The sequence below is a fragment of the Streptomyces sp. NPDC048584 genome (genome assembly GCF_043199595.1).
Lineage (GTDB): Bacteria > Actinomycetota > Actinomycetes > Streptomycetales > Streptomycetaceae > Streptomyces > Streptomyces edwardsiae.
The window spans coordinates 1-57091 of sequence record NZ_JBICWF010000007.1; the positions used below are offsets into that span (position 1 = coordinate 1).

General features: G+C 71.5%; 50 protein-coding genes and 1 pseudogene (1 of these 51 cut by a window edge). 29 read left to right on the forward strand and 22 right to left on the reverse strand.

The genetic code is table 11. From position 1 onward, the window contains the following. The 3 genes from ACGFR9_RS16930 to egtC form a co-directional block, all read left to right on the forward strand. Window positions 1-818, forward strand: an 818-nt coding sequence (locus ACGFR9_RS16930) for a glutamate-cysteine ligase family protein (RefSeq protein ID WP_393208594.1), incomplete at its 5' end; no start/stop codon positions are given. Further along, complete coding sequence (gene egtB / locus ACGFR9_RS16935; protein ID WP_393208597.1) at window positions 815-2167, forward strand: ergothioneine biosynthesis protein EgtB; 1353 nt, start codon at window positions 815-817, stop codon at window positions 2165-2167. The genes ACGFR9_RS16930 and egtB, both read left to right, overlap by 4 nt. Beyond that, window positions 2167-2925 carry an ergothioneine biosynthesis protein EgtC gene (gene egtC, locus ACGFR9_RS16940; protein ID WP_393208600.1) on the forward strand — a complete coding sequence of 253 codons (759 nt, stop codon included), beginning with the start codon at window positions 2167-2169 and terminating at the stop codon, window positions 2923-2925. The genes egtB and egtC overlap by 1 nt, the downstream gene beginning before the upstream one ends. A 189-nt stretch (window positions 2926-3114) precedes the next feature. On the opposite strand, the gene ACGFR9_RS16945 is transcribed toward egtC, so the two are convergent. Further along, on the reverse strand, window positions 3115-3726 hold the full coding sequence (locus tag ACGFR9_RS16945) for a TetR/AcrR family transcriptional regulator (protein ID WP_393208603.1): 612 nt from the start codon (window positions 3724-3726) through the stop codon (window positions 3115-3117). Window positions 3727-3807: 81 nt separating this feature from the next. Between ACGFR9_RS16945 and ACGFR9_RS16950 the strand changes: the two genes are divergently transcribed. Together ACGFR9_RS16950 and ACGFR9_RS16955 are read left to right on the forward strand one after the other, a co-directional pair. Then, complete coding sequence (locus tag ACGFR9_RS16950) at window positions 3808-4581, forward strand: SDR family oxidoreductase (protein WP_393208606.1); 774 nt, start codon at window positions 3808-3810, stop codon at window positions 4579-4581. Between the two features lie 35 nt (window positions 4582-4616). Continuing rightward, window positions 4617-4985 carry a VOC family protein gene (locus tag ACGFR9_RS16955; protein WP_393208609.1) on the forward strand — a complete coding sequence of 123 codons (369 nt, stop codon included), beginning with the start codon at window positions 4617-4619 and terminating at the stop codon, window positions 4983-4985. Between the two features lie 162 nt (window positions 4986-5147). On the opposite strand, the gene ACGFR9_RS16960 is transcribed toward ACGFR9_RS16955, so the two are convergent. Then, window positions 5148-6749 (reverse strand): long-chain-fatty-acid--CoA ligase, encoded by a 1602-nt coding sequence (locus ACGFR9_RS16960; protein ID WP_393208612.1) that lies wholly within the window; start codon window positions 6747-6749, stop codon window positions 5148-5150. Between the two features lie 256 nt (window positions 6750-7005). On the opposite strand from ACGFR9_RS16960, the gene ACGFR9_RS16965 reads away from it, so the two are divergent. The 3 genes from ACGFR9_RS16965 to ACGFR9_RS16975 all read left to right on the forward strand — a co-directional run bounded on the left by ACGFR9_RS16965 (window position 7006) and on the right by ACGFR9_RS16975 (window position 11991). Further along, the gene (locus ACGFR9_RS16965; RefSeq protein WP_393208615.1) at window positions 7006-8769 is read left to right on the forward strand and encodes a helix-turn-helix domain-containing protein; all 1764 of its coding nucleotides are present in this window, start codon (window positions 7006-7008) and stop codon (window positions 8767-8769) included. A gap of 226 nt (window positions 8770-8995) precedes the next feature. Continuing rightward, on the forward strand, window positions 8996-10357 hold the full coding sequence (locus ACGFR9_RS16970) for an MFS transporter (RefSeq protein WP_393208618.1): 1362 nt from the start codon (window positions 8996-8998) through the stop codon (window positions 10355-10357). Further along, entirely contained in the window at window positions 10357-11991 is a 1635-nt protein-coding gene (locus tag ACGFR9_RS16975; RefSeq protein WP_393208621.1) for a carboxylesterase/lipase family protein, read from the forward strand. The genes ACGFR9_RS16970 and ACGFR9_RS16975 overlap by 1 nt, the downstream gene beginning before the upstream one ends. A gap of 48 nt (window positions 11992-12039) precedes the next feature. Here the strand turns inward: ACGFR9_RS16975 and ACGFR9_RS16980 are convergent, their stop codons facing one another. Next, window positions 12040-12459, reverse strand: a complete 420-nt coding sequence (locus ACGFR9_RS16980) for a PPOX class F420-dependent oxidoreductase (RefSeq protein WP_393208624.1) — start codon at window positions 12457-12459, stop codon at window positions 12040-12042. Between the two features lie 325 nt (window positions 12460-12784). On the opposite strand from ACGFR9_RS16980, the gene ACGFR9_RS16985 reads away from it, so the two are divergent. Next, the gene (locus tag ACGFR9_RS16985; protein WP_393208626.1) at window positions 12785-13483 is read left to right on the forward strand and encodes an aspartate/glutamate racemase family protein; all 699 of its coding nucleotides are present in this window, start codon (window positions 12785-12787) and stop codon (window positions 13481-13483) included. A 130-nt stretch (window positions 13484-13613) separates the two neighbouring features. On the opposite strand, the gene ACGFR9_RS16990 is transcribed toward ACGFR9_RS16985, so the two are convergent. Both ACGFR9_RS16990 and ACGFR9_RS16995 read right to left on the reverse strand, forming a co-directional pair. Continuing rightward, window positions 13614-14213: a TetR/AcrR family transcriptional regulator gene (locus tag ACGFR9_RS16990; RefSeq protein WP_393208629.1), complete on the reverse strand. Its 600-nt coding sequence runs from the start codon at window positions 14211-14213 to the stop codon at window positions 13614-13616. 104 nt (window positions 14214-14317) lie between these two features. Further along, complete coding sequence (locus ACGFR9_RS16995) at window positions 14318-15226, reverse strand: AraC family transcriptional regulator (protein ID WP_393208632.1); 909 nt, start codon at window positions 15224-15226, stop codon at window positions 14318-14320. 56 nt (window positions 15227-15282) lie between these two features. Between ACGFR9_RS16995 and ACGFR9_RS17000 the strand changes: the two genes are divergently transcribed. The 3 genes from ACGFR9_RS17000 to ACGFR9_RS17010 all read left to right on the forward strand — a co-directional run bounded on the left by ACGFR9_RS17000 (window position 15283) and on the right by ACGFR9_RS17010 (window position 19437). Then, complete coding sequence (locus ACGFR9_RS17000) at window positions 15283-16386, forward strand: acyl-CoA dehydrogenase family protein (RefSeq protein WP_393208635.1); 1104 nt, start codon at window positions 15283-15285, stop codon at window positions 16384-16386. Between the two features lie 283 nt (window positions 16387-16669). Beyond that, window positions 16670-18217, forward strand: coding sequence for an FAD-dependent monooxygenase (locus tag ACGFR9_RS17005; RefSeq protein WP_393208638.1), 1548 nt, complete (start codon window positions 16670-16672; stop codon window positions 18215-18217). A 116-nt stretch (window positions 18218-18333) separates the two neighbouring features. Beyond that, window positions 18334-19437: a hypothetical protein gene (locus ACGFR9_RS17010; protein ID WP_393208641.1), complete on the forward strand. Its 1104-nt coding sequence runs from the start codon at window positions 18334-18336 to the stop codon at window positions 19435-19437. On the opposite strand, the gene ACGFR9_RS17015 is transcribed toward ACGFR9_RS17010, so the two are convergent. The 5 genes from ACGFR9_RS17015 to ACGFR9_RS17035 are packed head-to-tail and all read right to left on the reverse strand — an operon-like array spanning window position 19334 to window position 25155. Then, window positions 19334-20074, reverse strand: a complete 741-nt coding sequence (locus ACGFR9_RS17015; RefSeq protein ID WP_393208644.1) for a hypothetical protein — start codon at window positions 20072-20074, stop codon at window positions 19334-19336. The genes ACGFR9_RS17010 and ACGFR9_RS17015 overlap by 104 nt on opposite strands. Then, the gene (locus ACGFR9_RS17020) at window positions 20071-21570 is read right to left on the reverse strand and encodes an ATP-binding protein (protein ID WP_393209569.1); all 1500 of its coding nucleotides are present in this window, start codon (window positions 21568-21570) and stop codon (window positions 20071-20073) included. Before ACGFR9_RS17020 ends, ACGFR9_RS17015 begins: the two co-directional genes overlap by 4 nt. A 17-nt stretch (window positions 21571-21587) precedes the next feature. Continuing rightward, window positions 21588-22271, reverse strand: coding sequence for a response regulator (locus ACGFR9_RS17025; protein ID WP_393208647.1), 684 nt, complete (start codon window positions 22269-22271; stop codon window positions 21588-21590). A 23-nt stretch (window positions 22272-22294) separates the two neighbouring features. Then, the gene (gene murJ, locus ACGFR9_RS17030; RefSeq protein WP_393208650.1) at window positions 22295-23947 is read right to left on the reverse strand and encodes a murein biosynthesis integral membrane protein MurJ; all 1653 of its coding nucleotides are present in this window, start codon (window positions 23945-23947) and stop codon (window positions 22295-22297) included. A 5-nt stretch (window positions 23948-23952) separates the two neighbouring features. After that, the gene (locus ACGFR9_RS17035) at window positions 23953-25155 is read right to left on the reverse strand and encodes a lipid II:glycine glycyltransferase FemX (protein ID WP_393208653.1); all 1203 of its coding nucleotides are present in this window, start codon (window positions 25153-25155) and stop codon (window positions 23953-23955) included. Between the two features lie 218 nt (window positions 25156-25373). On the opposite strand from ACGFR9_RS17035, the gene ACGFR9_RS17040 reads away from it, so the two are divergent. Further along, the gene (locus ACGFR9_RS17040; RefSeq protein WP_393208656.1) at window positions 25374-26576 is read left to right on the forward strand and encodes an Ig-like domain-containing protein; all 1203 of its coding nucleotides are present in this window, start codon (window positions 25374-25376) and stop codon (window positions 26574-26576) included. A 15-nt stretch (window positions 26577-26591) separates the two neighbouring features. On the opposite strand, the gene ACGFR9_RS17045 is transcribed toward ACGFR9_RS17040, so the two are convergent. Next, window positions 26592-27032, reverse strand: a complete 441-nt coding sequence (locus ACGFR9_RS17045) for an anthrone oxygenase family protein (RefSeq protein WP_393208659.1) — start codon at window positions 27030-27032, stop codon at window positions 26592-26594. Between the two features lie 88 nt (window positions 27033-27120). On the opposite strand from ACGFR9_RS17045, the gene ACGFR9_RS17050 reads away from it, so the two are divergent. Together ACGFR9_RS17050 and ACGFR9_RS17055 are read left to right on the forward strand one after the other, a co-directional pair. Next, window positions 27121-27699, forward strand: a complete 579-nt coding sequence (locus ACGFR9_RS17050) for a TetR/AcrR family transcriptional regulator (RefSeq protein ID WP_393208663.1) — start codon at window positions 27121-27123, stop codon at window positions 27697-27699. Between the two features lie 255 nt (window positions 27700-27954). Beyond that, window positions 27955-28824, forward strand: a complete 870-nt coding sequence (locus ACGFR9_RS17055; RefSeq protein WP_393208666.1) for a GyrI-like domain-containing protein — start codon at window positions 27955-27957, stop codon at window positions 28822-28824. Window positions 28825-29010: 186 nt separating this feature from the next. Here ACGFR9_RS17055 and ACGFR9_RS17060 read toward each other — a convergent pair whose 3' ends face one another. Then, window positions 29011-29703, reverse strand: a complete 693-nt coding sequence (locus ACGFR9_RS17060; RefSeq protein WP_393208669.1) for a response regulator — start codon at window positions 29701-29703, stop codon at window positions 29011-29013. Beyond that, window positions 29700-30986 (reverse strand): sensor histidine kinase, encoded by a 1287-nt coding sequence (locus tag ACGFR9_RS17065; RefSeq protein WP_393208672.1) that lies wholly within the window; start codon window positions 30984-30986, stop codon window positions 29700-29702. The genes ACGFR9_RS17060 and ACGFR9_RS17065 overlap by 4 nt, the downstream gene beginning before the upstream one ends. 211 nt (window positions 30987-31197) lie before the next feature. Here ACGFR9_RS17065 and ACGFR9_RS17070 point away from each other — a divergent pair, with 211 nt between their 5' ends. Together ACGFR9_RS17070 and ACGFR9_RS17075 are read left to right on the forward strand one after the other, a co-directional pair. Continuing rightward, window positions 31198-31890 carry an ABC transporter ATP-binding protein gene (locus ACGFR9_RS17070; RefSeq protein ID WP_393208675.1) on the forward strand — a complete coding sequence of 231 codons (693 nt, stop codon included), beginning with the start codon at window positions 31198-31200 and terminating at the stop codon, window positions 31888-31890. Then, a complete protein-coding gene (locus ACGFR9_RS17075; RefSeq protein WP_393208678.1) occupies window positions 31887-34295 on the forward strand; it encodes an ABC transporter permease in 2409 nt (802 codons plus the stop codon). Before ACGFR9_RS17070 ends, ACGFR9_RS17075 begins: the two co-directional genes overlap by 4 nt. A gap of 2 nt (window positions 34296-34297) precedes the next feature. Here the strand turns inward: ACGFR9_RS17075 and ACGFR9_RS17080 are convergent, their stop codons facing one another. Next, the gene (locus ACGFR9_RS17080; protein WP_393208681.1) at window positions 34298-34879 is read right to left on the reverse strand and encodes a DUF305 domain-containing protein; all 582 of its coding nucleotides are present in this window, start codon (window positions 34877-34879) and stop codon (window positions 34298-34300) included. Between the two features lie 55 nt (window positions 34880-34934). After that, the gene (locus ACGFR9_RS17085; protein ID WP_393208684.1) at window positions 34935-35870 is read right to left on the reverse strand and encodes a DUF1996 domain-containing protein; all 936 of its coding nucleotides are present in this window, start codon (window positions 35868-35870) and stop codon (window positions 34935-34937) included. A 273-nt stretch (window positions 35871-36143) separates the two neighbouring features. Here ACGFR9_RS17085 and ACGFR9_RS17090 point away from each other — a divergent pair, with 273 nt between their 5' ends. Further along, window positions 36144-37145, forward strand: coding sequence for a LacI family DNA-binding transcriptional regulator (locus ACGFR9_RS17090; protein ID WP_393208687.1), 1002 nt, complete (start codon window positions 36144-36146; stop codon window positions 37143-37145). A 55-nt stretch (window positions 37146-37200) separates the two neighbouring features. Continuing rightward, window positions 37201-37629, forward strand: coding sequence for a VOC family protein (locus tag ACGFR9_RS17095; protein ID WP_393208689.1), 429 nt, complete (start codon window positions 37201-37203; stop codon window positions 37627-37629). Between the two features lie 139 nt (window positions 37630-37768). On the opposite strand, the gene ACGFR9_RS17100 is transcribed toward ACGFR9_RS17095, so the two are convergent. Beyond that, window positions 37769-38983: a globin domain-containing protein gene (locus tag ACGFR9_RS17100; RefSeq protein WP_393208692.1), complete on the reverse strand. Its 1215-nt coding sequence runs from the start codon at window positions 38981-38983 to the stop codon at window positions 37769-37771. A gap of 493 nt (window positions 38984-39476) precedes the next feature. On the opposite strand from ACGFR9_RS17100, the pseudogene ACGFR9_RS17105 reads away from it, so the two are divergent. Next, a pseudogene (locus ACGFR9_RS17105) lies at window positions 39477-40093 on the forward strand (hypothetical protein). Window positions 40094-40305: 212 nt separating this feature from the next. Beyond that, on the forward strand, window positions 40306-40998 hold the full coding sequence (locus ACGFR9_RS17110; protein ID WP_393208695.1) for a response regulator: 693 nt from the start codon (window positions 40306-40308) through the stop codon (window positions 40996-40998). Window positions 40999-41037: 39 nt separating this feature from the next. Here the strand turns inward: ACGFR9_RS17110 and ACGFR9_RS17115 are convergent, their stop codons facing one another. From ACGFR9_RS17115 to ACGFR9_RS17135, 5 genes are read right to left on the reverse strand one after another with little or no spacing between them, the layout of a single operon-like run. Continuing rightward, the gene (locus ACGFR9_RS17115; protein WP_393208698.1) at window positions 41038-41658 is read right to left on the reverse strand and encodes a vitamin K epoxide reductase family protein; all 621 of its coding nucleotides are present in this window, start codon (window positions 41656-41658) and stop codon (window positions 41038-41040) included. Beyond that, the gene (gene narI / locus ACGFR9_RS17120) at window positions 41655-42413 is read right to left on the reverse strand and encodes a respiratory nitrate reductase subunit gamma (RefSeq protein ID WP_393208701.1); all 759 of its coding nucleotides are present in this window, start codon (window positions 42411-42413) and stop codon (window positions 41655-41657) included. The genes ACGFR9_RS17115 and narI overlap by 4 nt, the downstream gene beginning before the upstream one ends. Next, window positions 42410-43201: a nitrate reductase molybdenum cofactor assembly chaperone gene (gene narJ / locus ACGFR9_RS17125; RefSeq protein ID WP_393208704.1), complete on the reverse strand. Its 792-nt coding sequence runs from the start codon at window positions 43199-43201 to the stop codon at window positions 42410-42412. Before narJ ends, narI begins: the two co-directional genes overlap by 4 nt. Next, window positions 43198-44748, reverse strand: a complete 1551-nt coding sequence (narH, locus tag ACGFR9_RS17130) for a nitrate reductase subunit beta (protein ID WP_393208707.1) — start codon at window positions 44746-44748, stop codon at window positions 43198-43200. The genes narJ and narH overlap by 4 nt, the downstream gene beginning before the upstream one ends. A 1-nt stretch (window position 44749) precedes the next feature. Next, window positions 44750-48451 (reverse strand): nitrate reductase subunit alpha, encoded by a 3702-nt coding sequence (locus ACGFR9_RS17135; protein WP_393208710.1) that lies wholly within the window; start codon window positions 48449-48451, stop codon window positions 44750-44752. A gap of 425 nt (window positions 48452-48876) precedes the next feature. Here ACGFR9_RS17135 and ACGFR9_RS17140 point away from each other — a divergent pair, with 425 nt between their 5' ends. The 5 genes from ACGFR9_RS17140 (at window position 48877) to ACGFR9_RS17160 (ending at window position 53802) form a co-directional block, all read left to right on the forward strand. Further along, a complete protein-coding gene (locus ACGFR9_RS17140; protein WP_393208713.1) occupies window positions 48877-49380 on the forward strand; it encodes a hypothetical protein in 504 nt (167 codons plus the stop codon). Window positions 49381-49662: 282 nt separating this feature from the next. Beyond that, the gene (locus ACGFR9_RS17145; RefSeq protein WP_393208716.1) at window positions 49663-50883 is read left to right on the forward strand and encodes a TIGR04053 family radical SAM/SPASM domain-containing protein; all 1221 of its coding nucleotides are present in this window, start codon (window positions 49663-49665) and stop codon (window positions 50881-50883) included. Next, on the forward strand, window positions 50864-52192 hold the full coding sequence (locus ACGFR9_RS17150) for a multicopper oxidase domain-containing protein (protein ID WP_393208719.1): 1329 nt from the start codon (window positions 50864-50866) through the stop codon (window positions 52190-52192). Before ACGFR9_RS17145 ends, ACGFR9_RS17150 begins: the two co-directional genes overlap by 20 nt. After that, the gene (locus ACGFR9_RS17155; protein WP_393208722.1) at window positions 52192-52638 is read left to right on the forward strand and encodes a hypothetical protein; all 447 of its coding nucleotides are present in this window, start codon (window positions 52192-52194) and stop codon (window positions 52636-52638) included. Before ACGFR9_RS17150 ends, ACGFR9_RS17155 begins: the two co-directional genes overlap by 1 nt. 159 nt (window positions 52639-52797) lie before the next feature. After that, the gene (locus ACGFR9_RS17160; protein ID WP_393208725.1) at window positions 52798-53802 is read left to right on the forward strand and encodes an Acg family FMN-binding oxidoreductase; all 1005 of its coding nucleotides are present in this window, start codon (window positions 52798-52800) and stop codon (window positions 53800-53802) included. 28 nt (window positions 53803-53830) lie between these two features. Here ACGFR9_RS17160 and ACGFR9_RS17165 read toward each other — a convergent pair whose 3' ends face one another. Continuing rightward, window positions 53831-54253, reverse strand: a complete 423-nt coding sequence (locus ACGFR9_RS17165) for a pyridoxamine 5'-phosphate oxidase family protein (protein ID WP_393208728.1) — start codon at window positions 54251-54253, stop codon at window positions 53831-53833. Between the two features lie 288 nt (window positions 54254-54541). On the opposite strand from ACGFR9_RS17165, the gene ACGFR9_RS17170 reads away from it, so the two are divergent. The 3 genes from ACGFR9_RS17170 to ACGFR9_RS17180 all read left to right on the forward strand — a co-directional run. Beyond that, window positions 54542-55813: an MFS transporter gene (locus ACGFR9_RS17170; protein ID WP_393208731.1), complete on the forward strand. Its 1272-nt coding sequence runs from the start codon at window positions 54542-54544 to the stop codon at window positions 55811-55813. A gap of 58 nt (window positions 55814-55871) precedes the next feature. Continuing rightward, window positions 55872-56348, forward strand: coding sequence for a hemerythrin domain-containing protein (locus ACGFR9_RS17175; protein ID WP_393208734.1), 477 nt, complete (start codon window positions 55872-55874; stop codon window positions 56346-56348). 186 nt (window positions 56349-56534) lie between these two features. Next, window positions 56535-57091: the 5' portion of a nitrate reductase subunit alpha gene (locus ACGFR9_RS17180; protein WP_393208737.1), read on the forward strand. Its footprint extends 3127 nt past the window's final position; only the first 557 of its 3684 coding nucleotides appear in the window; it begins with the start codon at window positions 56535-56537; the stop codon falls past the right edge of the window.

Genomic DNA, 57091 nt, shown 5'->3' on the forward strand with positions numbered 1-57091 from the left:
CCGTGCAGGTGTGTGTGGACGCCGGGTACGAGGAGCCGGGCCCGCTCGGCCATGTACGGCGCTGGTGGCTGGCGCACCACCTGGGCGCCGTCCTGCTGGCGTCCTTCGCCAACTCCCCACTGTCCGAGGGGCGGCGCACCGGCTGGTGCTCCACCCGGCAGCTTCGGTGGATGCAGATCGGCGCCGGCCGGGCGGGCGGCCCGGTGCTGGACGCCGACCCGCGTGCCTCCTGGGCCCGGCACGTGCTGGACTCGCCGGTGATGTGCGTCCGCACCGACGACGGCCCCTGGGACGTGCCGGAAGATCTGAGCATGCGGGAATGGATCCGCGAACCGACGCCGAGGCCGCCGACCCGGGACGACTTCGACTATCACGCGACGACCCTGTTCCCGCCGGTGCGTCCGCGCGGTCATCTGGAGCTGCGCATGATCGACGCGCAGCCGGGTGACGACGGCTGGATCGTGCCGCTGGCCGTGGTCGCGGCGCTGTTCGACGATCCGCAGGCCGCGGAGACCGCCTACCGGGCGGTGAAGCCGCTGGCCGAGCGGACGCACGGCCGCCCCGCGCCGCACAATCCCCTGTACGAGGACGCGGCCCGGGTCGGCCTCGCCGACCCGGAACTGCGCGAGGTGGCCGCCGCCTGTTTCACGGCGGCGCTGGACGCCCTGCCCCGCCTCGGCGCGGCGGCCGAGGTCACGGATGCCGTCGCCGTGTTCCTGGAGCGCTACGTCCTCCGGGGCCGCTGCCCGGCCGACGATCTGCTGGACATGCCGGGCGGCGCCGACCGTGGCCCGCACGGGAAGGAGACCCGCTCATGACCGACCACACCGACAACACGGCAACGGAAACCGCCGTCGTGGAGGCCGTGGACACTGAAGTCCTGCGTGAGCGTGCGGTCGCTTCGCTGATCACCGCGCGGGAGCGGACCACGCTGCTGACCGATTGTGTGGAGGGGCCCGATCTGACGGCGCAGCATTCGCCGTTGATGTCTCCGCTGGTGTGGGACCTGGCGCATATCGGGAATCAGGAGGAGCAGTGGCTGTTGCGGGCCGTGGCGGGGCGGGAGGCGATGCGGCCCGAGATCGACTCGTTGTACGACGCCTTCGAGCATCCGCGTGCGCGGCGGCCGAGTCTGCCGTTGCTGCCGCCGCGGGAGGCGCGCCGGTACGCGGCCGATGTGCGGGGGCGGGCGCTGGACGTGCTGGAGGGAGCCGTGTTCGGCGGGACGCGGCTGACCGAGGCGGGTTTCGTCTTCGGGATGATCGCCCAGCACGAGCAGCAGCACGACGAGACCATGCTGATCACCCACCAGCTCCGCAAGGGCCCGCGGGTGCTGAGCGCGCCGGACCCGGAACCGGTGGGGCTGTTCACCGGTCCGGCCGAGGTCCTGGTCCCGGGCGGCCCGTTCACCATGGGCACCTCCACCGAGCCGTGGGCGCTGGACAACGAACGGCCCGCGCACCGGCGCGAGGTGGCCCCGTTCCACATCGACACCACCCCGGTGACCAACGGCGCGTACCAGGCGTTCATCGAGGACGGCGGCTACGACGACCCGCGCTGGTGGACGCCGGACGGCTGGGCCCACGTCCGCCGCAACTCGCTCACCGCTCCGCTGTTCTGGCGCCGGGACGGCCGGCAGTGGCTGCGGCGCCGCTTCGGGGTGACCGAGACGGTGCCCGCGCACGAACCGGTGCTGCACGTGTGCTGGTACGAGGCCGACGCCTACGCCCGCTGGGCCGGGCGGCGGCTGCCGACCGAGACGGAATGGGAGAAGGCCGCCCGCCACGACCCGGCCACCGGCCGCACGATGCGCTACCCCTGGGGCGACGCCGACCCCACCCCCGAACACGCCAACCTCGGCCAGCGCCACCTGCGCCCCGCACCCGCCGGCAGCTACCCCGCCGGTCAGTCACCGCTCGGCGTGCGGCAGCTGATCGGCGACGTATGGGAATGGACCTCCAGCGACTTCACCCCGTACCCCGGCTTCAACGCCTTCCCGTACAAGGAGTACTCGCAGGTGTTCTTCGGCCCCGAGCACAAGGTGCTGCGCGGTGGTTCCTTCGCCGTGGACGCCGTCGCCTGCCGGGGCACCTTCCGCAACTGGGACCTGCCGATCCGCCGGCAGATCTTCTCCGGCTTCCGCACGGCGCGATCGGAGAACGTCTGATGTGCCGTCACATCGCCTACGTGGGACCCGAGGAGACGCTGGGCGCGCTCCTCGTGGCCCCCGCACACAGCCTGTACCGGCAGTCCTGGGCGCCGCGCCACCAGCGCTACGGCACCGTCAACGCGGACGGCTTCGGCGCCGGCTGGTACGCGGACGGCGATCCGGTGCCGGCCCGCTACCGGCGGTCCGGGCCCATCTGGGCGGACCTGTCCTTCACCGACCTCACCCGCGTCGTACGCACCCGGGCACTCCTGGCCGCCGTACGCGACGCCACCCTCTCCGGCGCCGACGCGGAAGCCGCGGCAGCGCCGTTCGCGGCGGACACCTGGCTGTTCAGCCACAACGGCGCCGTACCCGGCTGGCCGGGGTCGCTCACGCCGCTGGTGTCGTCCCTGCCCCCCGCGGACATCCTGTCCCTCGAGGCACGCAACGACTCCGCGTTCGTGTGGGCCCTCGTCCTCGCCCGCCTACGCGCCGGCGACACCGAGGGACAGGCCCTGGCCGACACGGTTGTCGAGGTCGCCGCCGCGGCCCCGGCCGCCCGGCTCAACCTCCTGCTCACCAACGGCGACACCATCACCGCGACCGCCTGGGGCGACACCCTCTGGTACCTCACCCGCACCGGCGGCGGCACCGTCGTGGCCTCCGAACCCTACGACGACGACCCGCACTGGCAGCAGGCCCCCGACCGCACCCTCCTCGCCGCCACCCCCACGGACATCCTGCTGACCCCGCTCAAGGAGCGATCACCACAGTAGTGATCGCCGAGAAGACGTGAGGCGCCCTGTGGTCGTCGGGCCGTCGTAGTCCACACGTCCACAGGTTTCCCGGGCCGCGGCACTCACCTTTGAGGACCGGGCCCGTGGTCGTATCCGAAGGACCGTGCGGCAGGCGAGTCCGGCGCGGAGCCTGCCCGTGGGAGGTCATTGTCCGCGTCAGGGCCACCGTCAACGGGTCGGCTCCACGCTTGATGTGCCGCTGCCGCTTCGATCGTGGGCCGCTGCTTCGTGGCGCAGTCCGTCGTAGAGGATCGTGGCGATGCGCACGGCGTCCTCCTTCCAGCCCTTGGCGCGCATCCCGCAGATGCCGCCGAGGGCGCGCAGGACGACGCGTCCGTTCACGTCACGACGGATGAGACCGGCCGCGACGCCTGCCGAGAGGAGTTCGTCGAGGGCGAGGCCCATCTTCTCGCGTGCGTCGTCGAAGACCGGCGAATCGGTCGCCATGATGCTGTCCAGCGCCTCGCCCATCCCTCGGCCCACCGCCGCGTGCTCCACGAGCAGGAGCAGGAAGGCGCGCAGTGCTTCGTCCGGGGCGTGGTGTGCGAGCAGCCGGTCGGCGGTTGCGCAGAGCTCCGCGACTTCCTGGCGGTACACCTCCGCCACGAGCGCCTCGCGTGTGTCGAAGTGGCGGTAGAGAGTTCCGACGGACACGCCTGCCAGGCGGGCGATCTCCTCCACGTGAACGGCGTCGGCGGCGAGGAACGCCTCGCGCGCGGCGGCCAGGAGCGCGTCGCGGTTACGGCGGGCATCGGCGCGCAACGGACGTGATGACGGCAACAGTCCTCCATAAGGTGAGTCCGACTCCGTTTACGTGTACAGTTTCCGGAGTTGGGTTCACCTTACTGAAGGAGTACGCCCGTGACGATCGACCACGAGGAGTTCGCCGGTCTGCGCGTGCTGGTGACCGGCGGTAGCAGAGGGCTCGGGGAAGCGACGGCTCGCCGGTTCTCCTCGGCCGGTGCCACCGTGCTGACGGCCTCGCGATCCGCACCCCCGGAAGACCTGCCGGCCACGTTCATTCCTGCCGACCTGCGGTCCGAGGAGGGGGTGACGCGGCTCGGCCGCCGAGTGGTGGAAAGCGTCGGAGGCGTCGATGTCCTGGTCAACAACGCGGGCGCCGCGACCGGCCCCATGCCGACCCTGAAGCGGTCGGACGCGTCCTGGTTCGCCGACCTGGAGATGAACCTGCTCTGTGCGGTCCGTCTCGACCGGGCCCTCGTTCCCGGGATGGTCGAGCGCGGGTCCGGCGTCGTGGTGCACGTCTCGTCCATCGCGAGCCACCTCCCCCAGCCCGCGGAGGCGTCCTACGCTGCCTCGAAGGCGGCGTTGAACGCGTACAGCCGCGAGTTGGCGACGTCGGTGGGGGAGCACGGCGTACGCGTGGTGTGTGTTCTGCCGGGGTTCGTCGTCACTGAGGGAGCGGCCGCCCACCTCCAGCAGATGGCCGACAGCCAGGGCATCGGCGTCGCAGACGTCGAGCAGCAGATCGTGGACAGTCTGAAGGTGCCGATGGGACGTCCAGGAGAACCCGAGGACGTCGCCGAGATGATCGCGTTCCTCGCCTCGGTCCGCGCCAAATGGCTCACGGGTGCTGAGTTCCGGGTCGACGGCGGCATCATCCCCGTGGTCTGAACACCATCCCGACACCCGAACGGAGGAGGGACACCATGGCCTTCACCTTGATGTCACTGATCGTGGACGCAGCAGACCTGGAGAGCGAGAGCTCGTTCTGGCACCGGCTGCTCGGCGGGTCGATCACACGAACGGCGACACACCACTTCCTGCGCATCGACGGCTTCCCCGTGATCGTCATCCAGTACGCTCCGGGGCACATACCGCCCCGGTGGCCCGAAGGCGCCGCCCAGCAGATGCACTTCGACCTCGCCGCGGACGATGCCGCGACCGCCGACGAGAGGGTGCTCGCTGCCGGTGGGCGACGGCTGCGACCGACCGACGACGTCGCCGATTCCCGTCAGCCGGCCTCACGGGTGTATGCCAGCCCGGCAGGACACCCCTTCTGTCTGCGGTTCGCCTGACCCGGCGACCGAGCGGTGTCGAAGCCGGCCGGTCGTCGAACCGTGCGGTACCCGCGGCAGCGGTCCGGAAGACGTCGTGGGGGCGTTCCACCGCGAACCGGGGCCCGCGAAACCCATGGTGCGGTGAGCACACCGACGGTCCTTCAGACGAGGGTGCTGCGGTCATCGCGACCGCAGCGACCGCCGCAATGCCTCCTTGGACGGTTTGCCCGTTCCGGTGAGCGGGAGAGCTTCGAGGACGACGAACTCGTCCGGCACCCACCACGAAGCGACCTGGTGAGAGGCGTGTTCACGAAGCTGATCCGTGGTCAGGACCGACCCCGCGCGCAGGACGACGAACGCGACCGGGCGTTCCCCCCAACGCGGGTCCTCGCGTGCGACGACGGCGACCTGTGCCACGTCCGGGTGGGTGGCGATGGCTGCCTCCAGTTCGACTGAGGAGATCCACTCACCACCGGACTTGACGAGGTCCTTCAGCCGGTCGACGAGTCGCAGGTAGCCGTCGTCGTCGACGGTGGCGAGGTCGCCGGTGCGCAGCCAGTTGTCCTCGGTGAAGTTGTCGACTCCCTCACCACCGAAGTAGCCCCTGGCGACCCAGGGGCCGGCGACCTGGAGTTCGCCGACGGACGCTCCGTCGTGGGGCACGTTCTTGCCGGACTCGACGTCGGCGAGGCGCACGCTCACCAGGGGGATCGGGCGGCCCTGCGCGGCCCGGACGGCGTCGCGCGCGTCGGCGTCCAGTCCCTGATGCCGGCTGCTCAGGCCTCCGATGACACCGACGGGGCTGACCTCCGTCATCCCCCAGGAATGTGTGAGCGGAACCCCGACCGTGTCCTCGTATGCCCTGGACAGTTCCGGCGTCACCACCGACCCACCGCCGAGGAGCAGCCGCAGTGATCGAAGGTCCCGGCCCGCGAGCCCCGGGAGGAGGTCGGTCCAGACGGTCGGCACGGCGGCCGCCAGCGTGACCCGGTGGCGCTCCATCAGGTCGGCCAGATGGTCCCGGTCGGCCGACGGGCCGGGCAGGACCAGGTCTGCTCCGGCCATCAGCGCGCCGTACGGGAGGCCCCAGGCGTTCGCGTGGAACATCGGGACGATCGGCAGGACCACATCCCGTTCGCTGATGCCGATCAGACCGGCCGCCATGGTCCCGAGGCAGTGCAGCACGGTCGATCGATGGCTGTACAGGACACCTTTGGGGCGTCCGGTCGTCCCGGACGTATAGCACAGGCCCGCCGCCAGGTTCTCGTCCGTGTCGCCGAACGTCGCCTCGAACGAGCCCCCTTGCGGCTCGGCAGCGCTCACCAGCTCGTCGTAGTCGATGAACCGGGGGTCTGGTGGCAACGCGGAGTCGGTGCCGTCGGGGAAGACCACCCAGTGCCGTACACCGGGCAGCCGGTCGAGGCACTCGAGGACCAGTGGCAGATGTCGCCGGTCGAGGAAGACGACGTCGTCACCGGCGTGTTCGACGATGTAGGTGAGGTGGTCCGCCGAGAGCCGGATGTTGAGCGTATGGAGGACCCGCTTGCTGATCGGAGCCGCGACGTAGACCTCCAGGTGCCGGGGATGGTTCGCCGCCAGGGTCGCCACCCTCGCGCCGGGCGGAACGTCCAGCACGGCGAGGGCGGAGACCAGGCGGCGTACCCGGTTCGCCCACGTGCGGTAGACGGTTTCCCCTCCCTCCGCGCCGATGACGCGCTTGTGCGCGAACAGCGTCTCCGCGCGCTCGAAGAGGTGTGCGATCGTCAGCGGGTGAGGCTGCATGAGCCCGTCCATGAGCGGTTCTCCCCCCATCCGGGTCCGGGTGACGTGTCGTGCGGGCCCGGGCGCCGTGGCGGGCGTCCGGCCCGGTGCCGACGACGTGGTCGGGATCACCGTAGAAGTCGGGCCGGTCTCCCAGGGAGATGAACAGCGACCACACCTCCGGCCCTCACGGTGGATGAATGATCTACTGCTCCGCACGACGACGACCGGCCCCGGCCTCGGCCCGGAGGCCTCACCCGAGGGATGACGCAGGCACATGAACGAGCGCGCAGACGCCGACATCCGCCCGGACCGGGAGCGCGAACTGGCTTCGCTGTACGCGACGGCGCGGTCCCTGACCGCCCTGGGCGATGTCGACGACGTGTTGGATTCCATCGTCCGGTACGCGCACGACCTGATCGGCACCGACTTCACCTACCTCTCCTTGCTCGGCGACGACGGCGTACTGAGAATCACGGCCAGCGAGGGCACCGTCTCGGCAGCGTTCCGGTCGGCGCACATTCCTCCGGACACCGGACTCGGCGGCAAGGTGATCGAGTCGTGTGCCGCACACTGGGTCGGCGACTACCTGGCCGCGGGAGAGTTGCGGCACGACCCCGGTTTCGACGCCCTGGTCGGCAACGAGGGTCTGGTCGCGCTGCTCGGAGTGCCCCTCCTCGTGAGGAACCGCGTGATCGGCGCCCTCTTCGCCGCCCACCGCACCACTCGTGCCTTCCGTACCGGTGAGATCGCCCTTCTCAGCGCGTTCGCCGACCACGCGGCGGTCGCTCTGGACAACGCGCGGCTGTACGAGGCGAGCCGGAGCGCGCTCGCCGAACTGCGAGCGGCCTACCGGACCATCGAGGAGCAGGTGATCGTGATGGAACGGGCCCAGGGCGTGCACGAGGCGTTGACGGGACTCGTGCTCGCCGGTGGCGAGCCCCAGGTGGTGGCCCGCCAGCTCGCAGAGCAGATGGGAGGCTCCATCGTCGTCCTCGACCGCGGCGGCGATCTCCTGGCCCGCGGCGGTACCGGCGGACCTCGCGAGGAGGAGCCCGGAGGTGAGGCGCTCGCCGAGGTGATCGGGCTCGCGCGCAGCACGGGTCGCGCGGTCACGACAACCGGTGCGGACGGCCTGTGGCACAGTGCGGCGACCATCCGGGCCGGGGACAGCCTCCTGGGCACAGTGGTGTGGAGCCAGCGCCAGGAGCCGTCCGCGTTCGATGTGCGCAGCCTCGAACTCGCCACGCACGTCGTCGGACTGCTGATCCTCAAGGACGATGCCGCCGCCGACGCGGCCGAGCGACTCAGCGGCGAACTCCTCACCGAGCTGATCGTCGCCAGCCCCAGTGTGAGCGTGACGCAACGGAGGCGGGCACGCTCGCGCGGTATCGACCTGGACGCCCTGAACGTGGTGGCCACCGCAGAGGCCGACGGCGTCCCCGCCGGCGATCTCGTCCGTCACCTGCACGCGCTCGCCCGGCAGGAGGCGGGACTGGCGGGGGAGCACCTCGGCCGAGCGACGCTGATCGCTCCCGCAGCGGACGCGGAACTGTTCACCCGCTCCCTCCACCAGCGGCTCCGCGCGGAGCTCGGCCGTCCCGTCCTGGTCCTGTGCGAACGCGTCACCGGTCACGACTGGGGGCGGGCGTTCTCGCGCGCCGCGGGTTGCGCCAAGATGGTCCGGCACATCGGAGCGACGGACCTCGGAGCCACGACGGACCGGTTCGCCCTCTACGCGCTCGCCTTCGACGTCGATCGCGGACACGAACTCGACCGCTTCGTGGCCGATGCGATCGGTCCCCTCCTCGACTACGACGTCAAGCGGTCGACCGATCTCATAGCCACGCTGGACACCTACTTCACCAACGACGGCAACCTGCGCCGTACCGCGGACGCCCTTCAGGTCCATCTGAACACCCTGCTCAAACGACTCGACCGGGTCACGAGTGTCCTCGGCCACGACTGGCGGGCCACTGACGACCTCCAACTGCGACTGGCGATCCGGCTGGAGAGGCTCAGGCGCGCCGTGAGCCTCTGACACGAGCCACGCCACCGCATCCATGGTGGTTCTTCTTCCCACCCGGACGTCGGCAACTATGGAGGATTCTGACCTCATGACACCTCTCGCCGCTCCCTACAGTGACGGCGACCACATCGGGCAGTGCGGAGACGCGCCTGACTGAGGGAGAGTGCGTGAGCGTCGTATCAGTGATCCGCGCGGAGACGGAACGCGGTGTCCGGGACCTGCCCTCCGGAGGCCCGTCGTGACTCAGCAGAGCCGCATGGAGGACGAGACCGACCGCGTGCACGCGGTCGCCAGCCGCAAGGCCGCGTTCCGCCTCCTGCCGATCCTGTGCCTGGTCTACTTCATGGCATTCGTGGACCGCACCAACGTCGGCCTGGCGAAGACCTCGCTCGACGCCGACGTCGGCATCAGCGCCGCGGCCTACGGCACCGGTGCGGGCGTCTTCTTCCTCAGCTACGCGGTCCTCGAAGTACCGAGCAACCTCGTCATGCACCGTGTCGGACCGCGACGGTGGATCACCCGCATCGCCGTGACCTGGGGGGCTCTCTGCGCCTGCATGATGTTCGTGCAGGGCGAGTTGTCCTTCTATCTCGTCCGCCTCCTCCTCGGAGCGGCCGAGGCCGGCTTGTATCCGGCGCTCATGTACATCGTCACCATCTGGTTCTCGCAGCGGCAGCGGGTGACGGTGGTCGGGACCCTCTACCTGGCCGTGTGCGCCGGCCTCGCCCTCGGCGGTCCGCTCGGCGGCGGGCTCATGGAACTGCACGGCGCAGCCGGTCTGTTCGGCTGGCAATGGATGTTCCTGATCGAGGGCGCGATCACGATCCTGGTGGGCGGCGTCGTGTGGCGCTGGGTACCTGACCGCCCGTCCGAAGCCCCCTGGCTCTCGGCACGGGAGGCCGCGGTGCTCGACGAGCGGGCCGTCGTGCGCACGGCTCCGGCACACGCCACCCTGAAGGGCAACGCCAAGGTGGCGTTCGGCCGCCCGTTCATCCTCGCGCTCTCGGTGATCTACTTCGCCAACCAGATCAACAGCGTGTCGATCCAGTACAACTTCCCGTCGATCGTCGAAAGTCTCGGTGTCGAAGGGTCCTTCACCATCGGTCTGGTGAGCGGGAGCGTGGGTATCGGCGCGCTCGTCGGAGTGCTCGCCATCCCATGGCTCCACCGCCGGGCGGCGGGTGAGCTCCACGTTCTCTCAGGCGTCACCGTCGCCACAGCGGTGGTCGCGGGCGTCTACACGCTCGCGGACGGGGCCGTCGCCCGCATCCTGTTGATCGACGTCGCGATGATGCTGCTCATCGGGGTGCTCCCGCTGTACTGGTCGGTCGCGATGGCGCGGATGTCCGGGTTGATGGCCGCGGCGGGGCTCGCGTTCATCAACACGGTAGGGCTGCTGGGCGGGTTCGCGGGACCCTACCTGTACGGCTTTGCCGAGGGCCGGGGCAGCGAGGCGGGCGGACACGCGGTGCTGGTCGGCGGAGCGGTCCTCGGCGTACTGCTTCTTCCGCTCCTGCGGCGCACGGTGCGCGCCGAGGACCACAGGTCGGCCGCCGGTACTCACGTGGAACCCGGCGTCGAGGCGGAACGGAGGCAGTGATGGTGATCGGACGCATCGGCGCCGCGCTTCTCGGGATGGTGCTGGCGGCCGCACCGATGGGCGTGGCGTCGGCGGACGGGCCCCACCGGGCGACGGTGGTACGTCACACCGACCTCGGCAGCGTCAAGGGGCTCGACCAGAGCCGGTCGACGGGAACCCATTCCTGGCTGGGCATCCCCTACGCGGAACCCCCCGTCGGGTCGCTGCGCTGGCGGGCCCCGGTGACACACCGGCCGTGGGCCGGCGCCAGGGACGCCACCGAGTTCGGAGACGGCTGCGCCCAGCAGGGCAGGCTCTTCAGTCCGGCGCCGAGCGGGCCGCACTACGGGCTGGACGTCCGGGACGGCCTCGGCGAGCCGGTCGGCGCGGAGGACTGTCTCACCCTCAACGTGTTCCGCCCCTCCACCAGGAAGCAGGACCTGCCGGTCATCGTGTTCGTCCACGGTGGGAGCAACGTGGTCGGCTACTCGGCGGACCCGATGTACGACGGACGCGCTCTGGCACGCAGGGCCGACGCCGTCGTGGTCACCATCAACTACCGTCTCGGGGTGTTCGGTTGGCTCGGGCTGCCCGAACTCAGGACGGGCGATCCGTACGGTGACTCGGGCAACTTCGGGACGCTGGACCAGATCGAGGCGCTCCGCTTCGTCGAGCGCAACGCGTCCGTCTTCGGCGGCGACGCGTCGAACGTGACGGTGATGGGGGAGTCCGCCGGTGCCGTGGACGTCTGGGCACTGATGATGTCGCCCCTGAGCAAGGGCTTGATGGACAAGGCCGTCCCGCTCAGCGGTGGCCTCAAGTTCGCCGCCCCCGAACAGGCCCGCACCTATGCCGAATCCTTCCTGGACGAGGCCGTCGGCGCGGGCGGAGACCGGTCCGATGCCGTGCGCCGTCTGCGGGAGATGCCCGCAGACGATGTCATCCGGGCGCAGATACGCCGTGGCGCCGTCGTCGGCGATCCGCCGGCGGTGCTTGCGGACGGTGCCGTTCTGCCCGCGGACTACCACGCCGCCATCGAGACGGGCCGGTTCCGCGACATACCGGTCCTGGCCGGCAACACCCTCGAGGAGGGCAAGCTCTTCGGGTCCCTCATCGGCGCCTACCGCCCGACCGACTACGAACGCTTCACCCACCAGTACTACTTCGATCCGGACAAGCCGTCCGCATTCACGGTCCGCGACTTCATCACCGACCGCTACCTGCCGGCCGACGGCCCCGGCGGGTGGAACGAGGCGGCCGGGCAGCTGACCGACACCGTCTTCACCGGAATCGTCCACGACTCGATGGACTCCATGAGGGAGGCGGGGAACAAGCACCTGTACTACTACCAGTTCGCCTGGAACCAGGAACCGGCCCCGTTCGACACGGTCTACGGGGCGGCACACGCCATGGACCTGCCGTTCGTCTTCGGCACCTTCGACGAGGGACTGTTCACCTTCGCCTTCAGCAGCCGCAACCAGCCCGGCCGCCTGCGGTTGTCGAAGCTGATGACGGACAGCATCCGCGCGTTCGTACGCACCGGCAGTCCGCAGCATCATGGCCTCGGCGCACACTGGGGACAGTGGCCGCGCAGCGTGGTTTTCGATGCCGGGGACCGGAGTGCGACCGCGCGGCCCGGATCAGCCGACGGCTAGCACGGCCCGGTCTCGGCGCCGCACCACGTCTGGACCCGGCTCACGGGGTCAGGTGAAGGCCGGACCGTCGTTCGCCACGCTCCAACTGTGCCAGCGCTCGACGTCCATCCACGCGCTGACGCGTGGGCGGACCCGGTCGGGGTAGGGCGCACCCGTGATGTGCAGGGCCAGGCGGTCGATGTCCCGCAGGCCTTCGTCCTGGTACATCTCGGTGACCCGGCCGATGAGTGTGACGTGCGTGTACCAGTTGTCGCCATCGAAGACGGTGAGGGTCGCGCGGGGGTCCCGGCGCAGGTGTTTCAGGCGTACGCGGCTCTCGTCGAGGCTGATGAGGACGCGGCAGTCCTCCCACAGATACCCGGTGGCGGTGGAGACGGGAGTGCCGTCCGGGCGCAGGGTGGCCATGACGGCGGGGTTCGCGCGGCGCAGCATTTCCTGAGCCTCTGGCGGCAGCGGTGGCTTGGGCATACGGCTATCTCCTCCGGTGGGCTCTCGGAGCCGGCGGGATCGTCCTCTGGTCCCCTCGGAACAAGGAACCTGACACGCGGTCCGACGCAGCCGGCCCAAGACCAAACGTTCTGTCTCGCACCATGGTCAAGCCCTCGCGCCCTCCGTGTCAATACCGAACGTTCTACCTTGGGGATGTGGGAGCTCAAGAACGGCCGGACCCGGGCCGTTCAGTGGGGACACCTGACGCCGGCATCGGAACGGGGACCTTCGCCGGTCACGTACGACGCGCTGTTGCCCCGACCCTCGGCTCCGCGACCAGCGGAGGGCATGCGAAAGTGGGCGGATGAAGACCATTGGGTTGATCGGCGGCATGAGCTGGGAATCGACGGCCGAGTACTACCGGCTGCTCAACGAAGGGGTCCGGGAGCGGCTGGGGGGTCTCCACTCGGCCAAGTGTGTCCTGTACTCGGTCGACTTCGCCGAGATCGAGCGGCTGCAGGTGGCCGGACGGTGGGACGACGCCGGCGAGGTGCTCGCCGACGCGGCCCGGTCCTTGCAGGCCGCCGGCGCGGACCTGTTGTTGCTGTGCACCAACACCATGCACAAGGTCGCGGAGCACGTGGTGGCGGCGGTCGACATACCGCTGTTGCACCTGGCCGACGCGACAGCGGCCGCGGTGCGGAGCGCGGGTCTGCGGCGAGTGGGGCTCCTGGGGACCGCGTTCACCATGGAACAGGACTTCTACCGCGACCGCGTGGCCGGGCATGGTCTCGAGGTGTTCGTGCCCGACGCGGACGACCGTGCTGTCGTCCATCGGGTGATCTACGAAGAGCTCTGTCTGGGTGTCATCCGGGAGGAGTCCCGAGAGGCGTACGGTGAGGTGATCAAAAGACTGGTCGCCTCCGGCGCGCAAGGCATCATCCTCGGCTGTACCGAGATCGAGCTCCTGATCAGCCCCGAGCACAGCCCTGTCCCGGTTTTCGCCACCTCCCGGCTGCACGCCGAGGCCGCCGTGGCCGCGGCACTCGAATCCGGGCGGTAGCGCAGACGGTGTGCCGCCGCGCCTCCCGGTGCCCGGGCGGGCGGCGGACGGCGGCTCCCTCTTCGCTGTGCCGAAGGGGCCCGTGGAGGCTCCCGCCCAGGAACCGTGCCTGAAGCCCCGTGACGAGCGGCTACTTCTGCGAGGTGTGGGCGGCGCAGGCCTCGAGGATTCCCTCGACGCCGTCGAGGAAGGTCTCGGAGATCAGTTCGGGGTCGAAGAGGCAGCCGGCCGCCATGGCGCCGTCGCGGAGCATGACGAAGTGCCGGCCTGCGGCGTCGGCGGTCTCCTCGCCAGTTTGTGCCAGCAAGGCTGTGACGGTGTTCAGGAACCATTGCCGGTGCGCCAGGACTGCCTGGTGGATCGGGTGGGCGGGGTCGAAGTATTCGGCGGCGGCGTTGAGGAAGGCGCATCCGCGGAATCCGTCGGACCGGATACCTTCGGTGATGGACTTGGCGACAGCGCGGACCTGCTCGGGTGCCGACTGGGCGCCGGCCGTCGCAGCGGTGACCCGCGCGCGGATTGCCTGGTCGGCCTGGTCGAGGTAGGCGAGGACGAGTTCTTCCTTGCCGGTGAAATGGCGGTACAGCGTGGCCCGGGTCACCTGTGCCTCGGCGACGATGCGGTCGATGCCGACGGAATGGATCCCCTCTGTGTAGAAGATCCGGGTTGCCGTGCCGAGGAGGCGTGCTCGTGCCTCGGAGGTGCTGGCGCTTACTGTACTCCGACTCATACCACCCCACCCTACCAAACAGTAGAACGTTCGGTCTTGACAGCTACCTGGGCATCTTCATCCCTGGCGAAGGATGCCGAACGTTCTCCTTCTCGCCGGGGGCGTCAGTCGGCGACGGGAGGGATCAAGGCTGCCGTGCTTCGGCGGAAACGGCCGGGTGAGACGCCGTACTCACGAGTGAACGCCCCGGAGAAGGCGAACTCCGTCGCGTACCCGACCTCGCGCGCGATCGTGGCAAGTGTCGCGTCCGTCTCCCGGAGCGCGCGAGCCCCGAGGCTCAGCCGCCAGCTGGTGAGGTAGGACATCGGCGGCCGGCCCACTCCTTCGGTGAAGCGTCGCGTGAACACGGTGCGGGGCAGCCCGACCACATCACTCAGCCTGGTCACCGTCCACCTCTGCTGCGGGTACTTGTGGATCTCCCGCAGGGCGGCGGCGATCTCGGGATCGTCGGTTCGTGGCCATTCGGCAGAGCCCTGCTGCTCGTGCCACTGACGGAGAACGTGGATCAGGATGAGGTCGAGCAACGCGGGAAGGGCCGCCGCGGCGCCCAGGTCCGCCCCGGACGTATCCGCGCTGAGAAGGTCGATCAGTGCACGCGTCTGCGGAGAGCGGCCGTAGTCCGGCGACAGCGTGATCAGGTCGGGCAGGGCGCGGAAGTACTGCGGGGTGCGGCCCTGCCGGAACTGGTAAACACCGCACAGGAACTCGAAGTCGAACGGCCCCGGCCTCGGCGCAGCGGGGCGCACCGCCATCGACGGCAGGTCGTGCAGTGCACAGGGGACGCGGCTCAGGCCATGGGGGGCACCGGAGGTGACGAGCACGACATCGCCCGGTTCCAGGCCGACAGGGTCCTGGTCCTTTGAGAGGAGCCAGCAGGTGCCACGCAGCACGACATGGAAGCCGGTGCCCTCGAACGCGGAGAATCGAATGCCCTGGGAGTCGTACTGCCTGATCACGCGGCTCCCGGGGGTACCGACCCGAGCGGCGCGGACTACCTCGCTGACTAGGTCCACTCAACGATTTTAGCGACGCCGCAGTTCAGGCTCGTATAAAGGCGTGCCGCTCGCGTATGGTCCGGCGCGACAGCCGTTGGTTGTATCTGAACATGATCGATTACACCCTCGAACACACGACGAGCGACATTCTGACCAGCCAGGCGGAGAAGGCGGAAGCTGCCGACCGGCCTGCCCCGGAGAGCCTGGAGGCCCTGCGCCGAGACGGGATCTTCGCCCTGAGGACGCCCCGGGAGTATGGCGGTACCTGGGCGGACGTGGAGAGCATGGCCCGGCGCTTCACGGAGCTGGGCCGGGCTTGCCCGTCCATGGCCTGGATCGCCGGGACGTGCGTGACCGCGAAGGACATGGCGGCGAGGAGTTTCCCGGATGCGGCGGCGCGCGAGGCGATCTTCGCCGACCCGGATGCGCTCTTCTGCGGTTCGGGTGTTCCCGGAGGTCCGGGCAGGCGAGTGTCCGAAGGCGTGCGCGTGAGCGGCCGGTGGCCGAATGTCTCGGGGTGTGAGGACGCGGCTTGGGCCGGCCTCGCCCTCACGGTGGAGGGCACACCCGCGTTCGCGGTCATACCGGTGAGCGATCTGACGGTGGAGCGGACCTGGAACATGGCCGGCATGCGCGCCACGGGCAGTCACAGCCTCATCGCCGAGGACGTACTGGTGCCCACCGCGTTCGTCACGCCGGCGCCCGCCTTCGCCGTGACGGATGTCCTGCTGTACGCCATTACGGCGCTGGGTGCGGTGGTGGGGGCCGCCAAGGGCGCACTCGACGCGACCGGGGCGATGTTCGCGTCGGACAGGAAACCGTTCATGACCGCCTACTCCCGCATGGGCGAGTCATCGGGGGCCCGGCAGTGGCTGGCGGAGGCCACCCACCTGGTGAATCGCGCCGAGAGGACCATGCTCGCGGTCGCGAGGGCCGCCGACACGGCCGACCTCTCCCCAGCCGAGAAGCCGCGGCTGCAGATGGACCTGGCGGACGCCGGTCACGACTGCAGGGCCGCGGTCGAGCGCATGCTCGACGTGCACGGCGCGAGCGGCTTCAACATGTCCAACGTCCTGCAACGGCACTGGCGGGATCTCTCCGTCGCCAGCCGTCATCCTCACCTCAATCCGTACCTTGCCGTCGAGTCCTTCGGCGCGACGCTGGTCGAGCGCCTCTGAGCGGCGAGGGGACGAGCGGCTCCGAGGGACACGGCGACGGGGCCGCTGTTTGGGACGTCGTCATCGGGGAGATTCGGAGCCGTGATCACAGGGCGGGACAAAAGGACTGGACGCAGTGATGTCCGGGCTTGTAGCTTGCGCACGACCGTGACACCACCCGAGGAGGTGAGACCCATGAACGCTGTATCGATGTGGGTGCTCCCCCTTCCCGTCATGGCCGGCGGCTGACGTAGGTGTCGCCGGGAGTGCCTCCCCAACAAGGCACTCCCGAAAGGCAACAGCCATGGACCCCTCGAAGTGCACCGCCGAACCGTCGTCGAACCCTGCGCGCGAGCGCGACGGCGCCATGGGCGGCGACGCCCTCCCACTCCGGTCGTCGGCCTCCGGCGCCGAACGCGTGCCCCCCATGTTCGACGTGATCATCGCCGGATGCGGACCGACCGGCGCGACACTGGCCGCCGAACTGCGGCTGCACGAGGTGCGGGTACTCGTACTGGAGAAGGCGACCGAGCCCGCGTCGTACGTCCGCATCGTCGGTCTGCACATCCGCAGCCTCGAGCTGATGGCCATGCGCGGACTCCTCGACCGCCTGCGCGAACACGGCCGGCAGCGGCCGGCCGGCGGATTCTTCGCCGGCATCGGCAAACCCGCGCCCACGGACCTCGATTCCGCGCACGCCTATCTGCTGGGCATGCCGCAGCCGGTCGTCGTCCGCCTGCTCGAAGAGCACGCGACCCGACTGGGCGCCGAGGTCCGGCACGGTGCCGCGGTGGCCGATCTCGAGCAGGACAGCGAAGGTGTGACCGTCGCACTGGCCGACGGCGAGCACCTGCGTGCGCGGTATCTCGTCGGGTGTGACGGCGCGCGCAGCACGGTGCGCAAACTCCTCGGCGTCGGCTTCCCCGGCGAGCCCTCGCGGGCCGACACGCTGATGGGCGAGATGGAAGTGGGCGTACCGTGGGACGAGATCGCCGCCAAGGTGACCGAAATCGGCCGGATCGAGAGGCGGTTCCGGCTCACGCCCGCCGGCGCACGGACGTACAGCGTCGTGGTCCCCGCCGCAGCGGTCGGCGATCGCGCGGAACCGCCCACCCTCGCGGACTTCAGGCAAGAACTGCGCACCGTCGCCGGAACCGACTTCGGCGTGCACTCGCCGCGCTGGCTGTCCCGCTTCGGCGACGCCACCCGGCTGGCCGAACGCTACCGGGTCGGACGCGTGCTGCTGGCCGGCGACGCGGCACACATCCATCCGCCCACCGGAGGACAGGGCCTCAACCTGGGAGTCCAGGACGCGTTCAACCTCGGCTGGAAACTGGCCGCCCAAGTCCGTGGCTGGGCACCGGAGTTCCTGCTGGACACCTATCAGACCGAACGGCATCCGGTCGCCGCCGACGTGCTCGACAACACCCGTGCCCAGATGGAACTGCACTCCACCGAACCGGGCCCGCGGGCCGTACGCCGGCTGCTCACCGAACTGATGGACTTCGACGAGGTCAACCGCCGTCTCATCGAGAAGATCACGGCGATCGACATCCGCTACGACGTCGGCGAAGGCCCCGACCTGCTCGGCCGCCGCCTGCCCGACCTCGACATCGCGCACGGCCGCCTCTACGACCTGCTGCGTCACGGCCGCGGACTGCTTCTCGACCGCACCGGACGCCTGACCGCGGGCGGCTGGTCGGACCGGGTCGACCACCTCGCCGATCCCACGGCGGCACTGGACGTTCCCTGCCTCCTGCTGCGCCCCGACGGCCATGTCGCCTGGATCGGCGACGAACAGCGGGATCTGGACGACCACCTCTACCGCTGGTTCGGCAGGCCCGCCGACTGACCGAAAGACATGTGAGGAGTGCACAGGGCCCATTGACCGCACGGGGCCGTCGCGGTTGCATGCTCCTCGTCCTCCGGCGGGGAACCGGGGGAGACCGTGTCCTTTATGGGGGGAACATGAGGGGTCATGCGAGACGGAGCGTCAGCGGACGCGGGCGGGGAGCCCTGAGCGCGGCGGTCGCGGTCTGCGCGGTCACGGCGGTGCCGCCGACGACCGCGACGGCCGCGCCCGCCACCGCGTCGGGTGCCGGAGTCGAGAGGATCAGCGTCGCGTCCGACGGCACCCAGGGCGACGGCGACTCCGCCGGCGCCTCGATCACATCGGACGGCCGCCACATCGTCTTCTCGTCGGCGGCGAAGAACCTCACCGCCGACACCACGACGGCGACCGAGCGGGTGTACGTCCGGGACCAGCGGACGGGGCAGACCAAAGGGCTCGGGTTCCTGACCCCGAGCCACCCTCCGGTGATCAGCGACGACGGGGAGTACGCCGCCTACTTTGGGCGGTGGTTCAACGACTGGCGGATTCGCCTGGACCAGGTGGCGACGGCCAGGGAGATCTCCCTCGACTGCTCGGCCTACAGCTGCAGTCAGCCGTCCCTGAACGCGGACGGCCGCTACATCGCCTATGCCGTCACCACCTCCAAACTGCCGCCGATAGGCCAGCGCGTCGAGGTCCAGGACCTGAACGCCCACACCAAGGAGATCGTCGCCGAACTCGACCACACCATGTCGTCGTGGCCGTCCATCAGCGGCGACGGCCGCTTCGTCGCCTACCAGGACGCGCAGGCGGAAGACGTCCTCCTGTGGGACCGGACGGACGGCACCGTCTCCGGGCCGGTCGAGGGGGAGTCCGTGGCGGCGGCACTCGTCCAGCTCAGCGACGACGGCGGCAAGGTGGTCTACCTCTCGGGCTCCGACACCTACGTCCACGACGTGGCCTCGGGCACCGCGCAACCGGTGCCGGACGCGCGCGGCGTGGCCATCGACCCCACCGGCCGCTACCTGCTGTACGCCCCGCGCGACACGGGCGGACCGTCACTCGTCCTGCGCGACCTGCGGACGGGCACCGACGAGACCGTCTCGGACCAGCCGGCGTCCGCCGGCACCGACGCGGTCAGCGCCGGCGGACGCGACGTGGTCTTCCGGTCCACGGCCGACGACATCGTGCCCGACGACACCAACGGCAAGTCGGACGTCTTCGTCCGCCACTTCTACTGATCGTCGGGTGCCGGATCAGCCGGCAGGACCGAGGCCCGGCGGCATCACCGTCGTACGGCCGGATCGAGACCGCAGATCCCCGAGGCCGAAGCGCCGTCCACTCCCGTGAGCTTACGGTTGCCCGGCCGTCGGCGTCGTGACTGTAGGCGATCGTGCAGATCAGCTGGCGCAGCGCGGTCCGGTCCAGCCCGTCCACGGCGACGGGCACCTCGGCCTCGACACCGTCGCCGGCGGCCTCCTCCACCCGGATCGTCCGGCCCGAGGCGGCGGGCGGCACGGACGTACCGAGCCCCGCCGCGCGGTCCTGCTCGTCGGGACCGTGCAGCAGCGCGAGAATCACCTTCTCCGTCGGCACCGGCACGGTGTCCACGGTGACGGGGTCGAGCCCGGCGATCGGCCCGCCCTCGGGACCGTACTCGGCGCCGGAGTTCACGGACCGGATCACCGGAGTGATGCCGCCGTCGGAGGAGTGGAAGAAGAGCAGCATGTCGTAGTCGTGGTCGACGAACGTCTGGACGGTGGCAGGACCGCCTGCCTCGATCACATCGGTCTCCCGGATACCGCAGCCGCCGAGCAGCAGCACCGCCGACACGACGGCGGCCACGCCGGTACGCCGGCCCGTCCGCGCACGCCTCATCCGTCGGCCTCTTCCACATGAAGCGGTATCTCCACGGTGAAGACGGCGCCGCCCGCGGGAAGGTTCCCGGCACGGACGGTCCCGCCGTGCAGCCGTACGTTCTCCAGCGTGATCGCCAGCCCCAGTCCGCTGCCCGCCGACCGGGTGCGCGCGGCGTCCGCCTTGTAGAACCGGTCGAAGATGTGCGGCAGCACCTCCGGCCGGATGCCGGGTCCGCTGTCCGCGACCTGGACGATCAGTACGGGCGGGCCGGACGAGCGCGCTTCACTGCGCAGGCTCACGGTGACGGGCGTACCGCCGTGCCGCAGCGCGTTGCCGACGAGATTGGCGATCACGATGTCGAAGCGGCGCGGGTCGAGCCGGGCGCGGATGCCGGAGGGCAGCTCGGTGCGGACACGGCCGTCGGTCCAGTGCCGGTGCTGCAGCGTCTTGCCGATGGTCTCCGCGAGGTCGACCTCGTCGCTGTTGAGCTCGGCGGCGCGGGCGTCGAAGCGGGAGATCTCCATCAGGTCCTCGACCAGCACGGCGAGCTTCCCGGTCTCGGCGCTGACCAGCCGGACCGCGCGGGCGGTGTCGGAGTCCAGCCGGCCGGCGTCCTCGTCCAGAACCTCGGTGACGGCGAGCATCCCGGCGAGCGGCGTGCGCAGTTCGTGCGAGACATCGGAGGCGAAGCGGCGGGCGCGTGCCTCCGCCTCACGCAACTCGCGTACGGAACACTCGAGTTTTCCGGCCGTCTCGTTGAACGTACGTGCCAGGTCGGCCAGTTCGTCGCTGCCGCGCACCGCGATCCGGGTGTCGAGCCTCCCGCTGCCCATGCTCTGGGCGGCCTTGCGCAGTTCCCGCACCGGCCGCAGCACGCTGCGCGCGGCCAGCAGACCGGGGATCAGAGCGACGGCGAGACCGGGCAGGGCGCCGTCCCGGGCGGCCAGCAGCAGCGCGTCCACGTTGACCTGTTCGTCGGTCATCCGCATGACGGCGTAGAGCACCAGACCGCTCGGCAGTCTGCCCTCCGGTCCGGTCTTGAAGAGGGTGGGCATGGCGATGGTCAGATACGGCACACCGTCCCGCACGACCCGTTCGAAGCTGCCGTTGGGGTGGGCGTGCGCGGCCCGGCGCAGTTCCGGGGTGATGACGGTCGACACCGGGTTCTCACCGGAGGAGGCGCGGACCGAGCCGTACTCCGCGAAGACCACCCAGGGACGCGGCTTGCCCTTGCGGGCGATGTCGCGCAGGACCTCCTCCAGTCCCTCCTTCTGTATGGGCAGACCCCAGCCGGTCTGCTGCACCTGGTCGCGGAACGAGGAGACCGCGGTGTCCTGGGCGGTCTTCAGCAGGGCGTTGCGCGCGTCGCGGTAGGTCAGCGCCGACGTGGCGCCCGCGCTGACGGCGGCCACCAGCAGGAAGGCGAACACCAGCCGGGTGCGCAGCCCGAACGCCCTCGAACGGGTCCGGCCGTCGGCGCGGGGGACGCCGCGCGGAAGCCGAAGCCGCCGCAGCCGACCGGGACCGGAGGTCACAGCGGTCCGAAGCGGTAGCCGAAGCCCCGCAGGGTCTGGATGTAGCGGGGGCTGCCCGCCTCGTCCTCGATCTTGCCGCGCAACCGTGCGACACACGCGTCGACCAGCCGGGCGTCGCCGTGGAAGCTGTGCTCCCACACGTGTTCCAGCAACTGCTGTCTGCTGAACACCTGCTCGGGAGCCGCGGACAGATGGAGCAGCAGCTTGAGCTCGGAGGGGGCCAGCGCGACGATCCGGCCCGACTTGGACACGCTCAGCCCTGCCCGGTCGACGGCCAGGTCGCCGTGCACCTCGATGGCCGTCCTGCCCTGGCCGGAGGGGGCGATGCGGCGCAGTACGGCACTGATCCGGGCCTCGATCACCTCGGTACGCGCGGGCTTGACGATGTAGTCGTCGGCACCGGCCTCCAGGCCGATCACCACGTCGAAGTCGTCGCCCCGCGCGGTGAGCATGATGATCGGCAGCTGGCTGCGCTCCCGGACCCGCCGGCAGACCTGCACCCCGTTCATGCCGGGGAGCATCAGGTCCAGCAGCATCAGATCGGGCCGGAACTCGGCCAGCGCGGCGAGACCGGCCTCACCGGTCGCCGCCGCGCGTACTTCGTGTCCACGGCGGCGCAGACCGAGCTCGACCCCTTCGCGCACGGAAGGGTCGTCCTCGATGAGGAGCACGCGGGGCATGAGCAGTTCTCCCTCAATGATGGTCAGGGCCGAGCCGCTCTCCGGCGGATGCCGGAGAGCAGGGCGCCGAGTTCGGTGAGCCGCAGCGGCCGCGCGAGCAGGGCGAAGATGAGCACGACGACAGCGGCCCCGGCGGTTGCGGCCGCGAGCGCGCCGGCCCGCCCGGCGTACAGCGCCGCCAGATGGCCCAGCACGGCGGCGGGCACCGCGGCGACGACGAGCCGGGCGTGCGCCCCCGCGGCGGTGGACCGCAGCGGACGGGCGACGGCGAGCCGCCGGCTCAGCACCAGGGCGGTCACCGCCCAGCCCGCGCACAGCGCCACCGAGTACCCCGCCGCCATGCCGGTCACCGCCCAGCGGGCGGGCAGCGATTGGGCGGCCGCCACGGACAGGCCCGCGTTGAGGACGACGATCACCAGGTTGAGCAGGAACGGCGTACGGGTGTCGGAGAGGGCGTAGAAGGTGCGCGACAGCACGTACTGGCCCGACATGGCGACGAGTCCGGGCGCGAAGGCCATCAGGATCGCGGCCATGGCCCCGGTGTCGTCGGCGCTGGTACGGCCGTACCCGAAGACCAGGGCCATCACCGGCTGGGCGAGGGCGAGCAGCAGACACGCGGCGGGGACGACGGCGGACGCGGAGGTGCGCAACGCCCGGGAGACGTCGCGGCGCAGGGCGGCGGTGTCCCCATCGGCGGCGGCCGCGCTCATCCGGGGCATCAGCGCGGTCACCAGGGAGACCGTGATGATGCCGTGCGGTACGACCCACAGGACATAGGCGTTGTTGTACGCGCTGAATCCGGGGCCGCCGTCGAGGCCCGCGGTCGTGGCCAGCCGGGTGGTGACCCAGTAGGCGGCCTGGTTGGCCAGCACCAGCAGCACCAGCCAGAAGGCCGCCCGCAGCGGGCGGGTCAGGCCGCTGCCGCGCCAGTCGAAGCGGGGCCGCCAGCGGAACCCCGCCGCGCGCAGCGCCGGGAGCAGGGCGACGGTCTGGACGGCGATACCGGCCGTGGTGCCCCAGCCGAGCAGAGCCGTCTCGGCCCCGGTGAGGCCGTCCCCGCCGCCCGTCGCGACGGCCAGGTACAGGCCGAACACGGCGATGACGACGAGGTTGTTGAGGACCGGCGCCCACATCATCGCGCCGAACCGGCCGCGTGCGTTGAGGACCTGCCCGAGCAGGGTGAACAGTCCCAGGAAGAGGATCTGCGGCAGACAGCAGCGGGCGAACGCCGTCGTCATGGCGGCCTGCCGGCCCCCGTAGTCGGTGTACGCGCCGACGATCGCGGGAGCCGCCCACACCGCGGCCGCGGTGATCGCCAGCAGGCCGGCCACACAGACGGTGACGAGCCGGTCGGTGTACGCGACGCCGCCGTCCGCGTGTTCCTTGGCCGCCTTGACCAGCTCGGGGACGAAGACGGCGTTGAGCGCGCCGCCGAGGAGGAGCATGTAGACGATCGTGGGCAGTGAGTTGCCGACCGCGTAACCGTCCGCCGTGGGCCCGATGGTGCCCAGCGCCGCCGCGACCACGGCGGAGCGGGCGAAGCCGGTGCCCCGGGAGACGATCGACCCGGCGGCCATGACGGCACTGCTGCGCGCCGTGGAGGCCGCCTTCGTACCGGCGGCGGACCGTGTGTCGTCCGGCCGGGCGGCGGAACTGTCCGCACCGGTCGGAGCCATGGCGCTCACCGGCGGCTCAGATACGCCTGGAAGGCGCGGTACAGCGTCTGGTTGGCGGTGCCGCCCAACGGTCTCTCCCATTCCCCCAACGTCTCGACGACCTGTCCGCCGGTACCGAGCTTCCACCGCAGTAGTCCGTACGCCCGTTCGGCCGGGTCGAGAGTGGAGGGTACCCCGCGCATGTCGTAGACGTCCGCGCCGAGGGCGTGGGCGTCCTGCAGCATCCGCCACTGCAGGGCGTTGGAGGGCCTCACCTCGCGGCGGTGGTCGGCCGACGCCCCGGTCTGGTACCAGACCTTGCGGCCCACCGTGATCATCGTGTGGGCGGCGAGGATCTCACCGCGGTGACGTGCGAGGTACAGCTTCATCCGGCCCGGCTCCTCGGCGTTGAGCGCCGCGTACTGACGCTCGTAGTAGGCCAGGGAGCGGCCGAGCCGGAAGCCGTCGCGCCGTTCGGTGAGGCCCAGCAGCCGGTAGAACTCGGGGAGTTCGGCGGCGCTGCCCACGACCACCTCCACACCCTCCTTCCGGGCACGCCGCACATTGCGCCGCCACTCCTGGTTGAGCCCGGACCACAACTGCTCGGCGGTGCGTCCGGCCAGCGGAACCCGGAAGACATGGCGGGGCTGCGCGTCCCCGTCCTCGGCGGTCCCGTCACCGCCGCAGCGGCGCCATCCCCGGGCGCGCAGCCGCTCGGCGACGGCGGTGCCGAGCGGGTCGACCTCACTGGCGAGCACGTCCCGCAGCCGCCGGCCCGGTCCGGCGTGCGGCTTGAGCGCGGCGGCGTCCCAGCGCCGGAACGCGGGGGAGGGGCCGATGCGTACGGCGAAGACACCCGCGTCGCGCAGCCGGTCGAGCAGCGGAGCGAGCCAGACGTCGATGTCGGGGTCCGACCAGTCGGCCACGGGCCCTTCGGGAAGGTAGGCGAAGTACCGGCGGGTGCCCGGGAGCTGACGCAACAGCACCAGTGCCGCGCCGCTCAGCGTCCCCGATCCCGGATCCGCATCCGTTCCCCAGCCGAGCAGCCGGGCCCGCCAGCCCTCCTTGACGTCGGCCCAGGAGGGGCACTGCAGGAAACCGGGGCCGAGGGCCCGGCCGGCGGGCGACGCCAGGAAGTCACGGTAGGCCTGCGGCGTGACGGGGCCGAGGCGCATGGGCCCCTTCCCGGTCGGGGGCACACGGCCGGGCGGTACGAGGAGTGCTGACACGGTCCGAGCCTCACCTTCTCCCCGGCTGGTCAACGGGGACGACGGTGATGCTCACAACGGGGCATGACCGCTCCGCGCGGCGAATGTGACGGGACCATGACCGTTCCTCCCCAACCGCGGTCACATGGCTCCGCATCGGCTGACCAGGCCTTTTCCGGCTCTAAAGTCACGAAAGTCCGCCAGTCGTCGCGGAGTTGTCCCTCGTCCCGGAGGTCCCTGTGCATCGCACACGTGTGTTCGCCCCTGCCCCGATACGGGCCGCCGTCGCCGCGGCCCTGCTGGCACCGCTCGCCGCCTGCTCGTCCGGTCCGTCGCCGTCCGCGCCGGACGCGACCGCGGCCGGGCGGCCCGACGGCCGCCCCGTCACGGTCACCGTCACCCCCGAGGGGCGGGAGGCCGCGCCGGGACGGCCGGTCACGGTCACCGCCGCGCACGGACGCCTCACCTCGGTGACCGTCACCGACGCCGAAGGCCACCGTCTGCCCGGCAAGGTCACGCCAGGCGGCGACAAGTGGACCTCGGAACGGAGGACCGCGCCCGGCACGGCGTACACGGTCACCGCCGCGACCCGTGACGAGGGCGGCGCCGCCGGCAGCACGAAGGCCTCCTTCACCACGGTCGAGGCGGACAAGGTCAACAAGGTCGACTGGCGTCCGGGCACCGGCACCACCGTCGGCGTGGCCCAGCCGATCTCCCTGGTCTTCGACAACCCGGTCAGGAACCGGGCCGAGGTCGAGAAACAGCTCAAGGTGACCACCTCGGACGGCACCGAGGGCTCCTGGGGCTGGATACGCGACTGGTCGGGCAGGGACAGGGTCGACTGGCGTCCGAAGTCGTACTGGAAGCCCGGCACCAAGGTGACCTTGAACGCCGAGCTGAACGGCACGGACTCGGGCCCCGAGGGCGGCTGGTTCGTCCGCGACTACACGACGGCCTTCACCGTCGGCGCCCGGCAGATCGTCGAGGTCGACCTCGACCGCCACCGGCTCGCACTGGTCCGCGACGGCAGAACCGTACGGACCATCCCGGTCTCCGGCGGCACACCCGGCGGCGACAAGCGTTCCTGGCGCGGCACGGCCGTGCTGATGGCCAAGGAGGGCACGATCAACATGAACTCCGAGACGGTCGGCCTCGGCGACGCCTACGACAAGATGGTCGACTACTCGATGCGGCTGACCTGGTCGGGCATGTACGCGCACGCCGCCCCGTGGAACGCCCGCTACTTCGGCAACGCCAACCGCAGTTCGGGCTGTATCGGCATGAGCGACGCGGACGCGGCCTGGTTCTACCGGCAGGTGCGGCCGGGTGACCCGTTCGAGATCACGGGCAAGGAGACCAAGGGCGTGGTCGACGAGGGGAACGGCTTCGGCGCGTGGAACGTGCCGTGGAGCGACTGGAAGAAGAGGAGCGCACTGCGGTGAGGGACGGCCGACGGCTCAGACGAGGGCGGCCGCCAGGCAGGCGAACGCGGCGATGATGACGGCGACGCGGACGTAGTGGAAGCGGTCCCAGCGGTCCATCTGCTGCTTCCAGTCGGCGGGCCGGTTCTCGGGGGTCCACGTCTTGCCCCGGTTGTTGATCGGGACGAGCAGCAGGACCGACATGATCACACTGACGACCAGGAGCGCGGCGCCGGCGACGACCAGGCCGGTGCCGTGCCGGTCGGCGAGGGCCCAGACCGCGGCGAGGACGACCGAGCCGATGTACCAGACCGGCATCACGGCACCGAGCATCCGGCCCCCATGGGCGCGGGCGAGCTGACCGCTGTCCTCCGGGAGGGCGTTGAAGATCCGGTTCATGACGAAGGCGACGGAGAACTCCACCCCCACCATCACGCCGACGACCACGGTGGTGACGACCTGAAGTGCGTTGAGCATGACGACTCCCTGATCTAGCGTTGCTAGCTGATGTGGCAACGCTAGCCCTACTGCCGCTCGATTGTCTAGCGGTGCTAGGATCTGATGTATGTCGGTACAGGAACGCAAGGAGCGCGAGCGGGCGGACCGCGAACGCCTCATCGTGGCGACCGCTCGCGAGCTCGCCGAGCGGCAGGGCTGGGACGCCGTCACCACCCGCCGGCTCGCCGAACGCATCGAATACAGCCAGCCCGTCCTCTACAGCCACTTCCGCGGCAAGCGCGAGATCATCGGCGCGGTCGCCCTCCAGGGGGCCACGGAACTGGCCGCGGCGCTGCGGTCCGCGGCCTCCGCCGCGGACGGCCCGCGCGCCGGGGTCACCGCCCTCGCCCGCGCCTACCTGGACTTCGCGGCACGCAACCCGGCCGTCTACGACGCCATGTTCCAGCTCGACGGCGGCCTGGCGTTCGCCGAGGAGGACACCCCCGAGCCGCTGAAGGAAGGCTTCGCCGCCCTGCTGGAGAACCTCAGCGACGTCGCCGGGGACGGCGTCCACCCGGGGCTGTTCACCGAGGTGTTCTGGGCCGCCCTGCACGGGCTGGCGACCCTGACCCGGGCGGGAAGGCTGCCGCCGGGAGACGCCGAGCGCAGAACGGAACTGCTGGTGGACCGGCTCGCTGTGCTCTGAGGCCGGTGGCTCGGGCGCCACGAACCTGCTGGCCCGCGCCACCGACACGGCCGGCCGCACCCAGCCGGACCTCGCCGTGCCCCACACCCAGGGGTATCTGTTCGACGCGCCGGCGCGGCATCCGGTGAACGTCGTTCGTCGTGTGACTGACGGTGGCAGCGCGGTCCTGACCCGGTCCCCATGATCGGACCGGATCGCGGCGGTCGGGTCCGGGCGGGGTCCCGGCAGGCAGGGTGGACAGCGAAAGGAGGCCTCGTGATCTCGGCACTCAACCGACTCGTGGATCTCGTCGAGGAGCACATCGCGGAGGAGTTCGACGTCCGCACAGTGGCCGCGGAGGTGGGCACGACCGGTTACCACCTGCGCCGGATGTTCTCGTCGCTGGCCGGCATGCCGCTGTCGGAGTACGTCCGCCGACGTCGTATGACCCTCGCCGCCGCCGACGTGGTCCGGGGTGAGGACGATCTGCTCACGATCGCCGTCCGGCACGGATACGGCTCGACCGAGGCGTTCGGCCGGGCGTTCCGCGCGGTCCACGGCGCCGGCCCCGGTGAGGTACGCCGCGAGGGAGGCCCCCTGCGCACACAACCACAGCTCAGGTTCCACCTGACCGTCGAAGGGAGCGTCCCCATGGACACCCGCCTCATCGACCGCCCCGCGTTCCGGCTGATCGGACACGCGGCCCGGGTCCCGCTCATCCACCATGGCGTCAACCCGCACATCCAGGAGCACATCACCGCACTGCCGCCGGAGGAACACCCCCGGCTGAAGGCCCTCGGCGACACCGAACCGGGCGGTCTGCTGCAGGTGAGCGACGACGTCGACCCCGACGGCAGGGAGGGCACCGAGCTGACCTACCTGCACGGGGTCGCCGTATCCCGGGACACCCCGGCCCCCGACGACCTCGACGCCATCGAGGTACCGGCCGGCAAGTGGGCGGTCTTCCGTACCGCCGGACCGCATCCGCAGGCCCTGCAGACGACCTGGGCCGCGACCGCTACCGAGTGGTTTCCCTCGAACCCGTGGCGCCTGCGGCCCGGCCCCTCGATCGTCGCGGTCCTCGAGCGCGCGGACGACTTCAGCACCGCCTCCTGCGAGCTCTGGCTGCCCGTCGAACCTGCGTGACCGGCACGGCGGACCGCCCACAGCGCCTTCTCCACCGGCGCCGCGGGCGGTCGGTCGGATGCCGCAGGCGGGCGCCGACCGGTACGCCGACGGACCGAAGCGCACAGGCGTGTGGCGTACTCGGCGCAAGCCCTCGCACCCCCGCAGGCATACGCGGCCGGGCCGAGTCGGCGGGAGAGCCCGTGATCAGTCGGGAGGGCTTCCGCCCGGAGTGATCAGCCCCGTCTCGTAGGCGTGGACGACGGCCTGGACACGGTCGCGCAGATCCAGTTTCGACAGGATGCGGCCGATGTGGCTCTTGACCGTGGTGGGGCTCAGAAAGAGCCGGGAGGCGAGTTCGGCGTTGGTCAGGCCCGTCGCCAGCAGGCGCAGCACCTCGAGTTCACGCGGGGTCAGGGCCGACAGATCCCGGTGCGGGGCGATGGTCCGTGGCTCCTCGCGCGGGGCGAAGCGCTCGATCAGCCTGCGGGTGATCGTGGGGGACAGCAGGGCGTCCCCGGACTGCACCAGTCGCAGCGAGGCGACCAGACGCTCGGGGGTGACGTCCTTGAGGAGGAAGCCGCTCGCGCCCGCCGTGAGCGCGGCGTAGACGTACTGGTCGAGGTCGTAGGTGGTGAGGATGACGACGCGGGTCTCCCGGGTGCTCTCACCGGCGAGGATGCGTCTGGTGGCCTCGATACCGTCCATGCCCGGCATCCGGATGTCCATCAGGACGATGTCGGGCCGTGTGCGGCGGACCGCCGCGACGGCCTCCGCCCCGTCGGCGGCCTCGGCCGTCACGTCGATGCCGTCCGCGGCCAGGATCATCCTGAATCCGGTACGCACCAGAGCCTGGTCGTCCGCGATGACGGCCCGCAGCGCCGGCCCGTCCGCCGTCATTCCGCGCTCCTCGGGATCCGGGCCGTCACCCGGTAACCGCCGGTGCCGGTCGGCCCGGCCGTCAACTCGCCCCCGTAGACGGCCAGTCGTTCACGCAGCCCGAGATGCCCGCGACCACTGCCCGCCACCGCGGGACCGGCCCGCCCGCCACCGGTGTCCGTCACCTCGATCCGCAGAGCGCCGTCGGTGCAGCCGATGGAGACGAACGCCTGCGCGCCGTGTGCGTGCTTGATCGTGTTGGTCAGCGCCTCCTGCACGACGCGGTAGGCCGCAAGGCCCACCCCCGGCGGCAACGGCTCCGGCGGCAGTGACCGTTCGACGCTCACGGGCGTCCCCGCCGCGCGCACGCGGGCGACCAGGGCGTCGAGCTGTGCGAGTCCGGGCTGGGGTTCCAGGCCGTCGGGCCTGTCCTGGTCCGGCCCTGCCAACAGGCCCATCACATGACGCAGTTCGGCCATGGCGGCCCTGCCGCCCGCCTCGACGGCCAGCAAGGCCTCCTTCGCCTGCCCGGGCACCGACTCCATCACCTTGCGGGCCGCGCCCGCCTGGATCACCATCACGCTCACATTGTGGGTCACGACATCGTGCAGCTCGGCGGCGATACGGGCACGCTCCTCCTCGACGGCCCGGCGCATGGACTCGGCCTGGGCCGCCTGCAGTTCGGCGACCCGTACCCGGCTGGACGCCAGCCGTAGCTGCAGCAGACGGACGAGACTCGCCAGCATTCCCGCCACCAGCAGGACGAAGCCCGGACTGGACCATCCCGGGACCACGGGATCCGCGTTCCGGAAGGCGAAACCGGACAGTACGGCGGCAACTACCAGGATCCCGATCGCCATGATCCGGTAACGGCTGTGCACGACGGCGGTGTAGGCGGCGACGACACAGGCCAGAACCGTGATCCAGGAGGCGGCGTCGCCGATGACCAGGCTCGCGCCCAGCGTCGTCGTGAAGACGGCCAGCGGATACCGGCGCCGCAGTGCCAGCGGCAGCGTCGACAACATGATCAGCGACCAGGGCGCGGACGGAAGTCCGTTCTCCACGGGCGCCTGATCGGGGCCGGGCGGTGGTGGCGCCGGGAAGCCGTTCCCGACGTCGACCACGGGCGGGTGGACGCCCACCGGCCCCTCACCGGGGTGGTTCCGTGCCACGTACAGAGCGACGGCGGTCAGGACGACCGCCAGCACCACGTCGGCGCGTACCGCTCGCCCCGTCGGCGGCGCACCCCTGCCCTCGGGGCGCAGCGCGTCGAGAAGCTGCCTGCGCCGGCGTTCCGTCTCCATCCGCCCATTCTGCTGGTCTCCGCACCCGGCCCGCGTCCACCTGTCCGACCAGGGCGTCCTCCTCAGGTCGTCCTCCTCGGGGAGGAGCCCGCGGCCGGTTCGTCCGCGGGGAGGAGCCGATGCCGTTTCCGCGGCCGACGCGCCCCACCGGCGGCGCTCCTAGGTTCAACGGCATGTCGTTTCCCGAAGAGCGCGAGGACGGACAGCCCGCATGAATCACGTGATCGAACTGGAGGGCGTGGCGAAGCGCTACGACAGCGGCGGCGCGCCGGTGCTGGGACCGCTCACGCTCAGCGTCGCCAAGGGGGAGGCCCTTGCCGTGACGGGGCCTTCCGGCAGCGGCAAGTCCACACTGCTGAACCTCGTCGCCGGACTGGACAGGCCGACGGAGGGCTCCGTGACCGTGGCGGGGCGGCGGATCGACCGGTGCGGAGAGCACGCCCTCGCCAGGTTCCGCCGCGCGCACATCGGCATGGCCTTCCAGTTCTTCAACCTCCTCGACGACCTCACCGTCACGGACAACATCCAGCTCCCGGCCCGGCTGACCGGTACCGGCCGGCGGGCGGCCGAGGCCCGCGCGGATGAGCTCATGGAGATGCTGGGCATCCAGAAGCACGCCCGCGCCCACCCGGGCAGGCTGTCCGGAGGCGAACGTCAACGGGTCGGTGTCGCAAGGGCGTTGGTCAACCGGCCCGAACTGCTGCTCGCCGACGAGCCCACGGGTGCGCTGGACACCGCCTCGGGCCACGACGTCCGCGATCTGCTGACGGATCTGCACCGGGCCGGCCAGACCATCGTGCTGGTGACCCATGATCCGGCACTGGCGGCGGCGTGCGCGACCCGCACCATCCAACTGGTCGACGGCCGCCTGGCCCTCGACACATGTGCGGGGGCTGCCCGATGAGCCCGTTCGGCAACGGCGCGCTGGGACGGGTCGTACGCTCCGGGGTCGGCCGCCGTCGCGTGCAGACCGTGGTGATCGCCGTGGCCACGATGATGGCCGTCGCCTCGGCCGTGGTCGCCGGGGCACTGATGGTCGCCGCGGCCGCGCCCTTCGACCACGCCTTCGCCGAGCAGCGGGGCGCACATCTCACGGCTCAGTTCGACCCGGCCAGGACGAGTGCCGCACGGCTGGCGGAGACCGGGCGGCTGGACGGCGTCACCGCGAGCGCGGGCCCGTATCCGTCCACGGCGTTCCGCCCGGTGGACCGGACCGGATTCCGGCTGCCTACGCTGACCCTGGTCGGGCGGCCCGCCCCGGACGGTGACGTCGACCGCGTGGAACTGGCGTCCGGCCGGTGGGCGGGGAAACCGGGCGAGATCGTGCTCAGTTCGTCGTTCGAGGGACCCGGCGTCGAGATCGGGTCCGCCCTCAGGGCGTCCGGTACCGCGAACGGCCCGGCGCTCACGGTCGTCGGCTTCGCCGTGTCGAGCGGCAGGAGCGCAGACGCCTGGACCACACCGGCCCAGATCGACGCGCTGGCGGCACAGGGTGGTCCGGTCACGAGCCAGATGCTCTACCGCTTCGATTCGTCGGGCACCGAGGAGCAGATCCTCGCCCACCGGGCGAAGATCGCCGGCTCCGTGGAGTCGGGGGCGCTGCTGGGCACACAGTCCTGGCTGGACACCAAGCGCGCCGCGGACCAGGGAGCGGCGGCGACCGTCCCGTTCGTGACGGCGTTCGGTGTGCTCGGCATCGTCATGTCGGTGATCATCGTCAGCAGTGTGATCAGCGGCGCCGTCGGCACCGGCCTGCGCAGGATCGGCATCCTCAAGGCCATCGGCTTCACCCCGGGCGAGATCGTCCGCGCCCATATGGCCCAGGCGCTGATTCCGGCCTCCGTCGGCACCGGCATGGGAGTGCCGCTGGGCAACCTCCTCGCCATGCCGCTGCTGGCGGACACGGAGTCGTTGTACGGCACCGTCTCCCTCTCGGTGGCCTGGTGGGTGGACATCGCGGTGCCGGCCGCCGCCCTGCTCGTCGTAGGGCTCGCGGCACTGATCCCCGCCCGGCGGGCCGGAAGGCTGCACACGGTCGACGTCCTCGCGGTCGGCCGGGCGCCCCGCACGGGGCGCGGGCGGTGGGCGCACCGGACACTGGCGCGGCTGCCCCTGCCGCGGCCGGTGACCCAGGGCCTCGCCACCCCCTTCACCCATCCGGTACGCGCCCTCGCGATGCTGCTCGCGGTGGCGTTCGGCACGGCCGCGGTGACCTTCGCGGTGGGCCTGACCTCGTCCCTGAGCGCGATCGGCTCCTCGCAGGATCCGGAGGACCGTGCCGCCGTCACGGTCACGACGGCCGTACCGCACACCATCGCAGCCCCGCCGCCCCCTCCGGTCGGGGGCGGCGAGCCCACCCCGTCCCCGGCGAGCGGCGGCACGGCCGAGCCGCGGGCCGCCGACCCGGCGAAGGTGCGGTCCGCTCTCGACGCCCAGGCGGGCACGGCGTCGTACTACGGCACACTGCGGACCGAGGTCGCCGTGGCCGGGCTCTCCGGCTCGGTCCGGGCGAGCCTCTACGAAGGCGATGCGCGCGAGGGCGGCCACGCGATGCTCTCAGGCCACTGGATCAGCGGAAAGGGGCAGGTCGTGGTGCCCACGCGTTTCCTGGAACGGACCAGCACCGAGGTCGGTGACACGATCCGCCTGACCCATGAGCGGGAGAGCGCCGACCTGCGCATCGTGGGCGAGTCCTTCGACACCTCGGCCAACGCGCAGGAGATCCACGCGGACATGGCGAACTTCCCCTCCGCCGAACCCAGTACCTTCCTCGTCGAGGTGAAGCCCCAAGTCTCCGCCGACGCGTACGCCCACCGACTCGCGTCGGTGGTACGGCCGCTGGGAGGCGACGCCACGACCACGCCCCCGGCGGAGCGGAAGGGCGTCATCCTCGTCATGGACGCGATCGCACTGCTGCTCACCCTCATGCTGGTGTGCGTGGCCGGCCTCGGCATACTCAACTCCGTGGTCCTCGACACCCGGGAACGCGTCCACGACCTGGGCGTCTGCAAGGCGATCGGCATGACGCCACGGCAGACCGTGACTCTCGTGCTCTCCTCGGTGGCGGTGGTCGGTGTGCTCGGAGCGCTGGCGGGTGTGCCGGTGGGGTACGCGTTGCACGGCCTCGTCATGCCGGTCATGGGCCGCGCGGTGGGTACGGGCATGCCGTCGTCCGTCCTCGATGTGTACGCCCCGGTTCAGCTGCTCCTGCTGGGGTCGGGTGGCGTCGCCCTCGCCGTGCTGGGCGCGCTGGTCCCGGCCGGCTGGGCGGCGAAGGTCCCTGTGGCGACGGCGTTGCGCACCGAATAGCGTCAGACGGACCGCAGGCGTCGCAGTGCGTCACGGGCGTACGAGCCGTTGGCCGCGGCGGCCCTCCTCACCCGGGCGCCGGTGTCCGCCGTGCGGACGGCTGCCGCGAGCTTCCCGGCCTGGGTGAAGTGTTCGACGAGCGCGGATCGCAGCAGACGGTCGAACCGCGGGCCCCGGGCGGCCTCCAGGGCCCGCAGTTCCTCGGCGTTGACCATGCCGGGCATGTCGTGGCCCTCGTGCGGGTTGTCGTCGGGCAGGCCGGCGTGCCTCAACAGGGCCCGCAGCTGGACCAGTTCGGCACGGTGGTGGTCCGCGGTGCCGGACGCCCAGTCCTTGAGGCCCTGGCTGCCGCTCCGTCGCGGCGCGAGGCGAAGGAGGTACCGGGCCTGGTCGTCCATGGCGATCAGGAGCTGGGCCCAGCCGATGTCGGTGGTGGTCAGGCCGCCGTGCGAGGCGGCAGCCGATGCCGGGGCGGGCCGGGGCGGACCCGGTGACGAACCGGCACACCCCGGCACGGCCAGCGCGCACACCAGGAGGACAGCTCCGAGGGCGCTCGGCCGGCGTGAGGCCGTGACATCGCGCATCGCTGCTCCTTCGGCTCGGCGGACGTGCCGGGGTACGGGACAGCCGGACCGGTGATCAGGACGGCCTGCCGTCCGCTCCGCACTTGACGATGACGTTGATGCAGTCGGTCACCCTGCGGGCGAGTTCGTTCTGTGGCCATGCGTTGAAGAAGTCGCCGTGCATGGTGTAGCCGGGTCCGGACGCCAGGCGCAGTCCCTGGGTGCTTCCGGAGACGGGGTAGCGCAGGACCTGGCGGAGTTTGGGCACGGGCACCGGATGGCCGGCCGGGCACGCTCCGTTGACCGGGTAGGACATATGGCTCTTGTGGTCGGGGGAGTCCAGATCCTTGCCGTTCCAGCACTGCGGGAAGTCCAGGTAGGACTCCAGCATCGATCCCGCGGGGCAGTTCACGAAGTCCTTCGAGGGATTGACCTCGCCGTGGTGCAGACACGACCAGCGGGACACGGAGGTGGGATCGTCGACGCCGGTCGCCTTGGCGTTGCCGGCCACGATCCGCAGTCCCTGCGGGAAGGGCCGGATGCGCTGGATGACGTCGTCCCGCACCCCTTCACCCAGGTAGTAGAAGGTGGTGCCGGTGGGCTCCACGGGCTGATCACCGCGGTACATCGTGGGCACCCAGTACGACGACGTGTCGACGGCGGGGCTGCAGGTGGAGGACGAGCCCAGCAGGTCGGTGACATCGGTGTGCGCGTCGGTGACCCGGCTGCCGAAGAAGCTGTGCATATGAGAGGCCCCGGGCAGGCCGGGGAAGACGATCGGGTCGTCGGGGAGCCGGTGGCTGTAGGGACACTCGGCGAGGAATTCCGCGACCCGGACCACCTGGGCGGCCTGGGGGGCGGCATCGAGCTCGGTGGATCTCGTGGCGCCGCCGGGTGTGGCCGCGCCGCTGTACAGGGTGGCGAGCAGCAGGCCCAGGGCCGCCAGGGCGGTCGGCCAGACGCGACGCCGGCGAGGGCTCTCCGCGGGCGGGTGTGGGGACGTTCTCAGCACAGCACTCCTCCTAAGGAAGTGGTGGGGGCTGCCGGAACCGGTCCCGGAACCGCTTCCGGGACCTGGCGAGAGTGAAACGACACTGTCATGTCGCCGTCAATACTTCCGGTGGAGATCGGTACATCCCGATGCCCGGACGCCTTCAACACGTGACACTGTCCCGAGGTCACGGTGTTGACGTCCGGGCGAGCCCGCTGCTTCACTCGGCGCCGCGACGGACCCGAGACCGCGAGTGGCGGCCTGTCCGGCGGCACACGGGGAAGGGGAGTCTCATTGCGGGTCACCATCGCGGACGTGGCCCGGATCGCGGGCGTGAGCAAGACGACCGTCTCACGCGTGCTCAACACGCGTGGCGAGGTGGACCGTTCGACCAGGGCCCATGTCCGGGAGGTCATCGACCGGCTGGGCTACGTGCCCAGTTCGGGTGCGGTGGGTCTGGCCCGGGGGAGCAGCCGTACCGTCGGCATGCTGGTGCCCTCCGTGACCTGGCCGTGGATGGGCGAGGTCCTCCAAGGGGTCGTCGACACCGTCGAGGAAGCCGGGTTCGGGCTGCTGCTGTTCACCTGCAACCGGGGTGTCGAATCCCTCGGGCGGTTCACCCGCCAGGTCTCCGCGGGGGCCTTCGACGGACTGCTCGCCGTGGAGCCGGAGGACACCCTGTCGATGCTGGCGGCACTGCACCGCAAAGGACTCCCGGTCGTACTGATCGACGACCGCGGCCGGCATCCGGAGTTCCCCCACGTCACCGCGGCGAACCACGAGGGGGGCGCGGCGGCCGCGCACCATCTGCTGGCCGCGGGCCGGCACACGCCCCTCGTCCTCACCGGGCCCCTGCGCTTCGGCTGCGTACGCGACCGCCTCGACGGCTTCGCGAACGCCTGTGCCGACGGCGGCCATCCGCTGGATCCCGCCCTTGTCGTCGAGAGCGACTTCACCGAGGCGGACGCGCGCGAAACCGTCACCCGACTGCTCGGCGAGGGACGCGTCTTCGACGCCGTGTTCGCCCACAACGACCTCGCCGCCATCGGCGCACTGGCCGCCCTGCGCACCGCCGGCCTGCGCGTACCCGGCGACGTGGCCGTCATCGGCTTCGACGACATTCCCGCGGCCCGCCTGACCCACCCCTCCCTCACCACGGTCCGCCAGCCGATGAGGGAGATGGGGGAGACCGCGGCACGGATACTCCTCGCACGTCTCCAGGGCGGGGAACCGCCCGCTCCCTCCGCCGTGCTGCCGACCTCGGTGGTCGTCCGGCAGTCCACGACAGGCATCTGACCGAGCCGGGGCGAACCCGGTCGAGCGGCGGGATCTTCCCTGGTACGGTGCGCCGATGCCGGCGATCAAGAAGTTCCAGGTCACCTTCGACTGTGCGGAGCCCGAGCGCCTCGCGCGCTTCTGGTGCGAGGTGCTCGGGTACGCCGTACCTCCGCCACCGGAGGACTTCGCCACCTGGGACGCCTACAAGCGGTCGCAGCCCCCCGAGCAGCGGGACGCGTGGTTCGCCTGCGTGGACCCCACGGGTGTGGGCCCGCGGCTGTACTTCCAGCGCGTCCCCGAGGGGAAGGCCGCAAAGAACCGGCTGCATCTCGATGTGCGGGTCGCCACCGGGCTCGTGGGTGAGGAGCGCCTCGCCGTGCTCGAGGCGGAATGCGCACGGCTGGTGCCGCTCGGCGCGGTCCATGTGCGCACGCTGTACGACGGCGACGACGCGTGCATCCCCATGCTCGACATCGAGGGCAACGAGTTCTGTCTCGACTGAGCGCCGACGGTACGCATGGCTGTGCCGAACCGGCACGCCGCACACCCCGGGCAGGACGATCATCCGCGTCACGGAGGAGGACTGACGCCTACCGGCTGCGAGCCCGTCGCGCGGTACAGCCGGCCCGTGGTGCACGGCCTCACGCGGTGGAGCCGGGCAGCCACAGGTCGGGGCCGAAGACCTCGTAGCGGATGCGCTGGGCCGGTACCCCGGCGCCGAGCAGCCGGGTGCGGATGTCCCGCATGAACGGCAGCGGCCCGCACAGGAACACCGCCGCGTCCTCGGGCAGTTCGACGCCGTCCAGGTTCATCAGGCCCTCGCGGGCGTCGGGTTCCTCCGGGCCCGGTCGCTCGTACCAGAAGACGGCGCGGGCGTCCGGCAGCCGACGGACCAGTTCGCCCGTCTCCGTGCGCAGGGCGTGCTCGGCGGGGGAGCGGTCGGCGTGCAGGACCAGCACCGGACGGGGCGAGCCGAGGGCGGCGAGATGGGCCAGGATGCCGGTCATGGGAGTGCCGCCGATACCCGCGGAGACGAGAACCACCGGCGTGGTGGCCTCGGCCGGGTCGTCGAGGAAGACATCGCCGAAGGGTGCGGAGAGTGTCAGCTCGTCGCCCTCGCGGACCTGGTCGTGCAGGAGATGGGAGACCTCACCGTCCGGCGCGCCGGACGCCCCGGCGACCCGCTTCACCGTGATCCGCCGCAGCTCCCCGCCGGGATCCGAGGAGAGGCTGTACTGGCGCAGCTGGCGCACCCCGTCGGCCATCCGCACGCGCACGCTCACGTACTGGCCCGCCCGCGCCCGCGGAGCCGGCAGACCATCGGCCGGGCGGAGCAGGAAGGACACCACGTCCGGCGTCTCGGTGCGCCGCCCGACGACCGTCCACCGCCGCCACACGTCGCCGGGTTCCACGCCCGCGTCCTGGTACAGGCGGGCCTCACGGCCGATCAGGGCACCGGCCATCAGCCAGTACACCTCGTCCCAGGCGGCCGCCACCTCCGGGGTGACCGCGTCGCCCAACACCTCGGCTATCGCGCCGAACAGATACTTGTGGACGATCGTGTACTGGTCGTCGGTGATCCCGATCGAGGCGTGCTTGTGCGCGATCCGCTCCAGCAGTGAGTCGGGACGCATGTCCGGATCGTCGAGCAGCGCCGTCGCGAAACCGGCGATCGAGCCGGCCAGCGCGCGCCGCTGGACCCCGCTCGCCTGGTTGCCGCGGTTGAACATCCCGTCGAGCAGTTCCGGCCGGTCGCGGAACATCGTGCCGTAGAACCGGGTCGTGATCTCGTCGAGCGCGCCGCCCACGGCGGGCAGGGTGGCACGGACCACAGCGGCGGATCCAGCGGACAGCATGAAGCCTCCCGGGGCAGGGGACTGGGGGGAAGGACGCCGCGTCGCAAACGGGCGGCCTCATCTGTCTAACAGGCACCCGGCCACGTTTCGGCGCCGATGCGCGGCACGGGACCAAGAGGGGCCGAACGGCCCCATGGATTCGGGCACATCGGTCCCGCTGCTCGTGCCGTACCAGGGCCGTACGGCACCGGTACGACCGTCGTCCGGCCCTGCCCGGACGGCGGCAGCAGGCCATCCTCACCGCAAGGTCCCTCCGTCCGCCGCCTGTCCCGGACGCCCCGCCCAAACGGCTTCGGCAGACGCCCCGTCGAGGCCGTCGACCGCACCTCGGGCGATGGACGCCGCCCCGAACAGGCCGCGCACAAGGCGACGTTCGGACCCGCCGTCCGGGCCGTGCGGCCCCTCCGGCACCGCGCCACGGACCCGGGACATCGAAAGCGCAACGAGAGACCGCACCACCTCAGGCGCCGCTCATTCGGAGGGGATGAGCACCATGCCGGTCCACGATCACCCGCACCGTTGCCCGGAACTCCGCTTCCCGTCCCCGCACCGCACCGCACCGGAACGGCACCAGCCGTGACCGGCACGGCGGCGACCGCGACAAGCGCGTACGTCCTCGCCGGGCTGCGGCCGCCGGCGGGTTCGTCTTCCTCCGGGCCTTCCCCGACAAGACCTTCGGCCTCGGCTACGCCACCCGGTCCGGCAGCGGCTGGACCGCCGGCGGCTCCCCCACGAAGAGGTTCCTCGCCGGCGTCGCCGTCGGCCCGATGGAGTCCGCCTTCCACGACGGGGCCGGAGCCGCCTGGGCCGACCGGCTGTTCATGCTGGGCCTGCCCGGCGTCGGCCCGGCGCTGATCCCGGGCGTCGGAGGGAGCCAGGCCGCCGTCGCCGGCACGACGATGACGGCGCTCATGGATCGCGGGATGGCCGCCCGCCCGGCATCTGTCCGACGGCTCGCCCAGCATGCCGACGAACCCGTTCGCCGACCACCACCTCGTCTACGCCGTCGCCCTCATCGCCCTCGCGGCCGCCGGCGCCGGAGCCACCTGGGGACTCGGGAAGGCGTCGGCGCGGCTGCCCTTCGTCAGCCACAACCCCTGGCTGCGCTGAGGACCGCGCGCCCCGGTCTCCTGTTCCGCCCCGGGTCGGCCCGGCGGGGGGACGTACACCGCCGGAGCGAGCGGAGGACGGTGCGATAGGGCCGACCGGCCCTGGCCGTTCGGCCCGGAATCACGCAGGATCTGCGGTAGACAGGGACCGGCCATGCCCAGCGGGCACAATCGGTACGGGATCCAGACAGCGCGCAGAACAAGGAGCATCCGATGGCGGACGGCGAGCAGCCCGGCCCCGACAACCCGATCCGGGTCTTTCTTCTGGACGACCACGAGGTGGTACGGCGCGGGGTGCACGACCTGCTGGACGACGAGCCGGACATCACCGTCGTCGGCGAGGCCGCCAACGTCGAGCAGGCCCTGGTGCGGGTGCCCGCACTGCGCCCGCAGGTCGCCGTGCTCGACGTCCGTCTGCCCGACGGCGACGGTGTGACCGTGTGCCGGGAGCTGCGCTCACAGCTGCCGGAGCTGGCCTGTCTGATGCTGACGTCGTTCGACGACGAGGAGGCCCTCCTCGACTCGATCATGGCGGGCGCCTCCGGCTATGTACTGAAGCAGATCCAGGGCTCCGATCTGGTGTCGGCCGTGCGCACGGTCGCCGCCGGCCAGTCCCTGCTCGACCCCAGCGCCACCGCCAAGCTGATGGCCCGGCTGCGCCAGGGCCAGGAGCCGGAGCCCGAGCCCGACGCACTGCCGGGCCTGACCGAGCGGGAGCGGGAGATCCTGGCCCTCATCGGCGAGGGCCTCACCAACCGCCAGATCGGCCAGCGGCTCTACCTCGCCGAGAAGACGGTGAAGAACCACATCTCCCGCCTGCTGGCCAAGCTCGGTGTGGAGCGGCGCATCCAGGCCGCCGTCATCGCGACCCAGGCCCAGGACAGGCTCAAGCGCGAAGGCCGCTGAAGCAGGCGGTGAGCAGCCGGGGGACCGCACGGCCCCCGGCTACAGCAGGCTGCTCCAGTACGTCCAGAAGCGGGTGAGGACCAGCAGGGCGATCACCCCGTACCAGGCGCCGAGCAGCAGCCAGTGCGTGTCCCGGACGAGGTCCAGGACACCCCGGGGAGCCGGGATGATGCCCCGCTCCAGACAGTGCACGGTGACGTACCAGAACAGGCCGATGGTGACGGCCCAGACGCCGACGCAGTAGGGGCACAGCTTGTTGAGCTCGTACAGCGACTGACCGATCAGCCAGTGCGCGAAGACGACACCCGCGAACGCGCCGGCGTCCAGCGCCAGCCACAGCCGCCGGTGCAGTCGCGCCCCGGCGAGCACGGCAGCGCCGAGCGCGGCGACCGCGGCGAAGGCGCCCAGCCCGAGCAGCATGTTGGGAAAACCGAACAGGCTGCCCTGCGGGCTGGACATGACACTGCCGCAGCTCACGACCGGGCTGATGTCACAGGGCGGCTGATACGTGGGATCGCGCAGCAGCCGCCAGTCGTCCACGATGAGCCGGAACGAGGCGAGCCAGCCGGCGATCCCGGCGAGGACCATCACCCATCCCGTCCGGCGGCTCGCGCCCACTGCCTGCCGGCGCCGCGCGAGCGCGGTCACGTCGTGGCTCATACCGCTCGACGGGAGCCGGCGGCCGCGGTGGCCGTTGTGGTCGCCCGCCGCCGGTAGACCAGGTACGGCCGGGCGAGGTAGCCGACCGGGGCGCTCCACACATGGACGAGCCGGGTGAACGGCCAGGCGGCGAACAGCAGGAACGCGGTCAGGGCGTGCAACCGGAAGAGCAGAGGTGCGCCGGCGATCGCCTCCGGGTGGGGCTGGAGGACGAACAGGCCGCGGAACCAGACCGAGACGGTGGAGCGGTAGTCGTAGCCCGCGCCGAAGACGTTGTGGGCGAAGGTGGCCGTGATGCCCAGGAGGACGGCGGCGGAGAGCAGCGGGAAGAGGATCTTGTCGCTGCGGTCGGTGCGCAGCCTGATCTGCCGGGTCAGCAGCCGACGGGCGCAGAGCATGCCGAGCCCGGTGACCATGGCGATGCCCGCCACCGACCCCGCCCAGACGGCCGTGGTGTGGTACATGTGCTCGGTGATGCCGACGGCCTCGGTCCAGGAGCCGGGAACCGCCAGCCCCACGACATGTCCGCCGATCACCATGAAGGCGCCGAGGTGGAACAGCGGGCTGCCCCAGCGCAGCCAGCGGTGTTCGAGGAGCTGGGTGGTGCGGGAGGTCCAGCCGAACTGGTCCTGCCGGTAGCGCCAGACGTGCCCGACGGCGAACACCGCGAGACAGATGTAGGGGACGGCGACCCACAGAAGCAGATCGGCTCCGCTCGCCGGGGCGGCGGCCGGGGGGAGGGGTGCGGCGGTCATCGGGGGCCTTCCGTACGGGGGGTCGGGGCGGCCGGCACACGGGTCGGCGGGGCGGGCACCGGTGGGACGAAGGCGCCCGGAGGCGCGAACTCGCCGTCCCCGTAGGCGCCGTAGGGGTCGAGACCGACCTCCTCGTTCGGCGGGCCCTCGGTGACGAGCCGGTCCACTGCCGCGCGGTCGGCCTCGGTGGCGGGCGGCAGAAGCGTGAGCAGCGCGGCCAGCACATGCCGGTAGGGGGAGCCCGCGTCGGTCAGCGCGCGGTGGATCAGCTCCAGACCGCGCCGGTGCTGGCGCAGCGGCGCCTCGCCGGCACCCGGGCCGGCCAGGGCGGAGAACTCCAGGACGACCGGGAGGTGGTCGGGCAGTTCGCCGCCGTCGGTGTTCCAGCCGGCCGCGCGGTAGCGCTGGTTCAGGGCGAGCAGGGCCATGCCCCGGCGGCGGGTGTCACCGTGCAGGTAGTAGGTGAGGTAGAGGCCGCTTCTGCGGCGCAGGTCGAACATCTCGACGTAGTGACGCTCCAGCGCCTCCGGATCCTGCCCGGCGAACCAGCCGGTGAAGCCGGACAGCCGCCGGGCCGTCGGCGTGTCCGGCAGGGCCCGCACCACGGTGGTCAACTCCGTGCGCGCGGCGATCAGTTCCGGGTCGGGATACTGCAGGAGCAGCGACACGAGCCGCAGGACCAGGGCGCGGCCGGCGGTCTCCTCGGGAGTGAGCCGCGCCGGGCGGCGTACGGCCGCCCGGACACGGGTGCGGACGATGCCGGGGATCGAAGCGGGCAGCGGACTCACGGACGCCCTCCGGCGGTGGTGTCGCGGCGCAGGGTGGGGATGCCCAGCATGATCTTGCGGGGCTCGGGGTCGCCGGACGTCTCGACCGGGCAGCGGTCCTCCATCGCGCTCAGCGCCGCCGCGTCCTCCTTGTGGGCGGCGGGGACCACGTACCGGTCCTCGTACTTGGCGACGGCGAGCAGCCGGTGCAGGTCCTCCGCCTCGCCCCGGGTGAGGCCCACGGCCTTGAGCGCGGTGTCGTCGCCCGGCTCACCGAGGGTGCGTTCGCGCATGTACGAGCGGAGCGCGGTGAGCTTCATCAGCACCCCGCCGACCACATCGGTGTCCCCGGCGGTGAACAGCTCCGCCAGATACTCGAGCGGGATGCGCAGCCGGGTGACCGCGGCGAAGACATGGTCGGGGTCGTCCTGGTCGCCGCCCGCCGCGTCCACGGCGTCCAGCACCGGCGACAGCGGCGGCACGTACCAGACCATCGGCAGCGTCCGGTACTCCGGGTGCAGCGGCAGCGCCACCTTGTAGCGCATGACCAGGTCGTACACGGGCGAGCGGCGGGCGGCCGTCAGCCAGTCCTCGGGGATGCCGGACTCGCGTGCGGCGGCGATGACCTCGGGGTCGTGCGGGTCGAGGAAGACGCCACGCTGGGCGTCCAGCAGATCCTTCTCGTCCGGGGTGGCCGCGGCCTCGCCGACACGGTCGGCGTCGTAGAGGAGCAGGCCGAGGTAGCGCAGCCGGCCGACACAGGTCTCGGAGCAGACGGTGGGCTGGCCGGCCTCGATGCGCGGGAAGCAGAACGTACACTTCTCCGCCTTGCCGGTGGCGTGGTTGACATACACCTTCTTGTACGGGCACGCCGTCACGCACATCCGCCAGCCGCGGCACTTGTCCTGGTCGACGAGGACGATGCCGTCCTCGACCCGCTTGTACATGGCACCGGACGGACAGGCCGACACACAGGCCGGGTTGAGGCAGTGCTCGCACAGCCGCGGCAGATGGAAGAGGAAGGTCTGCTCGAACTCGAACTTGACCTTCTGTGCCCACTCGCCCGACAGATTGGGGTCGGCGCCGGCGTTCTCGGGCGCACCGCCGAGGCCGTCCTCCCAGTTGGCGCCCCAGGTGATCGCGGTGGGCCTGCCGGTGAGGACCGAACGGGGCCGGGCGACCGGCATGTCGGGCCCGGCGGGGGCGCTGATGAGGTTGTCGTAGTCGTAGGTGACCGGCTCGTAGTAGTCCTCCAGGGACGGCAGATCGGGGTTGGAGAACAGCGACAGCAGCCGCTTGACCCGGCCGCCGGAGCGCAGGACCAGACGCCCGCGCTTGTCGAGCATCCATCCGCCCTTCCACTGCTCCTGGTCCTCGTAGCGACGCGGGTAGCCGACACCGGGCTTGGTTTCGACGTTGTTGAACCAGGCGTACTCGACACCGGTGCGGTTGGTCCACGTCTGCTTGCAGGTGACCGAGCAGGTGTGGCACCCGATGCACTTGTCGAGGTTCATCACCATCGCGATCTGGGCCATCACGCGTCCGATGGTGGCTTCGCCACGGGGCATGTCAGTACTCCACTCGCTGGCTGCGGCGACGGATGACGGTGACCTCGTCGCGCTGGTTGCCGGTCGGGCCGTAGTAGTTGAAGGCGTAGGTGAACTGCGCGTAGCCGCCCGCGAGATGGGTGGGCTTGAGCAGCAGACGGGTCAGTGAGTTGTGCATGCCGCCGCGCTTGCCGGTGATCTCCGTCTTCGGCACATTGATGGTGCGGTCCTGGGCGTGGTACATGTACACGGTTCCCTCGGGCATCCGGTGGGTGACCACGGCCCGGCAGGCGACGACACCGTTGCGGTTGTACGCCTCGATCCACTCGTTGTCCTTGACGCCGATCTTCTCGGCGTCCTCCAGCGACATCCAGACGACCGGGCCGCCGCGGGACAGGTCGAGCATGTACTTGTTGTCCTGGTAGTTCGAGTGGATGGACCACTTCGAGTGCGGCGTCAGATAGCGCACCGTGACCTCGGCCCGCCCGTCCTCGTGCAGTTGCCCGTCGCCGTACGCCCGCCGGGCATTCAACGGCGGTCGGAAGACCGGGAGCTGCTCACCGAGTTCGGTCATCCAGTCGTGCTGGACGAAGAAGTGCTGGCGTCCGGTGAGAGTGTGCCAGGGCTTCTTGTGCTCGGTGTTGATGACGAACGGGGAGTAGCGGCGCCCGCCGGTCTCCGAGCCCGACCATTCGTACGACGTCATCACCGAGCGGGGCTGGGTGCGGGTGTCGGCGAACGTGATCCGCTCGGCCTCGCGTTCGGCGGCGAGTTCCACCAGGCCCTCGCTGCCGGTCTGCCGCTCCAGTTCGCGGAAGCCCTCGGTGGCCAGCCGGCCGTTGGTGGTGCCGGACAGCGCCAGGATCGCCTCGCACATGTCGGAGGCGGTGGCCAGCGAGGGCCGGCCGGCGCCCACGCCGTCGCGGACGGTGCCGCAGCGGTGGCGCAACTCCTCGATCTCCCGGTCGGGGTGCACGGTGACGCCCTTGGTGGTGGTGCCCAGGGTGTCGAGCAGTGGACCGACAGCCCGCATCTTGCGCGCGGTGGACGCGTAGTCCCGCTCGACGACCACCAGCTTGGGCATGGTGCGCCCCGGCACCGGCTCGCACTCGCCGGTCTTCCAGTCCCGGACCACCCCGCCGGGCTGGGCGAGTTCGTCGGGGGTGTCGTGCGTCAGCGGCACTGCCAGGACGTCGGTGCGCGTCCCCAGGTGGTCGGCCGCCAGATCGCTGAACCGGTCGGCGATGGTGAGGAAGGTGTCGTAGTCGGTGCGGGCCTGCCACGGCGGGGCGATGGCCGGGGTGAAGGCGTGCACGAAGGGGTGCATGTCCGTGCTGGACAGGTCGTCCTTCTCGTACCAGGTCGCGGCCGGCAGGACGACGTCGGAGAGCAGACCGGTCGAGGTCATCCGGAAATCCATGGTGACCAGCAGGTCGAGCTTGCCCTCGGGCGCCTCGTCCCGCCAGACCACCTCCTGCGGGCGTCCTTGCGGCGGGGTCTCCTCGGAGCGGACGTCGGCGTCCGTGCCCAGCAGATGCCGCAGGAAGTACTCGTTGCCCTTGCCGGACGAACCCAGCAGGTTCGCCCTCCACACGGTCAGCACACGCGGGAAGTTGGCCGGGTCGTCGGGGTCCTCGACGGCGAACCGCAGCCGCCCCGACGTGAGTTCGTCCACGATGTGCTCGGCGACCGGACGCCCCCGCGCAGCCGCCTCGTCCGCCAGGTCGAGGGGGTTGCGGTTGAAGCCGGGGTGGCCGGGCGTCCAGCCCAGCCGTACGGCCTGCGCCAGACAGTCGGCGAACGTCCGGCCGGTGAGCTTCCCCTGCCCCACCGGGGAGGACAACTCGTCCGCCCCGAACGCCTCGTACCGCCACTGGTCGGAGTTGAGGTACCAGTAGGAGGTGCCGGTCATGTGCCGGGTGGGCCGCTGCCAGTCGAAGGCGAACGCCAGATGCTGGAAGCCGGTGAGCGGGCGCACCTTCTCCTGACCGACGTAGTGCGCCCAGCCGCCGCCGTTGACACCCTGGCAGCCGGTCATGGTGGTCAGCGCCAGGAACGCCCGGTAGATGGTGTCGGAGTGGAACCAGTGGTTGGTGCCGGCCCCCATCGCGATCATGGAACGGCCCTCGGTGCGCTCGGCGTTGCGCGCGAACTCCCGTGCGATCCGGGTCGCCTGCTTCGCCGGCACGGACGTGATCGTCTCCTGCCAGGCCGGGGTGTACGGCTCCGCTGCGTCGTCGTACGAGGACGGCCAGCTGCCCGGCAGACCGGGCCGCTCGACGCCGTACTGGGCCAGCATCAGGTCGAAGACGGTGGTGACCCGGCGTCCGCCGACGGTGCGCACCGGCACCCCGCGGACCATGGTCGTACCGCCCTCGGTGCCGCCCTCGTCGAAGCGGGGCAGCGTGACCTCGGCCGTTCCCACGGCCCGCTCCAGCAGGGACAGTTCGGGGGTCACCTCGCCGAGGTCGAGGTTCCAGCGGCCCTGCTCGCCCTCGGCCCAGCGGAAGCCGAGCGAGCCGTTCGGCACCACCGGCTCGCCCGTGGCCGCGTCGAGCAGGACGGTCTTGGCACCGGCGTTCTCCTCCTCGTGACCCAGGTCGGCCGCGGTCAGGAACCCGTCCGGGACGAGACCTCCGTCCGCGTGCTCGCGCAGGGTGATCAGGAACGGCGCGTCGGTGAACTCGCGCAGATAGTCCTGGAAGTAGGGCACCGTACGGTCGACGAGGAACTCCTTCAGGATGACGTGGCCCATGGCCATCGCCAGCGCCCCGTCGGTGCCCGGGTGCGGGGACATCCACTCGTCGGCGTGCTTGACGTTGTCGGCGTAGTCGGGGCTGACCGCGACGACCTTGGTGCCGTTGTAGCGGGACTCGGTCAGGAAGTGCGCGTCGGGCGTGCGGGTGACCGGGATGTTGGAACCCCACATGATCAGATAACCGGCGTTCCACCAGTCCGCCGCCTCCGGCACGTCCGTCTGGTCGCCGAACACCTGCGGCGAGGCCACGGGCAGGTCGGCGTACCAGTCGTAGAACGACAGCAGGGTGCCGCCGATCAGCGACATGAACCGTGAACCGGCCGCGAAGGACGCCATCGACATCGCCGGGATCGGGGAGAAGCCCGTGACCCGGTCCGGACCGTACTCCTTGATGGTGTGCACATGGGCGGCGGCGACCAGCTCGGCCACCTCGTCCCAGTCGGCCCGCACCAGCCCGCCCTTGCCGCGCGCCCGCTTGTAGGCGCGCGCCTTCGCGGGGTCACCGGTGATCTCGGCCCATGCCGCCACCGGGTCACCGAGCCGCTTGCGGGCCTCCCGCCACAGCTTCAGCAGCGCGCCACGCACATACGGGTAGCGGACCCGGCTGGGGGAGTAGGTGTACCAGGAGAACGACGCCCCGCGCGGGCAGCCGCGCGGCTCGTACTCGGGGCAGTCCGTGCCGATCGAGGGGTAGTCGGTGGCCTGGTGCTCCCAGGTGATGATGCCGTCCTTGACGTACACCATCCATGAGCAGGACCCCGTGCAGTTCACGCCGTGCGTGGAGCGCACGACCCTGTCGTGGGACCAGCGGTCCCGGTAGAACCCCTCCCACGCCGGGTCACCCGTACCGAACACAGCCCGTCCGTCGGCCGACACCTCGCTGCGGGTGAGCAGCCGGCGGGCCGCCAGCGGCCAGCCTTCACCGGCGTGCCGCTCCGGCCGCCGTGCGTTCTGATCGTTCTCCATGGTCAGGAACGCTAGGCGGGGCGGTATGCCCGTGACCTGGGGCCGGCGGTCCCCGGCCGACGGCCTACCGGCCCTTTGCGGCCGGCCGCGGCAGGGACCAATGGTCCCTGCCGCGGGGACCGGTCGGCCGGAGAGCGGGGAGTGGCCGGCGGTGCATGCTGGCACCGACCGAACCGCGGACGCCCTGCCGTACCAACCGCGTCCCGTGCCTGCCCCGGCGGCCGACATCCCCCGTATCAGGCTGCCGGAGGGTGCGGCGCGTACGGCGCCCGGCCGCCCGGTCCGGTCCCGCGTCCGGCCGCGTCCCACCGCGGCCGGACGCGTCGTTCTCCTCCCCGTCACCGTCTTCCGCGCCCCGGGCGCCCTGCGGGGCGCCGCTCGCGCAGACCGCCCGAGAACTCACGAGCGAAGAAGGACAACACGTCATGGACGCATCACAACGGCACGCCGGTACCCTGCTCACCGCGGTCGGCCTGGCCCTGGGCGTCGCGGGCCCGGTCATGGTGCTGCGCGGCCGCAGCGGCCGGAACGAGATCCGCGGCGAGCTCGCCGCCCAGAAGATCACCTTCCCCGAACGCGGGCTGCCCGTCGAACTCGTCGCGCGCGCCGGCCGCCGCGTGGAGACCGGACCCGACGCGCACGCCTACGCCTCCTTCATCAGAGGCAACCTCGCCCGTACCACCGGCGGCCGTACCTACGCCGAGATCACCGACGAGCTGCACGCCGCAGGCGGTGACGACGAGAAGCTCTCCGCACTGCGCCAGACCGCGTTCATGGGCCAGTCCCTGCGCGCCTCGCTGATGTCCGCCTACCAGGCATGGCACCTCACCACCCTGGTCACCGGCCTGGGCGCCGCACTGACCGGCGTCGGCGCAGCCCTGCTGGCCACCGCGGTCGCCCTGCCGCCCCGCACCCCGGACCGCCCCTGAACGCGCGGCGGTTCGCCCGCCCGTGGACAGGGACCTTCGGCCCTCACGGAGATGACCAACGGCCGACGCGCCGGACCCCGCCGCCGGTGGATGCTGGCGGCGACCGATCCGGAGGTGTCCCGTGCACGACCATGTCGACCGCCATCCAGGCCGCTGCCACCGCTGCCGCTCGCGGTGGGAGCCGCGCCGGGTCCGACCCGGCCACCGTCCGGCCGCCCGCCTCGTCTGCCCCGACTCCAGGGCGGCCGGACACAGCCTCGGCACCCGGTGGAGGGCCGCGCGATGAGCACCGCCGCCCACGCGCTCCGACGCCAGCGGCACGACGCGGGGGAGCGCCCCTTCATCGTGATCTGGGAGTCCACCCGGGCCTGCCCGCTGGCCTGTCTGCACTGCCGCGCCGAGGCCGTGCCCGACCGCGACCCGCGCGAGCTGGACACCGCCGCCGCGAAGGACCTGCTCCACCAGGTCGCCGACTTCGGGCGGCCCGCCCCACTCCTCGTGATCACCGGCGGCGACCCCTTCCAGCGCCCCGACCTGACCGAACTCATCGCGTACGGCCGGGAGATCGGGGTCCGCGTAGCGGTGTCCCCGTCCGGCACGCCGACGGTGACGGCGGAGCGGCTGCGGGAACTGCGCGAGGCGGGCGCGGTCGGACTCTCACTGAGCCTGGACGGCTCCACCGCCGGCGTCCACGACACCTTCCGCGGTGTTCCCGGCGTGTTCCGCTGGACCCTGGACGCCTGGGACGCGGCGCGCGCTCTCGGCATGAAGGTGCAGATCAACACCACGGTCGCCCGGCACAACCTGCACGACCTCCCCGACATCGTGCACCTGGTGGCCGAGCACGGGGCGATGCTGTGGAGCGCCTTCTTCCTGGTGCCCACCGGACGCGGCCGGCAACTCGGCGTGCTCACCGCCGCCGAGACCGAGGACGTCCTCAACTTCGTGTACGACGTCGGCCTCACCGTGCCGGCCAAGACCACCGAGGCCCACCACTTCCGCCGCGTCGCGCTGCAGCGCAAGGTGCTGGAGCACGCCGGCGACGACCATGCGGCGGTGCTCGGACTCGGACCGCTGTACAGGGAGTTGAGCGGGCGGGCGGCGGAGCTGGGCCTGGACACCGGGGCGCGCCGGGTGCGGCGCCCGCCGCTGGACGTCAACGCGGGCCGCGGCTTCGTCTTCATCTCGCACACCGGCACGGTCCACCCGAGCGGCTTCCTTTCGCTGGGCGCCGGAAGCGTGCGCGAGACACCGCTGACGGAGATCTACCGCACCTCCGAACTGTTCACCGGCCTGCGGGACGCCGACCGGCTGGGCGGCCGGTGCGGCGCGTGCGAGTTCCGCCGGGTCTGCGGCGGCTCGCGGTCACGCGCGTACGGCGTCACCGGCGACCCGTACGCCGAGGAGCCCTGGTGCGGCTACCAGCCGGGCTCCTTCCCCCGTCAGCGGGAACTGGCGGCGCTGCTGGGCGGCGAGGAGAGCCGTGGACGGCAAGGACACTGACCGGACGGTGACTTCACGGCGGCCCGCCCTGTGGGGCACCGTCGCGGGCGCCGTGATCACCGTCCTGGCCGTGCTCGTCGCCAACAGCGGCAAGGACACGGTCCCCGGCACGGCGGCGCCGGGCGCGGGCACCACGCGCACCGTCGCCGTGACCTTGGCCGACATGCGCGTACGCCCCGCACGGATCGAGATCGCCGCCGGCACCGTACTGCGGCTGAAGGTCACCAACTCCGACGCCCGGCGCCACGACCTCAAGGTCGAGAACGGCCCCGCCACCCCGCTGCTCGACCGGGGCGAGACCCGCACGCTCGACCTCGGCACGGTCACCGGCGACCGTGCGGCGTGGTGCACCCTGCCGGGCCACCGCGCGGCGGGGATGACGATGGACATCGTCGTCACGGACGACACCGGCCACGAGGGCCACTCCACGGCCGGCGGCCCGGACCTCTTGGCCGGCTTCTCCCCCGGCTGGCAGCCACGCGACGCCGACCTGGCACCCGCACCCGGCGGAACGGTCCACAGGACCGAACTGCGCGCCGCGCACACCACGGTCGAAGTGGCCCCAGGCGTGAAGCAGGAGAGATGGACCTTCGGCGGCACCGCACCGGGCCCCACCCTGCGGGGCAAGGTCGGCGACGTCTTCGAGATCACCCTCGTCAACGACGATCGACGCATGGGCCATGGCATCGACTTCCACGCCGGCTCCCTCGCCCCCGACGGGCCGATGCGCACCATCGAGCCCGGCGAACGCCTGGTCCACCGCTTCCGCGCGGAGAGGGCCGGGGCGTGGCTGTACCACTGCAGCACCGCGCCCATGCTCCAGCACATCGGCAACGGCATGTACGGTGCCGTCGTCATCGACCCGCCCGGCCTCGCCGAAGTCGACCACGAGTACCTGCTGGTCTCCTCCGAGCTCTACCTCGGCACACCCGGCAGCACCGCACAGGTGACCAGGATGCGTGAACACACCCCGGACGCCTGGGCGTTCAACGGTGTCGCGAACCAGTACACCCAGCGGCCCCTGAGAGCGAGGGCCGGTGAGCGGGCCCGCTTCTGGGTGGTCGCCGCCGGTCCGTCCGACGGCATCGCCTTCCACGTCGTCGGCACCGTCTTCGACACCGTGTACAAGGAAGGCGCCCACCTGCTCGAACCGCAGGAAGCGGGCGGCTCGCAGGTCCTCGATCTGGCCCCGGCCCAGGGCGGGTTCGTCGAGACGACGTTCCCTGAAGCCGGTCACTACCCCTTCGTCGACCACGACATGCGCCACGCCGAGGCCGGGGCGCACGGCATGGTGGAGGTGAGCGACTGATGGACACCGTCGGCTGGTGGTCCCTGGTGCGGTTCGCGCATGTGGCGGGCGCCGCCCTGTGGGTCGGCGGCCAGCTCGCCCTCTCCCTGGTGGTCCTGCCACTGGCCCGCCATCTGCTGGGCCCCGAGGCCAAGGACTCCTTCACGGCCGCCGCCGGCCGCCGGTTCGGGATGCTGACCGGAGCGGTGTTCCTGCCCGTGCAGCTGGCCACCGGCTGGGCCATGGCCTGGCACCGGGGAGTCACCTGGGCCTCGCTCGCCGAACCCGGCTACGGCCGCACCCTCGCAGTCAAGCTCGTGCTGTTCGCCGTGGTGATGCTCGCCGCGGCGGGACACGGAATCGCCCACGCCAGACATCGCACCGACCTGGCCCGGGCCCTGGCGGTCGTCTCCCTCGTCGGGTCCCTCGGCGTCGTCCTGCTCGCCGCCGCCCTGCCCGCCACCTGACCCGACGCACACACCGCACCGACCGGACCACCCGGCCGGGACGACCTGCCCCCGGATCAAGGCCGTACGGCCCCCGGCAAGGGCCGGTCAACCCTCCTCACCAAGCTGTGGGCGGCGCAGAGTTGACGCAACGGAGGGCAACGTGGTGAAGGAGCCGAGATGCAGACCCGGGAAGTCGACGCCACAGCCGTTCAGGCCCTGCTGGCCGCGGCGGTGGCCGCACCGTCGATCCACAACACACAACCCTGGCGGTTCGGGCTGGACCCGGACAGCAGGTCGATCCTGGTCCGTGTCGACCGGAGACGACAGCTTCCGACCACCGATCCCCAGCTGCGCGCCCAGTACCTGTCGGTCGGCGCGGCCGTCTTCAACCTCCGGGTGGCGGCGGAGCACCTGGGCTGGCATCCCGTGGTCCGGCTCTGTCCCGCCGGGGAGGATCCCGACGTACTGGCCACGGTACGGCTGACCGGGACCGCCGCACCGGGACAGCCGTCCCTGCGCGCCCTGCACGCCGCCATCGAGCGACGCCACACCAGCCGGATGCCGTTCACCGGCCGGCCCGTGCCGGATTCGATCGTGAGCGAGATGACCGGCTCGGCCCGCGCGGAGGGCGCGCGTCTGGACGTCCCCGACATCATGGCGACCCGGCGCCTGCTGCGGCTGACGGCGGCGGCCGAGTCCCGCAACACCGTCCACTCCGCCCGCGCGGCCGAGGCACGTACCTGGATCACCGCCCCGGGAGCGGACGCCGCCTACGGCATTCCCCTGACGTCCCTGGGCCCGCAGGACGCGTCCAGGCGGATACCGGTGCGGGACTTCATCGGTGCGCTGCCCGCCCCGCACCTGCCCGCCCTGCGCTTCGAACGCCATGCCCAGGTGGCCCTGCTGTGGACGACCGACGACCGGCGCCACGACTGGCTGCGCGCCGGGCAGGCCCTGGAGCGGGTACTGCTCACGACGACCGCGCACGGAGTGCGGACCTCGATACTGCACCAGGCCATGGAGTGGCCGGACCTGCGGGAGGCCATGGCCGGATCGAGGCGGCGCTGCCACCCCCAGGTACTGATCCGCTTCGGATACGGCCCCGAGGGCGCCCGTACGCCCCGCGCGTCCGCGGACTCCGTTCTCGAGCCCCTCACGGGCCGGGAGACGGACGCCACCTGAGGTAACCGGGGCCGGGCGCGCGTGCGCCTCACCGCATGCTGAGTGCCCCGTTGAGTTCACGCCCGGTGACCATCTCGGAATCGATCCGGACGAACACTTCCTCCGTGAGGGGCATCCAGGAGCTGGGGCCGGTCCGGGAAAGCCGCTCGTGCTCGGCCGGGTCGGTCACCACGGAGGCACGCCCGGTGACGACCACACTCCAGCCGGACCGGCTCGCCGCGTCGAATTCGTCCGCCTCGAAGGCGACGACGACACCGTCGATGGCGCGTACCAGGTCCGCGGTCGGCGACGTGCGCACCAGAACGGAGCCGTCCCCGTCCAGGGAGAAGTTGATGGGCAGGACCGCGGGCAGTGCCTGCCGGGTGTACACGATGCGGCCGACCGGCACCACGGCGAGCAGGCGCAGGCACTCCTGTCGGCCGAGTGCGCGAAAGCCGTCTGACTGGAACATCAGCCCATGGTCCCCCGCGGACCCTGCCCGGGGTAGGGCCGACCGGCCCTACCCCGGACCCCCGCTCGCGACGACCGGCCTGGGCACCCGGCCGGGGACAGGGACGTCCGGGGCCGCAGGAGGGGCCTGTCCGTCCGCCCCCAGGGACTCCTGGCCCATGCCGCCGGCGCGCCCGGATTACGGACAGTGGTCATGGGACGCAGTCGGGCGGGCGAGGGGCCCGCCGCGGAGGTGCGGTCCCGGTGGTGCCCGCTCACCACCCCTGCTCGAGGAGAGGGAACGGACAACATGGTCCAGTCGTCGAAGGCCAAGAGTGAAAGCACATCGCCGGGTGCTCCCGTGCCCGGCCGGGCGTGGTTGATGCTGGCCCTGGCCACGATCGGTTTCGCCGTCAACTTCTGGGCGTGGGCGCTGCTGAGCCCTCTGGGCCCGCGCTTCAAGACCGGCCTCGACCTGACGTCGTTCGAACAGTCGCTGCTGGTGGCGGTGCCCGTCGTGGTCGGCTCCCTCGGACGTATCCCGGTGGGCGCCCTCACCGACCGGTTCGGCGGACGAGTGATGTTCCCGATCGTGTCCGCCGTCACCATCGTGCCGGTGCTCTACCTCGGCCTGGCCGGGCACTCCTCACTCGCCGCCCTGCTGGCCGGCGGGTTCTTCCTCGGCATCGGCGGCACCGCCTTCGCGGTCGGCGTGCCCCTCGTCAACTCCTGGTTCCCGCCCGAGCGGCGCGGCCTGGCCATCGGCGTCTTCGGCGCCGGCATGGGCGGCACCGCGATCAGCGCCCTGACCACGGTGAAGCTGGTCGACGCGAACAGCATGGCGACACCGTTCCTGATCACCGCCGGGGCGCTGGCCGTGTACGCGGTGGCCGCCGCGCTGCTGCTGCGTGACGCACCCGGCCGTACCGTGCCGGCCGAGCCGCTGGCCCGCCGTCTCGCCTCGACCCTGCGCCTCGGCATCACCTGGCAGGCGTCCGCCCTGTACGCGGTCGCGTTCGGCGGCTACGTCGCCTTCTCCGTCTATCTGCCCACCTACCTCAGGACCGGCTACGGCCTCACCCAGGCCGACGCCGCGAACCGGATGGCCGGATTCGTGCTGCTGGCGGTGGCGATGCGCCCGATCGGCGGCTGGCTGTCGGACCGGCTGGGCCCGGTCCGGGTACTGGCCGGCTCGCTGGGCGTGGTCGTGGCCGGCGCGGTGGCGCAGTCCTTCACCCCGGCACTGGCCCCGGTGGGCACCATCGCCTTCCTCGCCATGGCCGCCGCGCTCGGCGCCGGCAGCGGAGCGACCTTCGCCCTGGTCGCCCAGCGGACCCCGGCCGACAAGGTCGGCTCCGTCACCGGCGTGGTCGGCGCCGCCGGCGGACTGGGCGGCTTCCTGCCCCCGCTGGTGATGGGCTCCCTGTACGGCGAGTACGGCACCTACGCGGGGGGCCTCGCCCTCCTCGCGGTCGTGGCCGCCGTCGCCCTGGCCTACACCCTCACCGGCGTCCGGGACGGCGACCGGGCACCGCGCGCCGGCGGCGAACGCCGCCGGCGCACCGCACAGACCACCGGCTGACACCGGCGGGCGGACGGACACCACGGACCTGTCGGACAAGATGAAGGAGAAACCGACGATGTGCGAGTACTGCGGCTGCCAGTCCCTGGCGTCCATCGGCGAACTGACCCGCGAGCACGACGAGGTCGTCCGCCTGATCAGCCACCTGCGCCCCGCGCACCGGAACGGGGACATCGCCCGGATGGCCGAGCTGGCCCGCCGCATCACCACCGTGCTCGTCCCCCACACCAGGGTCGAGGAGCACGGCCTGTTCCCCGCCATGGCCGCTGACTTCCCCGACCGGATCGCCGCCCTGGAGGCCGAGCACCGGCAGGTCGAGTCGGTGCTGGCCGAGGCCGCCGACGGCGTCACGCTGGCGGACCCGGCCTGGCCCGGCCGTCTGCTGGAGGCCATGGCCATGCTGCGCGAACACATCCTCAAGGAACAGGACGGCGTCTTCCCCGCGGCCCTCGCCACCCTCGGCACCGAGGAGTGGGAAGCGGTCGACAAGGTCCGCGCGGAGGCAGGCACCGCCCTGCCCCGGCCGGCCGCCTGATCCCACCGACGGCACGCCGTCCCTCCCGAAGGGCCCGTTTCGCGTGATCCTGGTGCGGCTGTTGACCTTCCCGGGGACGGGAGTCGTAGAGTCGTGGCGGCCAGACTTGATCACGACTCGAACGGGCCCGCGTGCCCGGGACGGGGTGGCACGGTGGGCACGGAGACCGGTCGGACACGGGCAGGCATGGACGGCGAGCTGGCGGAGGCGCTCGTCCGCAGCCGTCGCTTCTTCACCCGGGCGGAGGTCTCCGACGACCTGCGCACCCTGCACCGCAAGGGCGGCAGACAGGCGGACGAGTTCTACCGGGACCGCTGGTCCCACGACAAGGTGGTCCGCTCCACCCACGGTGTGAACTGCACGGGTTCCTGCTCCTGGAAGGTGTACGTCAAGGACGGCATCATCACCTGGGAGGCGCAGCAGACCGACTACCCGTCCGTCGGCCCGGACCGCCCCGAGTACGAGCCGCGCGGCTGCCCCCGGGGGGCGGCCTTCTCCTGGTACACCTACTCGCCCACGAGGGTGCGCTACCCGTACGTCCGCGGCGTACTGCTGCGGATGTACCGCGAGGCCAAGGAGCGGCTCGGCGACCCGGTCGCGGCCTGGGCCGACATCGTGTCCGACCCCGAGAAGGCACGCCGCTACAAACGCGCGCGCGGCAAGGGCGGTCTGGTACGGGCGAGCTGGGACGAGGCGGTGGAGATGATCGCCGCCGCGCACGTCCACACGATCAAGGAGTACGG

Coding starts and splice junctions, on each gene's coding strand:
- ACGFR9_RS17110 (WP_393208695.1), top strand. CDS start 40,306: ATGGCGGACGGCGAGCAGCCCGGCCCCGACAACCCGATCCGGGTCTTT.
- egtC (WP_393208600.1), top strand. CDS start 2,167: ATGTGCCGTCACATCGCCTACGTGGGACCCGAGGAGACGCTGGGCGCG.
- ACGFR9_RS16965 (WP_393208615.1), top strand. CDS start 7,006: ATGAACGAGCGCGCAGACGCCGACATCCGCCCGGACCGGGAGCGCGAA.
- ACGFR9_RS17165 (WP_393208728.1), bottom strand. CDS start 54,253: ATGTTCCAGTCAGACGGCTTTCGCGCACTCGGCCGACAGGAGTGCCTG.
- ACGFR9_RS17060 (WP_393208669.1), bottom strand. CDS start 29,703: ATGACGGCGGACGGGCCGGCGCTGCGGGCCGTCATCGCGGACGACCAG.
- ACGFR9_RS17065 (WP_393208672.1), bottom strand. CDS start 30,986: ATGGAGACGGAACGCCGGCGCAGGCAGCTTCTCGACGCGCTGCGCCCC.
- narI (WP_393208701.1), bottom strand. CDS start 42,413: ATGACCGCCGCACCCCTCCCCCCGGCCGCCGCCCCGGCGAGCGGAGCC.
- ACGFR9_RS17100 (WP_393208692.1), bottom strand. CDS start 38,983: ATGCTGTCCGCTGGATCCGCCGCTGTGGTCCGTGCCACCCTGCCCGCC.
- ACGFR9_RS16960 (WP_393208612.1), bottom strand. CDS start 6,749: ATGCAGCCTCACCCGCTGACGATCGCACACCTCTTCGAGCGCGCGGAG.
- ACGFR9_RS17050 (WP_393208663.1), top strand. CDS start 27,121: ATGTCGGTACAGGAACGCAAGGAGCGCGAGCGGGCGGACCGCGAACGC.
- ACGFR9_RS17095 (WP_393208689.1), top strand. CDS start 37,201: ATGCCGGCGATCAAGAAGTTCCAGGTCACCTTCGACTGTGCGGAGCCC.
- ACGFR9_RS17115 (WP_393208698.1), bottom strand. CDS start 41,658: ATGAGCCACGACGTGACCGCGCTCGCGCGGCGCCGGCAGGCAGTGGGC.
- ACGFR9_RS17145 (WP_393208716.1), top strand. CDS start 49,663: ATGAGCACCGCCGCCCACGCGCTCCGACGCCAGCGGCACGACGCGGGG.
- ACGFR9_RS17155 (WP_393208722.1), top strand. CDS start 52,192: ATGGACACCGTCGGCTGGTGGTCCCTGGTGCGGTTCGCGCATGTGGCG.
- ACGFR9_RS17080 (WP_393208681.1), bottom strand. CDS start 34,879: ATGCGCGATGTCACGGCCTCACGCCGGCCGAGCGCCCTCGGAGCTGTC.
- ACGFR9_RS16985 (WP_393208626.1), top strand. CDS start 12,785: ATGAAGACCATTGGGTTGATCGGCGGCATGAGCTGGGAATCGACGGCC.
- ACGFR9_RS17075 (WP_393208678.1), top strand. CDS start 31,887: ATGAGCCCGTTCGGCAACGGCGCGCTGGGACGGGTCGTACGCTCCGGG.
- ACGFR9_RS17045 (WP_393208659.1), bottom strand. CDS start 27,032: ATGCTCAACGCACTTCAGGTCGTCACCACCGTGGTCGTCGGCGTGATG.
- ACGFR9_RS16975 (WP_393208621.1), top strand. CDS start 10,357: ATGGTGATCGGACGCATCGGCGCCGCGCTTCTCGGGATGGTGCTGGCG.
- narH (WP_393208707.1), bottom strand. CDS start 44,748: ATGCCCCGTGGCGAAGCCACCATCGGACGCGTGATGGCCCAGATCGCG.
- ACGFR9_RS17135 (WP_393208710.1), bottom strand. CDS start 48,451: ATGGAGAACGATCAGAACGCACGGCGGCCGGAGCGGCACGCCGGTGAA.
- ACGFR9_RS17140 (WP_393208713.1), top strand. CDS start 48,877: ATGGACGCATCACAACGGCACGCCGGTACCCTGCTCACCGCGGTCGGC.
- ACGFR9_RS16955 (WP_393208609.1), top strand. CDS start 4,617: ATGGCCTTCACCTTGATGTCACTGATCGTGGACGCAGCAGACCTGGAG.
- murJ (WP_393208650.1), bottom strand. CDS start 23,947: ATGGCTCCGACCGGTGCGGACAGTTCCGCCGCCCGGCCGGACGACACA.
- ACGFR9_RS16980 (WP_393208624.1), bottom strand. CDS start 12,459: ATGCCCAAGCCACCGCTGCCGCCAGAGGCTCAGGAAATGCTGCGCCGC.
- ACGFR9_RS17010 (WP_393208641.1), top strand. CDS start 18,334: ATGAGGGGTCATGCGAGACGGAGCGTCAGCGGACGCGGGCGGGGAGCC.
- ACGFR9_RS17015 (WP_393208644.1), bottom strand. CDS start 20,074: ATGAGGCGTGCGCGGACGGGCCGGCGTACCGGCGTGGCCGCCGTCGTG.
- ACGFR9_RS17175 (WP_393208734.1), top strand. CDS start 55,872: ATGTGCGAGTACTGCGGCTGCCAGTCCCTGGCGTCCATCGGCGAACTG.
- ACGFR9_RS17000 (WP_393208635.1), top strand. CDS start 15,283: ATGGTCCGGCGCGACAGCCGTTGGTTGTATCTGAACATGATCGATTAC.
- ACGFR9_RS17070 (WP_393208675.1), top strand. CDS start 31,198: ATGAATCACGTGATCGAACTGGAGGGCGTGGCGAAGCGCTACGACAGC.
- ACGFR9_RS17160 (WP_393208725.1), top strand. CDS start 52,798: ATGCAGACCCGGGAAGTCGACGCCACAGCCGTTCAGGCCCTGCTGGCC.
- egtB (WP_393208597.1), top strand. CDS start 815: ATGACCGACCACACCGACAACACGGCAACGGAAACCGCCGTCGTGGAG.
- ACGFR9_RS17025 (WP_393208647.1), bottom strand. CDS start 22,271: ATGCCCCGCGTGCTCCTCATCGAGGACGACCCTTCCGTGCGCGAAGGG.
- ACGFR9_RS17005 (WP_393208638.1), top strand. CDS start 16,670: ATGGACCCCTCGAAGTGCACCGCCGAACCGTCGTCGAACCCTGCGCGC.
- ACGFR9_RS16990 (WP_393208629.1), bottom strand. CDS start 14,213: ATGAGTCGGAGTACAGTAAGCGCCAGCACCTCCGAGGCACGAGCACGC.
- ACGFR9_RS17170 (WP_393208731.1), top strand. CDS start 54,542: ATGGTCCAGTCGTCGAAGGCCAAGAGTGAAAGCACATCGCCGGGTGCT.